At 64.6% G+C, this 57162-nt stretch carries 47 protein-coding genes, 1 tRNA gene and 1 pseudogene (2 of these 49 only partly in view); 20 read left to right on the top strand and 29 right to left on the bottom strand.

The window, feature by feature from the left end:
• Positions 1-1122 carry the 5' portion of an ABC transporter substrate-binding protein gene (locus tag ACVMB1_RS35410; RefSeq protein WP_083714869.1) on the bottom strand. It extends 108 nt beyond the left edge of the window, so 1122 of the gene's 1230 nt are visible here — the first part of the coding sequence; the start codon lies at positions 1120-1122; its stop codon lies off the left edge, out of view.
• A 232-nt stretch (positions 1123-1354) separates the two neighbouring features.
• Between ACVMB1_RS35410 and ACVMB1_RS35405 the strand changes: the two genes are divergently transcribed.
• On the top strand, positions 1355-2332 hold the full coding sequence (locus ACVMB1_RS35405) for a LysR family transcriptional regulator (RefSeq protein ID WP_076824662.1): 978 nt from the start codon (positions 1355-1357) through the stop codon (positions 2330-2332).
• 8 nt (positions 2333-2340) lie between these two features.
• Here the strand turns inward: ACVMB1_RS35405 and pcaG are convergent, their stop codons facing one another.
• From pcaG to pcaF, 3 genes are all read right to left on the bottom strand, one after another.
• Positions 2341-2943: a protocatechuate 3,4-dioxygenase subunit alpha gene (gene pcaG / locus ACVMB1_RS35400; protein WP_141340581.1), complete on the bottom strand. Its 603-nt coding sequence runs from the start codon at positions 2941-2943 to the stop codon at positions 2341-2343.
• 1 nt (position 2944) lies between these two features.
• Complete coding sequence (pcaH, locus tag ACVMB1_RS35395) at positions 2945-3646, bottom strand: protocatechuate 3,4-dioxygenase subunit beta (RefSeq protein ID WP_076824658.1); 702 nt, start codon at positions 3644-3646, stop codon at positions 2945-2947.
• A 105-nt stretch (positions 3647-3751) separates the two neighbouring features.
• Positions 3752-4960, bottom strand: a complete 1209-nt coding sequence (gene pcaF / locus ACVMB1_RS35390) for a 3-oxoadipyl-CoA thiolase (protein ID WP_028337987.1) — start codon at positions 4958-4960, stop codon at positions 3752-3754.
• Between the two features lie 212 nt (positions 4961-5172).
• Here pcaF and mutS point away from each other — a divergent pair, with 212 nt between their 5' ends.
• Positions 5173-7902, top strand: a complete 2730-nt coding sequence (gene mutS, locus ACVMB1_RS35385) for a DNA mismatch repair protein MutS (protein ID WP_076824656.1) — start codon at positions 5173-5175, stop codon at positions 7900-7902.
• Between the two features lie 92 nt (positions 7903-7994).
• Here mutS and ACVMB1_RS35380 read toward each other — a convergent pair whose 3' ends face one another.
• The 5 genes from ACVMB1_RS35380 to ACVMB1_RS35360 all read right to left on the bottom strand — a co-directional run bounded on the left by ACVMB1_RS35380 (position 7995) and on the right by ACVMB1_RS35360 (position 12438).
• The gene (locus ACVMB1_RS35380; protein WP_076824654.1) at positions 7995-8792 is read right to left on the bottom strand and encodes a hypothetical protein; all 798 of its coding nucleotides are present in this window, start codon (positions 8790-8792) and stop codon (positions 7995-7997) included.
• A 150-nt stretch (positions 8793-8942) separates the two neighbouring features.
• Complete coding sequence (locus ACVMB1_RS35375) at positions 8943-9452, bottom strand: OsmC family protein (RefSeq protein ID WP_076824652.1); 510 nt, start codon at positions 9450-9452, stop codon at positions 8943-8945.
• Between the two features lie 157 nt (positions 9453-9609).
• The gene (locus tag ACVMB1_RS35370) at positions 9610-10395 is read right to left on the bottom strand and encodes an ABC transporter ATP-binding protein (RefSeq protein WP_141343250.1); all 786 of its coding nucleotides are present in this window, start codon (positions 10393-10395) and stop codon (positions 9610-9612) included.
• A complete protein-coding gene (locus tag ACVMB1_RS35365; protein WP_076824755.1) occupies positions 10395-11228 on the bottom strand; it encodes an ABC transporter permease in 834 nt (277 codons plus the stop codon). Before ACVMB1_RS35365 ends, ACVMB1_RS35370 begins: the two co-directional genes overlap by 1 nt.
• Before the next feature lie 235 nt (positions 11229-11463).
• Positions 11464-12438 carry an aliphatic sulfonate ABC transporter substrate-binding protein gene (locus ACVMB1_RS35360; protein ID WP_076824647.1) on the bottom strand — a complete coding sequence of 325 codons (975 nt, stop codon included), beginning with the start codon at positions 12436-12438 and terminating at the stop codon, positions 11464-11466.
• A 199-nt stretch (positions 12439-12637) separates the two neighbouring features.
• Here ACVMB1_RS35360 and ACVMB1_RS35355 point away from each other — a divergent pair, with 199 nt between their 5' ends.
• A complete protein-coding gene (locus ACVMB1_RS35355) occupies positions 12638-15430 on the top strand; it encodes a [protein-PII] uridylyltransferase (protein WP_076824645.1) in 2793 nt (930 codons plus the stop codon).
• Positions 15431-15955: 525 nt separating this feature from the next.
• Here the strand turns inward: ACVMB1_RS35355 and ACVMB1_RS35350 are convergent.
• From ACVMB1_RS35350 to ACVMB1_RS35340, 3 genes are all read right to left on the bottom strand, one after another.
• Positions 15956-17902 carry a glycosyltransferase gene (locus ACVMB1_RS35350; RefSeq protein ID WP_076824643.1) on the bottom strand — a complete coding sequence of 649 codons (1947 nt, stop codon included), beginning with the start codon at positions 17900-17902 and terminating at the stop codon, positions 15956-15958.
• On the bottom strand, positions 17899-19254 hold the full coding sequence (locus tag ACVMB1_RS35345; RefSeq protein ID WP_244558658.1) for an HlyD family efflux transporter periplasmic adaptor subunit: 1356 nt from the start codon (positions 19252-19254) through the stop codon (positions 17899-17901). Before ACVMB1_RS35345 ends, ACVMB1_RS35350 begins: the two co-directional genes overlap by 4 nt.
• A gap of 387 nt (positions 19255-19641) precedes the next feature.
• The gene (locus tag ACVMB1_RS35340; protein ID WP_057015418.1) at positions 19642-19908 is read right to left on the bottom strand and encodes a hypothetical protein; all 267 of its coding nucleotides are present in this window, start codon (positions 19906-19908) and stop codon (positions 19642-19644) included.
• Positions 19909-20276: 368 nt separating this feature from the next.
• Here ACVMB1_RS35340 and ACVMB1_RS35335 point away from each other — a divergent pair, with 368 nt between their 5' ends.
• The 4 genes from ACVMB1_RS35335 (at position 20277) to ACVMB1_RS35320 (ending at position 23519) form a co-directional block, all read left to right on the top strand.
• Positions 20277-22028: a PAS domain-containing sensor histidine kinase gene (locus ACVMB1_RS35335; protein ID WP_244558657.1), complete on the top strand. Its 1752-nt coding sequence runs from the start codon at positions 20277-20279 to the stop codon at positions 22026-22028.
• The gene (locus ACVMB1_RS35330; protein WP_076824640.1) at positions 22022-22696 is read left to right on the top strand and encodes a response regulator transcription factor; all 675 of its coding nucleotides are present in this window, start codon (positions 22022-22024) and stop codon (positions 22694-22696) included. The genes ACVMB1_RS35335 and ACVMB1_RS35330 overlap by 7 nt, the downstream gene beginning before the upstream one ends.
• 102 nt (positions 22697-22798) lie before the next feature.
• Positions 22799-23173, top strand: coding sequence for a response regulator transcription factor (locus tag ACVMB1_RS35325; protein WP_076824638.1), 375 nt, complete (start codon positions 22799-22801; stop codon positions 23171-23173).
• A 40-nt stretch (positions 23174-23213) separates the two neighbouring features.
• Entirely contained in the window at positions 23214-23519 is a 306-nt protein-coding gene (locus ACVMB1_RS35320; protein ID WP_168858260.1) for a hypothetical protein, read from the top strand.
• A gap of 423 nt (positions 23520-23942) precedes the next feature.
• On the opposite strand, the gene ACVMB1_RS35315 is transcribed toward ACVMB1_RS35320, so the two are convergent.
• The gene (locus tag ACVMB1_RS35315; protein WP_141340233.1) at positions 23943-24467 is read right to left on the bottom strand and encodes a methylated-DNA--[protein]-cysteine S-methyltransferase; all 525 of its coding nucleotides are present in this window, start codon (positions 24465-24467) and stop codon (positions 23943-23945) included.
• 190 nt (positions 24468-24657) lie between these two features.
• Between ACVMB1_RS35315 and ACVMB1_RS35310 the strand changes: the two genes are divergently transcribed.
• The 3 genes from ACVMB1_RS35310 (at position 24658) to ACVMB1_RS35300 (ending at position 28053) form a co-directional block, all read left to right on the top strand.
• The gene (locus ACVMB1_RS35310; RefSeq protein ID WP_083714868.1) at positions 24658-25020 is read left to right on the top strand and encodes a DUF1304 domain-containing protein; all 363 of its coding nucleotides are present in this window, start codon (positions 24658-24660) and stop codon (positions 25018-25020) included.
• A gap of 203 nt (positions 25021-25223) precedes the next feature.
• Positions 25224-26444 carry an ABC transporter substrate-binding protein gene (locus tag ACVMB1_RS35305; RefSeq protein ID WP_076824752.1) on the top strand — a complete coding sequence of 407 codons (1221 nt, stop codon included), beginning with the start codon at positions 25224-25226 and terminating at the stop codon, positions 26442-26444.
• Between the two features lie 382 nt (positions 26445-26826).
• On the top strand, positions 26827-28053 hold the full coding sequence (locus ACVMB1_RS35300) for an ABC transporter substrate-binding protein (protein WP_018269220.1): 1227 nt from the start codon (positions 26827-26829) through the stop codon (positions 28051-28053).
• Between the two features lie 210 nt (positions 28054-28263).
• On the opposite strand, the gene ACVMB1_RS35295 is transcribed toward ACVMB1_RS35300, so the two are convergent.
• The gene (locus ACVMB1_RS35295) at positions 28264-28689 is read right to left on the bottom strand and encodes a DUF1330 domain-containing protein (protein ID WP_016845520.1); all 426 of its coding nucleotides are present in this window, start codon (positions 28687-28689) and stop codon (positions 28264-28266) included.
• Between the two features lie 247 nt (positions 28690-28936).
• Here ACVMB1_RS35295 and ACVMB1_RS35290 point away from each other — a divergent pair, with 247 nt between their 5' ends.
• A complete protein-coding gene (locus ACVMB1_RS35290; RefSeq protein ID WP_076824750.1) occupies positions 28937-31192 on the top strand; it encodes a transglycosylase domain-containing protein in 2256 nt (751 codons plus the stop codon).
• A gap of 259 nt (positions 31193-31451) precedes the next feature.
• Here the strand turns inward: ACVMB1_RS35290 and ACVMB1_RS35285 are convergent, their stop codons facing one another.
• From ACVMB1_RS35285 to ACVMB1_RS35270, 4 genes are all read right to left on the bottom strand, one after another.
• Positions 31452-32291 (bottom strand): M48 family metallopeptidase, encoded by an 840-nt coding sequence (locus ACVMB1_RS35285; RefSeq protein ID WP_076824634.1) that lies wholly within the window; start codon positions 32289-32291, stop codon positions 31452-31454.
• A gap of 198 nt (positions 32292-32489) precedes the next feature.
• On the bottom strand, positions 32490-33818 hold the full coding sequence (locus ACVMB1_RS35280; protein WP_028341465.1) for a polyhydroxyalkanoate depolymerase: 1329 nt from the start codon (positions 33816-33818) through the stop codon (positions 32490-32492).
• Positions 33819-33946: 128 nt separating this feature from the next.
• The gene (locus ACVMB1_RS35275; RefSeq protein ID WP_057015392.1) at positions 33947-34771 is read right to left on the bottom strand and encodes an ABC transporter permease; all 825 of its coding nucleotides are present in this window, start codon (positions 34769-34771) and stop codon (positions 33947-33949) included.
• On the bottom strand, positions 34768-35574 hold the full coding sequence (locus ACVMB1_RS35270; RefSeq protein ID WP_076824748.1) for an ABC transporter ATP-binding protein: 807 nt from the start codon (positions 35572-35574) through the stop codon (positions 34768-34770). The genes ACVMB1_RS35275 and ACVMB1_RS35270 overlap by 4 nt, the downstream gene beginning before the upstream one ends.
• Before the next feature lie 141 nt (positions 35575-35715).
• Between ACVMB1_RS35270 and ACVMB1_RS35265 the strand changes: the two genes are divergently transcribed.
• Positions 35716-37035, top strand: coding sequence for an ActS/PrrB/RegB family redox-sensitive histidine kinase (locus tag ACVMB1_RS35265; RefSeq protein ID WP_076824632.1), 1320 nt, complete (start codon positions 35716-35718; stop codon positions 37033-37035).
• 134 nt (positions 37036-37169) lie between these two features.
• Entirely contained in the window at positions 37170-37724 is a 555-nt protein-coding gene (locus tag ACVMB1_RS35260; protein ID WP_016845514.1) for an ActR/PrrA/RegA family redox response regulator transcription factor, read from the top strand.
• A gap of 326 nt (positions 37725-38050) precedes the next feature.
• Here ACVMB1_RS35260 and ACVMB1_RS35255 read toward each other — a convergent pair whose 3' ends face one another.
• Positions 38051-38536, bottom strand: coding sequence for an MmcB family DNA repair protein (locus ACVMB1_RS35255; RefSeq protein WP_076824630.1), 486 nt, complete (start codon positions 38534-38536; stop codon positions 38051-38053).
• 217 nt (positions 38537-38753) lie between these two features.
• Between ACVMB1_RS35255 and ACVMB1_RS35250 the strand changes: the two genes are divergently transcribed.
• Entirely contained in the window at positions 38754-40454 is a 1701-nt protein-coding gene (locus ACVMB1_RS35250) for an alpha-amylase family protein (protein ID WP_076824628.1), read from the top strand.
• Here ACVMB1_RS35250 and ACVMB1_RS35245 read toward each other — a convergent pair.
• Both ACVMB1_RS35245 and ACVMB1_RS35240 read right to left on the bottom strand, forming a co-directional pair.
• Positions 40442-42049 carry an alpha-amylase family glycosyl hydrolase gene (locus ACVMB1_RS35245; protein WP_076824626.1) on the bottom strand — a complete coding sequence of 536 codons (1608 nt, stop codon included), beginning with the start codon at positions 42047-42049 and terminating at the stop codon, positions 40442-40444. The two genes, ACVMB1_RS35250 and ACVMB1_RS35245, sit on opposite strands and share 13 nt — an antisense overlap.
• 120 nt (positions 42050-42169) lie before the next feature.
• The gene (locus tag ACVMB1_RS35240; RefSeq protein WP_057015413.1) at positions 42170-42982 is read right to left on the bottom strand and encodes an RMD1 family protein; all 813 of its coding nucleotides are present in this window, start codon (positions 42980-42982) and stop codon (positions 42170-42172) included.
• A 175-nt stretch (positions 42983-43157) separates the two neighbouring features.
• Here ACVMB1_RS35240 and ACVMB1_RS35235 point away from each other — a divergent pair, with 175 nt between their 5' ends.
• Positions 43158-43826, top strand: a complete 669-nt coding sequence (locus tag ACVMB1_RS35235; protein ID WP_076824624.1) for an MBL fold metallo-hydrolase — start codon at positions 43158-43160, stop codon at positions 43824-43826.
• Here the strand turns inward: ACVMB1_RS35235 and ACVMB1_RS35230 are convergent, their stop codons facing one another.
• On the bottom strand, positions 43827-45002 hold the full coding sequence (locus ACVMB1_RS35230; protein ID WP_057015412.1) for an extracellular catalytic domain type 1 short-chain-length polyhydroxyalkanoate depolymerase: 1176 nt from the start codon (positions 45000-45002) through the stop codon (positions 43827-43829). It lies immediately after the preceding gene.
• 210 nt (positions 45003-45212) lie between these two features.
• Entirely contained in the window at positions 45213-46619 is a 1407-nt protein-coding gene (locus ACVMB1_RS35225) for an MFS transporter (RefSeq protein ID WP_076824622.1), read from the bottom strand.
• A gap of 272 nt (positions 46620-46891) precedes the next feature.
• Between ACVMB1_RS35225 and ACVMB1_RS35220 the strand changes: the two genes are divergently transcribed.
• Positions 46892-48133, top strand: coding sequence for an LLM class flavin-dependent oxidoreductase (locus tag ACVMB1_RS35220; protein ID WP_076824620.1), 1242 nt, complete (start codon positions 46892-46894; stop codon positions 48131-48133).
• A 481-nt stretch (positions 48134-48614) separates the two neighbouring features.
• On the opposite strand, the gene ACVMB1_RS35215 is transcribed toward ACVMB1_RS35220, so the two are convergent.
• A complete protein-coding gene (locus ACVMB1_RS35215) occupies positions 48615-49457 on the bottom strand; it encodes an SDR family NAD(P)-dependent oxidoreductase (RefSeq protein WP_076824619.1) in 843 nt (280 codons plus the stop codon).
• 179 nt (positions 49458-49636) lie between these two features.
• Here ACVMB1_RS35215 and ACVMB1_RS35210 point away from each other — a divergent pair, with 179 nt between their 5' ends.
• Positions 49637-50599: a sensor histidine kinase gene (locus tag ACVMB1_RS35210; RefSeq protein ID WP_057015384.1), complete on the top strand. Its 963-nt coding sequence runs from the start codon at positions 49637-49639 to the stop codon at positions 50597-50599.
• Between the two features lie 204 nt (positions 50600-50803).
• Positions 50804-52576 carry a putative bifunctional diguanylate cyclase/phosphodiesterase gene (locus ACVMB1_RS35205; protein WP_057015383.1) on the top strand — a complete coding sequence of 591 codons (1773 nt, stop codon included), beginning with the start codon at positions 50804-50806 and terminating at the stop codon, positions 52574-52576.
• 167 nt (positions 52577-52743) lie between these two features.
• Here the strand turns inward: ACVMB1_RS35205 and ACVMB1_RS35200 are convergent, their stop codons facing one another.
• Positions 52744-53382 (bottom strand): carboxymuconolactone decarboxylase family protein, encoded by a 639-nt coding sequence (locus ACVMB1_RS35200; RefSeq protein WP_076824616.1) that lies wholly within the window; start codon positions 53380-53382, stop codon positions 52744-52746.
• A gap of 219 nt (positions 53383-53601) precedes the next feature.
• On the opposite strand from ACVMB1_RS35200, the gene ACVMB1_RS35195 reads away from it, so the two are divergent.
• Positions 53602-54006: a YccF domain-containing protein gene (locus tag ACVMB1_RS35195; protein ID WP_016843571.1), complete on the top strand. Its 405-nt coding sequence runs from the start codon at positions 53602-53604 to the stop codon at positions 54004-54006.
• 180 nt (positions 54007-54186) lie between these two features.
• On the opposite strand, the gene ACVMB1_RS35190 is transcribed toward ACVMB1_RS35195, so the two are convergent.
• The 3 genes and pseudogenes from ACVMB1_RS35190 to ACVMB1_RS35180 all read right to left on the bottom strand — a co-directional run bounded on the left by ACVMB1_RS35190 (position 54187) and on the right by ACVMB1_RS35180 (position 56739).
• On the bottom strand, positions 54187-54444 hold the full coding sequence (locus ACVMB1_RS35190; RefSeq protein WP_156436045.1) for a GCG_CRPN prefix-to-repeats domain-containing protein: 258 nt from the start codon (positions 54442-54444) through the stop codon (positions 54187-54189).
• 110 nt (positions 54445-54554) lie between these two features.
• Positions 54555-55564 (bottom strand): annotated as a pseudogene (locus ACVMB1_RS35185) (alpha/beta hydrolase).
• A 95-nt stretch (positions 55565-55659) separates the two neighbouring features.
• Entirely contained in the window at positions 55660-56739 is a 1080-nt protein-coding gene (locus ACVMB1_RS35180; protein WP_076824612.1) for an LLM class flavin-dependent oxidoreductase, read from the bottom strand.
• A 130-nt stretch (positions 56740-56869) separates the two neighbouring features.
• Between ACVMB1_RS35180 and ACVMB1_RS35175 the strand changes: the two genes are divergently transcribed.
• A tRNA-Arg gene (locus ACVMB1_RS35175) sits at positions 56870-56946 on the top strand.
• Between the two features lie 53 nt (positions 56947-56999).
• Here ACVMB1_RS35175 and ACVMB1_RS35170 read toward each other — a convergent pair.
• Positions 57000-57162, bottom strand: partial view of a hypothetical protein gene (locus ACVMB1_RS35170; RefSeq protein WP_076824610.1) — the 3' portion only. It continues 158 nt past the right edge of the window; 163 of the gene's 321 nt are visible here — the last part of the coding sequence; its start codon lies beyond the right edge, outside the window — the gene reads right to left on this strand; the stop codon is at positions 57000-57002.

The following is a 57162-nucleotide window of genomic DNA, read 5'->3' as shown; positions in this document are numbered from 1 at the left end:
TGCCGGCGACTTGACGCGGAACAGATACATGTCGCGGACCAGCCGGCCGTCGGGACGGATCCTGCCGTTGCGGGTCATGAAATCGTTGACCGGCAATTCGCGCATCTTGGCCGCGACCGTCGGCCCATCAAGCGTGCCGGCGGCTTCGACCGCCTTGAGGTAGTGCATGACAGCACCATAGGTGCCGGCGTGGATCATGGTGGGCACTTTCTTCGTCTTCTCGATGAAGCGCTTCGACCATGCCCGCGTCTCGTCGTTGAGGTCCCAGTAGAACGCCGAGCTCAGCATCAGGCCTTGCGCACTCTGCAGCCCAAGGCTGTGAATGTCGGCGATGAAGACGATCAGGCCGGCAAGCTTCTGCCCGCGCGTCACCCCGAACTCGCCGGCCTGCTTCACGGCGTTGATGAAGTCGCCGCCGGCGTCGGCGAGCGCGATCACGTCGGCCCTGGAGGCCTGCGCCTGCAGCAGGAAGGACGAGAAATCGGGCGTGTTGATCGGGTGTTTCACGGCGCCGACCACCTTGCCGCCGGTCGTGTCGATCACCTTGCGGCTGTCGGCCTCGAGCTGCGCACCGAGCGAATAGTCGGCCGAAAGAAAGAACCAGGACTTGGCGCCGAGGCGCGAAATCGCCTTCGTAGCCCCCTGCGACAGCGCGTAGGTATCGTAAGTCCAGTGGATGCCGGTCGGCGAGCACTCGTCGCCGGTCAGCCGGGACGTTGCCGCGCCGGTGGCGAGAAACAGCTTCTTCTTGTCGCGCGTGATGCCCTGCACCGCCAGTGCGACCGCGGAATTCGGGACGTCGAGGATGGCTTCGACGTTGTCGTTCTCCAGCCAGCGCCGGGCAATCGCCGAGCCGATATCCGCCTTGTTCTGATGATCGCCGGCAACGATCTCGATCGGGCGGCCGAGCACCTTGCCCTTGAAATCGTCCACCGCCATTTGCGCCGCGACCACCGAGCCCTGGCCGCCATTGTCAGCGTACAGCGACGACATGTCGGTCAGCACGCCGAGCCTGACCGGCCCGTTCTGTGCAATCGCCGACGTCGCCGTCGCCACCAGCATCAACGCCAGTCCGATTGATTTACGCGCGCCACTTCGGGCCAACATCACCCAGGCCTTCATCGCTTTTCTCCTCCCAACCCGGCGCCGGCAATCTTGGCCAGAACGCCGCGTTGCGGAAGTGAAAGTCTTGCAGAGTGATCCTGAACCGGCTTCAGATGGCAGGTGGTGACGACACGGCTATACGCTCGTGGAGAATCCGCTCGGTTGCATCCGCCAGACGCCTGGCCTTAACTGCCGTCGATCGCGGAATTTTGCCGAGGCGAGCGATCTGCCATAGACGGGGACTCTCAACGTGTCCGTTTCCTTCAAGACCCTGGATCTGAATCTGCTCAAGGTATTCGACGCCGTCATGGAGGAGCGCAGCGTGCTGCGGGCCAGCCAGAAGGTCGCGCTGAGCCAGTCCGCTGTCAGCCACTCTCTGGCGCGGCTGCGCGAGATGCTGGATGACGACCTGTTCGTGCGCACGGCCACCGGCATGCAGCCGACCGCGCGCGCGTTGACGATGGCGCCGCAGGTTCGCCAGGCGCTGCGATCGCTGGAGGCCGCGGTCGAGCTGCCGACCTTCGCTCCAGCAGCCTCCACCAAGCCGTTCACGCTGGCCGCCAACGACTTCACGACGATGGTGCTGGCGCCGCCGCTCCTGAAGATCCTGGGCCGGGAAGCTCCTGCGATCGACCTCACCATCAAGCCGGTGACGCGGATCGATCTTGCCGAGCAGATCGACCTCGGCCGCATCGACGTCGCGATCGGCGTGTTCTCGTCGCCGCCGAGCCGTTTCCGCACGGCGCTGCTGTTCGAATATAATGATGTGCTGATCGTCGGCAAAAGGCGCAAGCTTGGCCGGCTCGACAAGGCAAAGCTCGCGACCTTGCCGTTAGTCGTGGTGTCCTTTGGCGGCGAGCAGGAAGGCGCGATTGGCGGCTTCATCTCCGAGCGTGGACTCGCCAGGCGTTCGGAGATGTACGATCGCCCCGCGCTCGAACGGGCGCTGTCCGACAGCGACCGGCCGCCGCGGATCGCGGTCTCGCTGCCGCACTTCCTTGCCCTGCCCGCACTGCTGATCGATTCCGAGTTGGCTGCGATCGTCCCGCGGCCGCTGGCGCGTGCACTCGAGCAGGCACATGCGATCACGACCTATGAACTGCCTTACACCACGACGCCCGTGGAGGTTCGGCTGCTCTGGCACGAACGCGTCGAGGACGAGCCTTCGCACGAATGGCTTCACGAGGTGCTCCGGCGCGCCACCGAAGAGCTGCGGCGCGGCGGCTAGCGGCCGGGCTAGACGTCGAAGAACACCGTCTCGTTGTCGCCCTGCAGATGGACGTCGAAGGTGTAGACGCTGCCCGCGCCGGCCTTGCGCCTGGCTATCAGCGTCGCGCGGCGCTCCGCCGGCACCAGCGCGAGCGTAGAATCAGCGGCGTTGCTGGCCTCGTCGTCGAAATAGATCCTTGTGTAGAGATGCAGCAGCATGCCGCGCGCGAACACCGCGAGCCCGATATGCGGCGCCTGCGGCTTGCCGTCGGCATCCGGCACCACGCCCGGCTTGATGGTGTCGAAGGCGTAGCCACCGTTCTTGTCGGTGCCGCAGCGGCCAAAGCCCTTGAAGCTCGAATTGGGCAGCGCGCGCGCATCCTGCGGATCGGAGAAGCGGCCCTGGCTATCGGCCTGCCAGATCTCCAGCATGCAGTCCGGGATCACGGCGCCGTCGCCGTCATAGACCTTGCCCTCGACGCGGATGCGCTCACCCGAGACGTCAGGCGTCAGAAGGTTGTTGGTAAAAGCGTCGTTCCATTCATATTCGCCGTTCGGCGTCAGGCCGTACTTGAAATAGGGGCCGACGGTCTGCGAAGGCGTGATTCCATCAGGACGCGGGTTCGACACGTTACTTGGTCTCCATCGGCGTGGCACTCTGCCCGCGCAGCACGATATCGAAGCGGTAGCACAGCGCCCATTCCGGCTTGGTGTTCTCGAGATCGAACGACGAGATCATCCGCGCCCGCGCCTTCTCGTCCGTCACCGAGTTGAAGATCGGATCGAACGGGAACAGCGGATCGCCCGGGAAGTACATCTGGGTCACCAGCCGCGAGACGAACGAGTGGCCGAACACCGAGAAGTGGATATGCGCGGGCCGCCAGGCGTTATGGTGATTGCCCCAGGGATAGGCGCCGGGCTTGATGGTGATGAACTTGTAATAGCCCTTGGCATCGCTCTGGGTGCGGCCGGCGCCGGTGAAGTTGGGATCGAGCGGCGCCGGGTGCTGATCGACGACATGAATGTAGCGGCCGCAGGCATTGGCCTGCCACAGCTCGACCAGGGTGTTGGGCACGCCGCGGCCGTCCTCGTCGAGCACATAGCCGTGCACGATGATGCGCTCGCCGAGCGGCTCGCCTTTCGCCTGGATGGTGAGGTCGTTGTCGTGCGCGCGCACGGTCTCATGACCATAGACCGGCCCGGTCAGCTCCGAGAGCGTGTGCCGCAGCGGGATCAGCGGCTTCTGCGGCGAACGCTTCACGGTGGAACGATAGTCCGGCGACAGCCGCGCCGGATGGGCCGCAAGCGATTGCAGCGGGTACAACAAGGTCATGGCGAATTCCTCCGCGGCCCACGCGCCCGGTGAGCTCACGTCAGATCATTATAATGCATAACCAATTTGGGGAAGGGCTGTTTTCAGCCCCTCCAAACCATTGGCTTAATTAAGTTTTTCGATCGCGACCGCAACGCCCTGACCTACTCCGACGCACATAGTTGCCAAGGCAAGCTTCCCGCCCCGCTTCTCCATGCCGTGCACGGCGGTCAAGACCAGCCGCGCGCCGCTCATGCCGAGCGGGTGGCCGAGCGCGATCGCACCGCCATGCGGATTGACGAAATCGGCGTCTTCCTTGACGCCGAGCTGGCGCAGGCAGGCGATACCCTGCGAGGCGAAGGCCTCGTTGAGCTCGATCAGGTCGAAGTCCGACACCTTGATGCCGAGGCGTTCGACCAACTTCTTCGTTGCCGGCACCGGACCGATGCCCATGATGCGCGGCGGCACCGCGGCCGAGGCAAGGCCGAGGATTTTTGCGCGCGGCGTCAGGCCGTGCTTCTTCACCGCGGCTTCGGAAGCGAGGATCATCGCGGCGGCGCCGTCATTGACGCCGGACGCGTTGCCCGCGGTCACTGTGCCCGGATTGCGCACGATCGGCTTCAGCTTGGCGAGACCTTCGAGCGTGGTCTCCGGACGCGGATGCTCGTCCTTGTCGACGGTGATCGGGCCGGCCTTGCCGCCGGGCACTTGGATCGGAACGATCTCCTCGGCGAAATAGCCCGACGCAATCGCCGCGCCCGCACGCTGCTGCGAGCGGATCGCCATCGCATCCTGATCGGCGCGCGACACCTGGAATTCCTCAGCGACGTTCTCGCCGGTCTCTGGCATCGCATCGACGCCGTACTGCGCCTTCATCAGCGGATTGATGAAGCGCCAGCCGATTGTGGTGTCGTAGATCTCGGACGAACGCGAGAAGGCTTCCGCGGCCTTGCCCATCACGAACGGCGCGCGCGTCATCGATTCGACGCCGCCCGCGATCGCGAAATCGATCTCGCCGGCGCGGATGGCGCGGCCCGCGGCGCCGACTGCATCGAGGCCGGAAGCGCAGAGCCGGTTCAGGGTCTGGCCGGGAACCGACTCCGGCATGCCGGCGAGCAACAGCGCCATGCGCGCAACGTTGCGGTTGTCCTCGCCGGCCTGGTTGGCGCAGCCGAAATACACCTCGTCGACCTCGTTCCAATTGAGCGTCGGGTGCTTGGCCATCAGCGCCTTGATCGGGGCCGCGGCGAGATCGTCGGCGCGCACCTTGGCGAGCGAGCCGCCGAAACGGCCGATCGGGGTCCGGACGGCATCGCAAATGAACACATCACGCATTGAATCTCTCCCTGAATGCCGCGACTTAGCGCTGGATCGGCTGGAACTTGAGATCGGTTTTAGGAGCGTGCCCGCGGCAGGTCAATTGATGCGGCTGCGCGCCCCGCACGCATTGCCGTGAGGGCTGACATAATTGGCACCGTGGACAGGGTGGAAAACCCCGACCTCGCGGATAGGACCGCGCGACGAAATTTTGTAGTTTCCGCCCCCTCATGACAGTCCAGCAGCCCATCCCCGTTCCGCCCGAGCCCGCTCCTGCCGCCGAGGCGCCGTCGCGCGTCACGCCGATGATGGAACAGTATCTGGAAATCAAGGCCGCCCATCCCGGCCTGCTGCTGTTCTACCGGATGGGCGACTTCTACGAACTGTTCTTCGAGGATGCGGAGATCGCCTCCCGGACGCTCGGCATCGTGCTGACCAAGCGCGGCAAGCATCAGGGCATGGACATCCCGATGTGCGGCGTTCCGGTCGAACGCTCCGAGGATTACCTGCATCGCCTGATCGGCGCCGGCCATCGTGTCGCGGTGTGCGAGCAGACGGAAAATCCCGCGGAGGCCAAAGCCCGCGGCAACAAGAGCGTGGTCCGCCGCGGCGTGGTGCGGCTGGTGACGCCGGGCACGCTGACCGAAGACACCCTGCTCGACGCCCGCACCAACAATTACTTGATCGCGATCGCGCGCGCCCGCGGCTCGGCCGGTGCGGATCGTCTTGGCCTTGCCTGGATCGACATTTCGACCTCCGAATTCATGGTGACGGAGTGTGCGACCGCGGAGCTCGCGGCGACGCTGGCGCGCATCAATCCGAACGAGGCCATCGTCACCGATGCGCTCTACAGCGACAGCGAGCTGGCGCCGACCTTGCGCGAACTGCCGTCGGTGACGCCGCTGACCCGCGACGTGTTCGACAGTGCCACCGCCGAGCGGCGACTCTGCGACTATTTCGCGGTCGCGACCATGGACGGCCTGTCGGCGATGTCGCGACTGGAGGCGACCGCCGCGGCCGCGGCCGTCACCTATATCGACCGCACCCAGGTCGGCAAGCGTCCGCCGCTGTCGCCGCCGGCGCGCGAGGCCGCCGGCACCACGATGGCGATCGATCCGGCGACCCGCGCCAATCTCGAACTGACGCGCACGCTCGCCGGCGAGCGCCGCGGCTCGCTGCTCGATGCGATCGACTGCACCGTCACCGCGGCGGGCTCGCGCCTCCTGGCGCAGCGCCTTGCCGCGCCGCTCACCGACGTCGCCGTGATCGCGCGGCGGCTCGATGCCGTCTCGGCCTTCGTCGCGGATTCCGCGGCGCGCGAGGACGTCAGGACCGTGCTGCGCGCGGCGCCCGACATGTCGCGCGCGCTGGCGCGGCTCTCGGTCGGCCGCGGCGGCCCGCGCGACCTCGCCAGCCTGCGCGACGGCATCCTCGCCGCCGACCAGGCGCTGGAGCTGCTGGCGCAGCTTTCCAATCCGCCGGCCGAGGTTTCGACCGTGATGGCGGCGCTACAGCGTCCCTCGCGCGATCTGGCGCAGGAATTCTCCCGCGCACTCGACGAGCAGCTTCCGCTGATCAAGCGCGATGGCGGTTTCGTCCGCGAGGGCTATGAGGCCGCGCTCGACGAGAGCCGCAATTTGCGCGATGCCTCCCGCCTCGTCGTCGCCGCGATGCAGGCGCGCTATGCCGAGGACACCGGCATCAAGACGCTGAAGATCCGGCACAACAACGTGCTCGGCTATTTCGTCGAGGTCACCGCGCAGCACGGCGACAAGCTGTTCGCGCCGCCACTGAATGCAACCTTCATTCATCGCCAGACGCTGGCGGGGCAGGTCCGCTTCACCACCGCAGAGCTCGGCGAGACCGAGGCCAAGATCGCCAATGCCGGCGAGCGCGCGCTCAATCTCGAGCTCGAGATCTTTGAACGCCTGAGCGCGATGGCGCTCGCGGCGAGCGATGATCTGCGCAATGCCGCGCATGCCTTTGCGATGCTCGACGTCGCGACGTCATTGGCCAAGCTTGCGATCGACGACAATTACGTGCGGCCCGATGTCGACGGCTCGCTCGGCTTTGCGATCGAGGGCGGACGGCATCCGGTGGTCGAGCAGGCACTGAAGCGCGACGGCCAGCCGTTTATCGCCAATGCCTGCGACCTGTCGCCGGCGCCGGGCCAGAAATCCGGTCAGCTCTGGCTGATCACCGGTCCGAACATGGCCGGCAAGTCGACCTTCCTGCGCCAGAATGCGCTGATCGCGCTCTTGGCACAGATCGGCTCTTACGTGCCGGCGTCGCGGGCGCGGCTCGGCATCGTCGACCGGCTGTTCTCGCGCGTCGGCGCCGCCGACGACCTGGCGCGCGGACGCTCGACCTTCATGGTCGAGATGGTCGAGACCGCGGTGATCCTGAACCAGGCCAGCGAACGGTCGCTGGTGATCCTCGACGAGATCGGCCGCGGCACGGCAACGTTCGACGGGCTGTCGATAGCCTGGGCCGCGATCGAGCATCTGCATGAGAGCAACCGCTGCCGCACGCTGTTCGCGACGCATTATCACGAGCTGACCGCGCTCTCGGCGAAACTGCCGCGGATGTTCAACGCCACGGTGCGGGTCAAGGAGTGGCAGGGCGACGTCGTGTTCCTGCACGAGGTGCTGCCGGGCTCGGCCGACCGCTCCTACGGCATCCAGGTCGCAAAACTCGCCGGCCTGCCGCCGGCCGTGATCACGCGCGCCAAATCGGTGCTGGCAAAACTCGAAGCCCAGGACCGCGGCCAGACCGCGCGTGCCTTGGTCGACGATCTGCCGCTGTTCGCCGTCCCCTCCCGCGCCGCCAGTGAGGACAAACCGCCGAGCGAGGCCGATCTGCTGGTCGAGGCCGTGAAGGCGCTGCATCCCGACGAGATGTCGCCGCGCGAGGCGCTGGATGCGCTGTATGCGCTGCGGGCAAAGCTGCCGAAAGCGTAGGTGCTGTCGTCATTCCGGGATGTTCCGAAGGACCAGACCCGGAATCTCGAGATTCCGGGTTCGATGCTTCGCATCGCCCCGGAATGACGGCGTCAACGTTTTACTTTCCTCCGCCCGATCTGCCACAGCACCAGATTCCAGACGATGCAGGTGGCGAGCGCGCAGCATAGGCCGATTGGCGAGCCGAGTTGCAGCACCGCGACGTGCAGCACCGCAACCCCGAGGCCAAAGCCCATCAAGCCCCAGGCGCTGTTGGCGAGCACGGCGGCGGTTGCGGGGCCGCCGATGCGCGGATGCAGAATCAGCATCATCGAGGAGAATACGATCGGAAACAGCGCCATCACGCCGGTGACGCGCGGGCCGACCCAGCCTGACGCCGTGACCACGGTGCCGACCAGGCTTGCGACCAGCGCGGCGCGCAGCGGAATGTCGTACCAGCGCCGCGCGATCAGCGGCATTTTCGCGACATGCCGATAGGGCCTCAGCAGCGGGATGCAGATCGCAAAGGTGATGGCGTTGACGATCAGCCCGGCGACGAGCGACCACTCGAACTGGCGGATGATGGTGGCGAGCACCAGCCACACCGCGATCGCGCTGCCCGCGCTGATCCACATGCTGAAGCGCTGCGCCAGCACGGCGTAGGTCAGGCCCATATAGATCGTGGCGGCGTTGACCGGCAGGCTCGCCAGCGCCCCCTCGGCGATGAAGGCGGCGTCATGGTCGAGCGCGAGGAAGGTGTAGGACGGCCCGGCCGAGATCGGCAGGGTTGCGATCAGCGCGCCGATCACCGGTCCCGAACGCTCCGTGATGATGGACGCGCTGACCACGAATGCGGCCGCAACCGCCATGCGCAGCACGAGGATCAGGACGAAGTGGAGTTCGGGGGACATTTGTTCCGTCGTCCCGGCGAAGGCCGGGATCCATAACCACGACTGTTCGTGTGGAACGAAAGCCGTCGGACAGCGCGGCTTGAACCGATGGGACACGGCGTATGGGCCCCGGCTCCCGTGCGCAATTGCGCACTAGGCCGGGGCGACGCGCTAAACCCGCTGCATCGTGACCGAAACCTTCGGGCCGTTCTTGATGGTCTGATAGACCACGCAATAGCGCTCGGTGAGTTTCAGCAAGAGATCGAGCTTGTCCTGCGGCGCGTCGGTGCCGATCTCGAAGCGGAGGCGGATCTCGCGGAAGCCGACCGGGGTCTCCTTGTCGACGCCGAGCGTGCCGCGGAAATCGAGATCGCCCTCGGCGAAGACATTGCCGGGCTTCAGCGGCACGTCGATCGCGGTGGCGACCGATTTCAGCGTGACGCCGGCGCAGGCGACCAGCGCTTCCAGCAGCATGTCGCCGGAGCAAAGCTCGAGCCCGGAGCCGCCGGTAGCGGGGTGGAGGCCGGCGATCGCGAGCGCACGGCCAGTCTCGACCTTGCAGGCGATGCTCTCATTGTCGATCGATCCCTTGGCCTTCAGCGTGATCACGGCGGCCTGGGGGTCGGTCTTGTAGCGCTCCTTGATCGGAGCCTGCATTGCGCGGAGTTCGGCGGAGTCCATGGGTCTGCTCCCGGCTATTCTTCTTAAAGCGCGATGAGACTCAGGCTGAAATCGTCATCGCGCTTTAGATTCTTGTTTTAGCATGATCTTTTCGGAAAACCGCTTCACACTTTTCCGGATCATGCTCTAGCCGATGTAAGGCCTTAAGGAGCGGATGTCACCACCACATCGCCTCGCCGGCGCTGGATTTGTCGGTGACGTCCCGCACCGAACGGTCGAGCGAGCGGTCGAGCGCGGTCAGCACGCGGCGCTTGAAGGTGTCGAACAGCTCCGATTTGCGGTCGCGCGGCCGCGCCAGGTTGATGGTAATCTCCTCGAACAGCCGGCCCGGCCGCGGCCGCATCACCAGCACGCGGTCGGCGAGCACCACGGCCTCGTCCACGTCGTGGGTGACCAGGATCAGGGTCGGCCGCGTGTCGGCCCACAGATCGAGCAGATGATCCTGCAGATCGCGCCGCGTGAAGGCATCGAGCGCCGAGAACGGCTCGTCGAGCAGCAGCACTTCGGGCTGCGGCACCAGCGCGCGGGCTATCGCGACCCGCTGCGCCTGGCCGCCGGACAATTCGCGCGGCCAGGCCGCGGCCTTGTCGGCAAGGCCGACGCGGGCGAGCGCCGCCACGACGCGCGCGCGCCTCGCCTCGGCCGGAAGGCCGGCGAGGCCGAAGCCGATATTGTCGGCGACGCTGAGCCAGGGCAGCAGCCGTGGCTCCTGGAAGATGATCCCGATCTTGGCGTGCGGCGATGATATCACCGCATTGTCGAGCGTCACGCTGCCTGAAGAGGCGCGATCGAGGCCGGCGATGGCGCGCAGCAGCGTCGACTTGCCGCAACCCGAGCCGCCGATGATCGCGATGATCTCGCCGGGCGCAATCTCGGCCGAGAACCGCTCCAGCGCGTGGACACCGTTCGGATAGGTCTTGCCGACGTCCTTGAGAGCCAGCATCACTGCCCTCCCCGCGCGCCGAACGCGTCCTGCCAGCGCAGCAGCGGTGCGGCGGCGACCTCGATCAGCCAGTCGGTGAGCTTGCCGAGAATCGCGAAGATCACGATCGCGGCGAGGATCTGCGCCGGCTTGCCGAGCTGCTGGCCGTCGAGCAGCAGATAGCCGAGGCCTTCGGACGCGCCGATCAATTCGGCCGCGACCACGAACATCCACCCCAAACCGAGCCCGACCCGCAGCGCCACCACATAGGCCGGCAGCACGGCGGGCAACAGGATGCGGCGGATCATGGCGGGTCCGGACAGGCGGAACACGCGCCCGACCTCGACGATCTTGCGATCGACCGACAGGATTGCGCCCATCACGCCGAGATAGATCGGAAAGAACACGCCGACCGCGATCAGCGCGACCTTCGAGGTCTCGAAAATGCCGAGCCAGAGCACGAACAGCGGCACCCAGGCGAGCGAGGGGATCGCGCGCAGCGCCTGCACCGTCGGATCGAGCAGCCGCTTGGCGAAATCCCAATAGCCGGAGATCGCGCCCATGATGGTCCCGGCGACGACACCGAGCGCAAAGCCCGCGCCCACGCGCCACAGCGTCGCGAGGATATGGCGCGACAGCTCTCCGCTCTTGGCGAGCTCGACGATGGTCTCGAACACCTTTGACGGAGGCGGCACCAGGCGGCCGTTGGAATAGCCGAGAGAGACGACGAGTTCCCAGCCCAGCGCCAGCGCAATCGGCAGCACGAGCCCGAGCACCGGGCGCGCATAGCGTGACCACCGCCCAGGTGCACCGGGCGGGGCCGTCTGTTCCAGCGCGGGCAGGTCAACGGTCATGGCCATAGCAACAACTATTCTTCCAGCGGGATTGCAAGGCGGAGCGCGCCTAACTCCATCCACGTCGTCCCGGCGAAGGCCGGGACCCATAACCACAGGGCGTGGTAATCAAGCGAGCTGGGGCCACAGCCTTGTCCAACAATAGAGCCCTGTGGTTATGGGTCCCGGGTCGCGCTTCGCTTGCCCGGGACGACGAAGGTTAGTTTGACGACGGAGGTTAGTTTAACGACAGCGGTTAGTTGGTGGGCAGCGGGACCTGATCGTCGACCAAGGAATCCAGCGCGGCCTTGACGTCGGTCTTGGCGTCGATCACGCCCGCCTGCTGCAAGGCGAGGCCGGCGGCGAGGATCGATTCGCGCTGGGCACTGCCGATCCGGCTGTGGGTCAGCTCGGTGCGCTCCTTGAGCTGCTTGTCGACCACGGCGTCCGGCAGCTTGGTGACGGCGATGAAGGTCTTCTTCAGCTCGTCATAGTTGGCCAGCGAATATTTCCGCGCTTCCTCGTACGTCGCGAGCACGCGGCGGACGATATCCGGATGCGCCTTCAGGAACTCCTCGCGCACATTGAGGATGCCCCAGGTGTTGGCTTCCGCCTTGCGGTAGAACAGCTTTGCACCGTCCTCGACCTCCGCCTGCGCCATCATCGGATCGAGACCGGCCCAGGCGTCGACGTCGCCGCGGATCAACGCGGTCTTGCCGTCGGCGTGCTGCAACAGCACCGGCGTGATGTCCTTTTCGGTGAGACCGGCGCCGAGCAGCGCACGAACCAGGAAGATGTGCGGATCGGTGCCACGCGTCACCGCGACGCGCTTGCCCTTGAGGTCGGCGACGGACGCGATCCTGGAGTCCTTGGTCGTGACCAGTGCGGTCCATTCGGGACGCGAATAGACATAGATCGACTTGATCGGGTTGCCGTTGATCTTCGCGACCAGCGCCGCCGAACCCGCGGTCGAGCCGAGATCGATCGAACCGGCGTTGAGGAATTCGAGCGCCTTGTTGGAGCCGGCCGACTGCACCCAGACGATGCTGATGCCGTCCTTGGCGAATTCCTTTTCCAGGAGGCCCTTCTGCTTCAGGACCATCGACACCGGATTGTAGGTCGCCCAGTCGATCCGGATCTCCTTCAGCGCGTCGGCGGCGCGCCCCGCGCCGGGCAGCAAGGTCGAGACCGCGAGCAGCGCAGCGAACGTGCGCCGGGAAAATTTTTGCATTCGTCGACCCCCTCGATCAGTTTTATGAAACAATCTTTTATTTCAATGAGTTAGCCTTGCGGTCAACGAGAAAATCTCTACCCTTTACGGGATGGCGCGAGAACGATCTTGCTCGAAGCGCCGCCATGAGAGCATGGAGCTGCTGTCGTTATACTTTGGTCAGTGACAGCAACGGCTCCGTCCGATATCGGATGAACCTATGGACAGCGTCGTAGCCGAGGCCCGCCCTGAAGCGGATGATCGTTTCGAGACCGAGCGGATCACCGCGGCGGTGAATGCGCTTGCCGAACGGCATGCCGGCCGCGAGGACCAGTTCCGCGCCGCGATGGCGCAGCTGCTCAAGGCCGAGCTGATCGCGGCGCGCGCCACGGCGCAGGCGCTGCTGCTCAAGGACCGTCACGGCCGGCGCTGCGCCGAACGGCTCTGCTTCGTGCAGGACGAGATCATCCGCATCCTCTACGCGGCGGCGACCCGCCACCTCTATCACTCGCCGATCCCCTCGGGCGCCGAACGCATGGCCGTGGTGGCGACCGGCGGCTATGGCCGCGGGCTGATGGCGCCGGAGTCCGACATCGATCTGTTGTTCATCCTGCCCTACAAGCAGACCGCCTGGGGCGAACAGGTCGCTGAAGCGATTCTCTATTGCCTCTGGGACATGGGGCTGAAGGTCGGCCACGCCACCCGCTCGGTCGATGAATCGATCCGTCAGGCCCGCGGCGACATGACGATCCGCACCGCGATCCTCGAGACGCGCTTCCTGACCGGCGACCAGCCGCTTTATGACGAGCTGGTCGAGCGCTTCGACAAGGAGGTGGTGCAGGGCACCGCGTCGGAATTCGTCACCGCAAAGCTGGCCGAGCGCGAGGAGCGGCATCGCCGCGCCGGCCAGTCGCGCTATCTGGTCGAGCCCAACGTCAAGGACGGCAAGGGCGGCCTGCGCGACCTGCACACGCTGTTCTGGATCGCCAAATACGTCTACCGCGTGCGCGAGACCGACGAGCTGCTGGAACGCGGCGTGTTCGACTCGCAGGAATACCGCACCTTCCGCCGCTGCGCCGACTTCCTGTGGTCGGTGCGCTGCAATCTGCACTTCTTCGCCGGACGCGCCGAGGAACGGCTGTCATTCGACATGCAGCGCGAAATCGCGGTCCGCCTCGGCTACACCTCGCATCCCGGCATGCAGGACGTCGAGCGCTTCATGAAGCATTACTTCCTGATCGCGAAAGACGTCGGCGACCTCACCGCGATCCTGTGCGCCAAGCTCGAGGAAGAGCACAACAAGCCGGCGCCGGTGCTGAGCCGGATGGTGGCGCGGCTGCGGCCCGGCACCAAGCGGCGGCGGGTTAACGGCAGCGACGACTTCATCGTCGACAACAACCGCATCAATCTCGCCGCGCCGGACGTCTTCAAGCACGATCCGGTCAACCTGATCCGGATCTTCCGCCTTGCGCAGCAGAACAACCTCGCCTTCCATCCCGATGCGATGCGCACGGTGACGCGCTCGCTGAAGCTGATCAACACCCAGCTGCGCGAGAACGATGAAGCCAACCGCCTGTTCATGGAGATCCTGACCTCCGACAATGCGGAGATCGTGCTGCGGCGGATGAACGAGACCGGCGTGCTCGGCCACTTCATCCGCGCCTTCGGCAAGATCGTGTCGATGATGCAGTTCAACATGTACCACCACTACACGGTGGACGAGCATCTGCTCCGCTGCATCGGCTACCTGCAGGACATCGAACGCGGCGGCAACGAGGAGTTCACGGTCGCCAGCGACCTGTTCCGCAAGATCCGCCCCGAGCACCGCCCGGTGATCTATATCGCGACGCTGCTGCACGACATCGCCAAGGGCCGGCCGGAAGACCATTCGATCGCCGGCGCCAAGGTGGCGCGGCGGCTGTGTCCGCGGCTCGGCTTCTCGGCGGCCGACACCGAACTGGTGGCGTGGCTGATCGAGGAGCATTTGACGATGTCGACGGTGGCGCAATCGCGCGACCTGTCGGACCGCAAGACCATCGAGAATTTCGCCGCCGTGGTGCAGTCGGTCGAGCAGATGAAGCTGCTCACGATCCTGACCACCGCCGACATCCGCGGCGTCGGACCGGGCGTGTGGAACGGCTGGAAGGCGCAGCTGTTGCGCACGCTGTATTACGAGACCGAACCGGTGCTGACCGGCGGCTTCTCCGAGGTCAACCGCGCCCAGCGCATCGCGGTGGCACAAGCCGAATTCCGCCGTGCTTTCACCGAATGGCCGGAGGCGGAGCTCAACGCCTATATCGGCCGGCATTATCCGGCCTACTGGCTCAAGGTCGAGCTGGCACGCAAGATCCGCCAGGCCCGCTTCATCCGCGCCAGCGAGCAGGCCGGCCACAAGCTTGCGATCAATGTCGGCTTCGATGAGGTCCGCGCCGTCACCGAGCTGACGATCCTGGCAACCGACCATCCCTGGCTGCTGTCGATCATCGCAGGTGCCTGCGCGTCGGCCGGCGCCAACATCGTCGACGCCCAGATCTACACCACGACCGACGGCCGCGCGCTCGACACCATCTCGATCTCGCGCGAATACGACCGCGACGAGGACGAGGGCCGCCGCGCCACCAGAATTGGCGAGATGATCGAGCACGTGCTGGAAGGCAAGCTGCGGCTGCCCGAGGCGGTCGCCAAGCGCACCGTCCGCAGCAAGGCGCGGCCGTTCATCGTCGAGCCCGAGGTGACTATCAACAACCAGTGGTCCGACCGCTACACCGTGATCGAGGTCTCCGGCCTCGACCGGCCCGGCCTGCTCTACCAGCTCACCACCGCGATCTCGAAGCTCAACCTCAACATCGCCTCGGCGCATGTCGCGACCTTCGGCGAACGCGCCCGCGACGTGTTCTACGTCACCGACCTGCTCGGCGCCCAGATCACGGCACCGACCCGGCAGGCCGCGATCAAGAGCGCGCTGCTGCATCTGCTGGCGAGCGAGGACCAGGCGGCGAAGCCGGCGGCGTGAAACGCCGCACCAGAGCCTGATGAAGTCAGGCTGGATCGGTCTCGCGCCACGCTGGCTGCACCTCTCCCGCTTGCGGGTAGGGCAATCGCATATCGGCTCGATAGCTCCACAAACTCGTCATGCCCGGCCTTGTGCCAGGCATCCGCGTCTTGGTTTCGCGAAAAGGCGTGGGTGGCCGGGACAAGCCCGGCCATGACGGCGCGGGAACAGCGGTGCTGGAGCCATTGCGATTGCCCTGCCTTTGCTGGGGAGGCGCGTTGCCAAAATATCGAAAACAACCCCATGCAAAGTAGCCGGCAGTGGCTGGCGTTCGACCAGGCTACTTGACGCGTCGGGCAACTCAGGGATACTCTTCCAATAATCCGAAATTGCGCAGATGCACACTCACCCCTGGGTGCAAATGTCATTTGCGTCCTTCTTTAACGCTTCCACGTCGTCACGGCCGATGGCCTGCGATAGCCCCGCCCTTTCGGGGAGCGGGCGCACCGCCTTCGCGGCCGCCATTCGACCTAATCTCACCGTGCCTTAGCCGAACAGCCGCATCAGCAGGGCCTTGCCGACCGGCGCGGCGCGCACGCCTTGGAAAGCGCGGACATATTCGCCGGCATAGAATGCGCGCACGACATTGACCCGGGTCGCGACCGCGTCCTCGAAGCGGACGCCGAAGCCGTCGCGGGTGCGCCGGACCACAGTCGCGGCGACGTTCTGTCCGTAGACATTGCATTTGATCAAGGAACCGATGGCGGGCGGGACGGGATCGATGAAGCGCGCACCGGAGATCGAGATATCGGCCATCCGGATCAGCCGCATCTCGCTGTCCTGATGGATCAGGATCGGCTCGTCGCGCTCGAACCGCTCGGCCTTGCGGCGCCGCGGCTGCTCGATGCAGATGAAGCACACGATCGCGAGCACGACGCAATTGTACAGGCTCCAGGCCAGCGCCAGCCCGCCATAGGCGATGTTTTCGCCGCGCAGATGCAGGATGAAGGCGTAGGCGATCGCAAACAGCGTGATCAGCAGGGCGGCACCGTAGAGCCGCAGCAGCGGCCACTCGATGAAGCGGCGGTTGCGGTCGCCGCCCTTGGCCGTCACCTTGAATTTGTGGCCCTGCGGCCTGGCGAGGCCGGTCACGACCGCCTTCAGCACCGCGGGCGCCGCGATGTATTGCGACACGTCGGTCATGATCGCGAGCGAGCGGCCGCGCGAAATCCAGGCCATCGTGAAGGCGTGCCAGACATAGAACGGCAGGAAATATTTTAGCAGCTCGAACAGGTCGGCATGGACCGCCTTGATCCCGAACAGCAGATAAAGCCACGGCACGACCAGGCCGAACACCTTGGTGCCGTAGACCGCCGCCCAGCTCATGAAGGCGTCGACCAGCGACAGCCGGTCCATGAAGGCGAGCTTCGATTGCCGCGAGAACGGCCCGCTGCGGCCGCGGAAGATCTGCATGAAGCCGAGACACCAGCGTCCGCGCTGCGTGATGTATTCCTTCAGTCCCTCCGGCGCGAGTCCGATGGTCAGGCGCTCGTTCAGATAGACCGTGCGCAGTCCCTTCTCCTTCAGCCGCAGTGTGACGAGGTAATCCTCCGTCACCGAATCGGTCGGGAAGCCGCCGATCTGCATCAGGCCGGAGAAGCGGATCAGCGACGAGGTGCCGCAGCAGAATGCCGTGTCCCAGGCATCCTTGGCCGGCATCAGGATATCGAAGAAGAAGCGCTGCTCGTCGGGCCACACATCGGTCGCCGCAAGATTGGTCTGGATCGGATCCGGGTTGATGAAATGCTGCGGCGTCTGCACGACGCCGACGCTGCCGTCCTGCATCAGGCTCATCGCCCGGGTCAGGAAGTCCGGCATCGGGACGAAATCCGCGTCGAGGATCGAGATGAACTCCGGCCGCTCGGCCAGCCCGGAAACGTGCTGGAGCGCATGATTGATGTTGCCGGCCTTGGCGTGGCGGTTGTCCGGACGGGCCAGATAGTTGCAGCCGAGCTCCTGGGCGAGCCGGCGCAGCCAGAGCCGCCGCCCATCGTCGAGCACCCAGACGCGGTAATTGGGATAGTTGAGCCCGGTCGCGCCGATGATGGTGCGCTCCAGGATCGCTTTCTCCTCGTTGTAGGTGCAGATGAAGACGTCGACGAGCGGCGCGTTTGCGGGCAGCTTCGATCGGCGCAGGATCGAATTGACCTCGGGTGAGCGGTCGATCGTGCGGCTGAGGAACAGCAGCGACAGGCATACCGCGATCATCGAGGCCGCCTCGGCCAGCATGAAGGGATAGCCGACCAGCGCGTCGGCGGTGAGGCCCGGAGGCGGCAAGGTGTGGGTCACCCGCCACGCGAAATAGTGGACCAGCAGGACGAACGACATGCCGGTCATCATGACGCGGGCCAGGGTCTGCTCGCGGCGGAGCAGGGGTAGGATGGCAAGGCAGGCGCCGAAGGCGACCAGCCCGGGCGCAAATGCCGCCATCATGACTTTGCCACGTCCGCGTTGAACACCACGCGCCCGGTGCGGCCGACCGCGCAATCCTTGCCCGTGGTATCGAGCGCCGGCATCGAGACCGTGACCCGATAGGGTTCCTTGTTCAGCGCATCCGGATTGATCGCAAGGTTCGCGGGCGCGCCCGACGCGCCGGTGAGATTGACGATCTCGCCCTGCAGCGCGGCGCTGCCGTCATTCGGCTCGAAGCTCGCCTGCTCGCCGAGTTTCAGTCCGTTGTAGACGCTCTCGGTGACGTTCGCCGTGACCACCGCGCCGCTGCAATCGAGCAGCTTGAGCAAGGGCTGCCCGGCCCTGACGTCCTCGCCGGGCGACGTCATCATCTCCCAGATGCGCCCGCCGACCGGCGCCTTGATGTCGGCTTCCGCCCGGTTGACGTAGTGCAGCTGCTCGGCTGCGATCTCGTGGGTCAGCCAGTCGATCTCGGCGTCGGCATGCGCCAGATCGGCGCGCAGATCGCTAACGCGCTGGCGCATCTCCTCTTCGCGCTGCACGGAGCTCGGCCGGTCATTGTAGCTGTCGCCGAGATAAGTGCCATTCCTTGCCGCGGTGAGCTCGACCTTGGCGGCGTCGAGACGCCGTCGAGCGCCGATTTCGGTCTGCTGCGAGATCGCCTGCTCGCGCGTCAGGCGGGCCATTTCGACCGTCGACACGCTGCCCGACTTGATCAGCGACGACGCCCGCTCGACGGCGGCCACGGCCTCCTCCCGCCGTGCGGCGGCGGCCTCGATCGCGGTCTGGATTTCGGCGATCCGGGCCTCGAGCTGAAGGATGCGGCCGTCACGGAACTGGCCGGCCTGGCGGGCAAGATCCTGTTGCGCCGTCTCGGCGGCCGCAAGCTTGGCGGCCAGACTCGGGCGCTCATTTTCCAACCGCGACATCTGTCGCCGGAGATCATCGAGCCGGGCGCGATCGCCGCGTGCGTTAACGACGTGAAGGATCGCATCGCCCTCGTGAACCACGCTGAGCTGCGTGGATTTCTGCGGCTTCGCGCTCACGGTGCCGTCGATCGGTGAGCGCAAGGTCACGATCCTGGCGTTGACCACGGCCTCCACGCTCGAGGTCTGCAACACAGCCCTGAGCGGCAGCCATCCGAAGACGGTGACGATGGCAAGGCCAATGCCGACCTTGAGCAGGCGGCGAACCATCCGGCCTGAGCCTGCGGGCGCTTCGGGATGGGGAGCGCTATCGCTGGCCGGCGCGTCATGCTCCGGCTGCAGCCGTTCCTGCAGATCGCGCTGCAATCCCCGTGCGCCGTCGGCCTCATTCCTGGTGACGGAATTATTGTCTTCGGGAGGCGGCTTGTGCTGCTGTGCCTGATTCATAATGACCGGCCCCTGATCTGTCAGTGCGCGAACCAACGCACAGCTCTGCAGAGCGATGCCGTTGCCGGACAGATCCAATAATCAGGTGCTTCAAAAGCGGCTAAAGCGAACCGGGCATCTTTCGAAAAAATTGCTGCAATTTGCCGCCGTCGGGAGCCTGGCGCGGGAGCCGCGCCGTCGACCTGCTCCGCCCATCATTGCGGTGCGCCATTGCGCAGCCGAGGGCGTCTGCAGAACTGAGCCCGGAATCCATCAGGGCCGGGGCTAGGCGGGGAATGGATTCCGGGCTCTCACGGAGGCTGTGATCGGACCCGTCTTGCGCGACCCAGGCGTGAGCAGCCAGCGCTTCGGTCCCGGCAGCCTGCCGGACTTGGAATTCAGGGCCGGCTACCGCCCTGAGTCTGGCGCGTCGAATTGCGGCTGCAGCGCCGCCAGGCTCGCTCCCAGCAAGGCCAGGTAGCTGGCCTGACAGACCACCACGCCCAGATCGAATGCGTCCAGCAGATCGATCCACGGGTTGTCGGTCAGCGTGCTTGCTGTTTGCCTGCCACCAACGATAACGGAAGGCTGGAAGCTGCGATCGCGTCTCTGAGGCCTTGCCTCGTGGTCGACGTCGTCGGAGCAAACGATCAGATGCAGGCGCGCGCTGGGCATTTCAATCTCCGTCACTGATTGGCGATTGCTGAACCCCGGAAATCTCTGCCGTCGTCGAGTTGCCCAATAAGCGTAGTCACCGGGATGGAACGGGCCATTGAACGGAGGTTGATCCGACCGTTACATTCGGTGGGGACGACTCATACTTGAGTTTAGGTCGCAACCTGGACCTGAGCGCGCTCAACGGCTTCGCTTTCTGCGCGATCCCACGGGCGTGGACCGCCAAAAAGGCCGGCGTCATCCCGCCCGGGCGGCAAGAAAGCTGCTAATATACAGTCTATTGGGAGGGCGACGTTGTCGCCGCTGATGGTAGCAGTCACCTAGCGACGCAGCGCGGCCCATGATGATGGCCAAGTGCTGGGCTGCCGATGATCCGCGACCCGACCACGAAGTCCTGGTCGGCCGAGCAATGGCTGCTCGGCGGCATGGTGCTGGCCTTGGCGACAACCTGCATCGGGCTGTTGCTAGGTCCGCAGCCGGCAGCTTCCGCCCATCTGGTTGCCCTGGCGCTGCTCGTCGCGTCGCTGACCGCCGCATTGCTGATGATCCGCCTGGTGGGCCGTTCGCAAAGGCGGATGGAAGCCATGTTGCGCGGCCGAGCCAGCAGCGAGGAGCGCGCGATGGAGGCGCTGCGCAACAGCGAAGCGCAATGGAAGGAGGTATTCGAGCACAACCCGGTCATGTACTTCATGGTCGACGCAACGGGGCTCGTGCTGTCGGTCAACACGTTCGGCGCGGCGCAGCTCGGCTACACCGTCGACGAACTGCTTGGACAATCGGTGCTGCGGGTCTTTGCCGCCGAAGACCGGGACATGGTCCAGCGCAACGTCGCGACATGCCTCGACAACATCGGCCAGACCCACAATTGGGAAATCCGGAAGGTCCGCAAGGACGGTTCACGGATTTGGGTTCGTGAAAACGCCAAGGCGGTGCGGCGGCTGGGCGATCAGCTGATCGTGCTGATCGCATGCGAGGACATCACCGAGCGCAAGCACGCCGAAAATGCGCTGCAGCAGAGTGAAATGTACCTGACCGAAGCCCAGCGATTGAGCCACACCGGCAGCTTCGGCTGGCACGTCGCCAGCGGCGAGATCATCTGGTCGGAAGAGACGTTCAGGATCTTCGAATTCGACAGGGCTCCTTCCATCACACATGCCACGGTCCTGCAGCGCGTCCATCCGGATGATCGCGCCCGCGTGCAACGGACCATCGACCGCGCCTCGCTCGACGGCAAGGACTTCGAACACGGCTACCGATTGCTGATGCCCAATGGGGCGATCAAATTTGTTCACGCCAGGGCGCATGCGGTGACGAATCTTTCGGGCGACACCGAATTCATCGGAGCGGTCACCGACGTGACCGCCCGCAAGCGAGCCGAGGCGGAGTTGCACGAAGCGCAGACCAACCTCGCACACGTCACGCGCGTGACGGCGCTCGGCGAGCTCGCCGCATCGATCGCCCATGAAGTGAACCAGCCGCTTGCCGCCGTGGTCACCAATGCCGCGGCATGCCTGCGGTGGCTCAACCGGGCGGCCCCCGATCTGAACGAAGCTCGCGGCGCGGTCAGGTCGATCATCAGCGACGGCAACCGGGCGGGCGAGGTCATCCAGCGCGTCCGCGCGATGGTGAACAAGACGACCGATCAGAAGGCGCCACTCGACGTCAATGAAGTCATCAACCAGGTGATCGGGCTGGTGCAGCATGAACTGCAGCGTCACCTGGTATCCTTGCAGCTCGACCTCGCTCCCGCGCTCCCGTCTGTCGTCGCCGACCGTATCCAGCTGCAGCAGGTCATCCTCAACCTGGTCCTCAATGGTATCGAGGCCATGCAGCCGGTCACGGACCGGCCGCGGGAACTCGTAATCCGGACGCGCCATGACGAGGCCGGGCAGATCGTGGTCACGGTCACCGACTGCGGCGTCGGAATCGCGACCGAGAATGCCGAACGGCTGTTCGACGCGTTCTACACCACCAAGGCCAGCGGCATGGGAATGGGGCTGTCGATCTGCCGATCGATCGTCGAAGCCCACCGAGGCCGCCTGTCCGTGACCGGAAATAGCGGCCCCGGCGCGACATTCCAGTTCACCTTGCCACTGCACGAAGAGGATCATGCATGGTGACCGGGCGCGCGGCATCGCCTTCTGGTCTGGCAAACGCCGAGGATCCCATCGTCTTCGTCGTCGACGACGACGCATCCGTGCGGGACGCGCTGAGCAATCTGTTCCGGTCCGTCGGCTTGCGGACCGCAGCATTCGGCTCGGCCCATGAATTTCTGCAGCGCAAGCCTCCGGATGTCCCGAGCTGCCTGATCCTCGACATCCGGCTGCCCCGGCTCAGCGGCCTCGACTTTCAGGGGGAGCTGGCGAAGGCGGGCATCGATATTCCGATCATCTTCATGACCGGCCACGGCGATATCCCGATGACGGTCAGGGCCATGAAGGCCGGCGCTGTGGACTTCCTGACCAAGCCATTCCGCGATCAGGACATGCTGGATGCCGTCACGACGGCGATCGAGCGCGACAGGAGTCGTCGCGATGAGGCCAAGGTTCTTGCCAACCTGCGCGCCGCCTTCGCGACCCTGACGCCGCGTGAACGCCAGGTGATGACGCTCGTCACGGCGGGGTTGATGAACAAGCAGGTCGCCGCCGAAATCGGTGTGGCCGAGATCACAGTGAAGATACACCGCGGGCACATCATGCGGAAAATGGCGGCAAAGTCGTTACCCGATCTGGTCAGGATGGCACAGATGCTCCAGATCGGACCGGCAGCCGGCGGGGCGCAAACCTAAGTATGATTCTCCGGCCCCGATTGGCGACGCACTGTGGTCCCCACATGATGCACACGCCAGAGGCCCTTCCGGCCCGGGATAACCTCCTTGCCCAACCCGCCAGTGATATCAATCATCGACGATGACATGTCGGTTCGCACCGCGACCGACAATCTCGTCAGGTCGCTAGGCTACGCGGTCGAGACCTACGCGTCGGCCGAGGAATTTTTGCACTCGCCCCGCCTGAATGACACATCCTGTGTGATCGCGGATGTCAGGATGCCGGCCATGAGCGGGCTCGACCTGCAGAGCCACCTCATTGCCAGCGGACACCGCTTTCCGTTCATTTTCGTCACGGCGTTCTCGGTCGAAAGCGATCGCGTCCGGGCGCTGAAGGCTGGAGCGATCTGCTTTCTGAGCAAGCCCTGCGACGGGGACGTCCTGATCAAATGCCTCGATACCGCCCTCAGGCAGCACAGCGCGGCGCCGGGTGCGTGAGTTGGATCAGCCATCACCAGGCCGGCTATACGCAAGGATGATGCCACAAAACATCTGGACAAGTTGCGCATGGACGGCGGCGGCGCGAGATTTCGCATCGTCGTCCTTCGGGAAGATCGACGGCGAGGACAGCACCAGACATTTTGATTGGCAAATGGCAATTCCTCGGAGGGAGGTCGCCATGCGTGCGGAACCGCGCTGCGCCCAGTGTGACAGCGAAGAGCCCAAGATCATCTGTTTGCGAAATCCGGCGGGCGAACGCTACTGCGGACGCCTCTGCCTCTACAAAGGCCAGGAGGACTTCATCCGCTGGCTTTGGCGCGCGAATGCGGAGGCAGCGTCATGACAGCTCGTTGCGGAAATCCGGCCTGCAAGCGGCCTTTCGGGCTGATCCGGCATAATTGGTATTTTGAGCAGTTTTGCTCGACGAAGTGTCGCGAGATCCACAAGCGGCAGCTGGAGCGCAACAAGGCCTATTGGAAGTGGCTGTATCCCTTCCCCAGAACCGGCGCCCCATCGAAAAAGCCGATCTGACGACGTTGGCCAACAACGCGCAAGGAGTCTCACATGACGACGGTCGATGCGATGCTGGTAGGAGCGATACTCGCGTGGGTGCCTTCGCTCGTCGTGTTCCTCTATGTCGTGCGCGATCTGCGTAACATGCCCAGCGAAGATCTCGATTGATCGCCACACCGGCGGCCGAAGCGGATTGCTGGATCGTTGTCTTGACGCGCCTCTTCACGCGAACCGGTTCCCACTCGAAAACGCTCTAGACCTCCACGCCCTCGTGGCGTAGCAGCCAGCGCTTGCGCTCCAGCCCGCCGCCATATTTGACCAGTGAGCCGTTGGCGCCGATCAGGCGATGACATGGCACGACGACGCTGATCGGGTTGGAGCCGTTGGCATGGCCGACCGCGCGCATCGCATTCGGCGCGTTCAGTTTCGCCGCCAGCGCGCCGTAGCTCATGGTGGTGCCGTGCGGAATGTTCGGCAGCGCGTGCCAGACCTTCTGCTGGAACGGCGTGCCGGCGACGCGCCATTCGACATCGGTGAGACGATCGAGATCGCCCTTGAAGTAATCGCCGAGCGCCTTGCGCATCGCAACCGGCGCGTGGCCGTCCCGCAGCGTCACGGCGCCATAATGCAGCCGCAGCAGGTCGAGCATGCGCCCTTCATAATCGTCCCAGTCGAGCGCGCGCAGCACGCCGTCGTCATCGGTCACCAGCAGCGCGGTGCCGATCGGGGTCTTGAGGCGGTCGAGGTTGAAGGTCTGTGGAGTCCTGCGGTCGGCCATTGTCATATCTCGGGCAAGCAGATCGGCCAGCATACAATTCACCGCCCGCATGCTAGCGTCCACCCGAATTCTGGGTAGAGCGTTTTTCGAGCGAAGCGGAGACCGGTTCGCGTGAAGAAAACGCGCCAAAACAAGAATCTTGAGCTTCGATTCTGATTCAATCAGAACCGAAGCTTTGGGGGGCCGCAATATGTTGTTGCTTGGCAATGTTCTGGTCGCGGTGGTGGCCATGCTGCACGTCTATTTCCTTGTGCTCGAGATGTTTCTCTGGACCAAGCCGCTCGGGCTGAAGACGTTTCGCAACTCGATCGAGAAGGCAAACGATTCCGCGGTGCTCGCCGCCAATCAGGGGCTCTATAACGGCTTCCTCGCCGCCGGACTGATCTGGGGCCTCGTACATGGCAATCCGGCCTTCGCGTTCCAGATCAAGACATTCTTCCTGCTCTGCGTGATCGTCGCCGGTGCCTATGGCGCCGCCACCGTCAGCCGCCGCATTCTTTATGTGCAGGCGGCTCCCGCTGCGTTGGCGCTGATCCAGCTCTGGCTGGCCTAAAGCGCGGGCGCGCTTTTGTTTTCTTGAGCATGATCCGCTCGGAAACCGCTTCACAGTTTTCCGGACCATGCTCAAACGCGACATCGCGCGCAGGGTGCATCGTCTTGCAATGGCCCAGCCGTTCCTCCATCATCCCGTGCAACGGTGACATCCGCCGGCCTGAGCTTGCGGACAAGATCACCGGCAACAGGGAGGTCACGGACATGAGAAGCGTGCAATTGCTCGCTGCGACGGCGCTTGCGATCGCGTTGTCGGTTACATCGGCCACCGCGCAGAAGAAATACGACATCGGCGCGACCGACACCGAGATCAAGATCGGCCAGACTGTGCCGTTCTCCGGCCCCGCATCCGCCTATGCCGGCATCGGCAAGACCCAGGCGGCCTACATGAAGATGATCAACGATCAGGGCGGCATCAACGGCCGCAAGCTGAACCTGATCCAGTATGACGACGCTTATTCGCCGCCGAAAGCGGTCGAGCAGGTGCGCAAGCTTGTCGAGGGCGACGAGGTGCTGTTCACGTTCCAGATCATCGGCACGCCGTCAAATGCCGCCGTGCAGAAATATCTGAATGCCAGGAAGGTGCCGCAGCTGCTCGCCTCCACCGGCGCCTCGCGCTTCTCCGACCCGCAGAACGCGCCGTGGACGATCGCGTTCAACCCGAACTACCAGTCCGAGGGACGCATCTACGCCAAATACATCCTGGCCAATCACCCCAACGCCAAGATCGGCATCTTCTACCAGAACGACGATCTCGGCCGCGACTACATCACCGGCCTGAAGAGCGGGCTCGGCGACAAGGCCGCCAGCATGATCGTCACCGAGGTGTCCTACGAGCTGACCGACCCGACGGTCGATTCCCAGATCGTGAAGCTGAAGGCCGCCGGGGTCGATTTGGTCTATGACGCCTCGACACCAAAATTCGCCGCGCAGGCGATCCGCAAGATCGCCGACCTCAACTGGAACCCGGTGCACATCCTCGACATCAATGCGAGCCCGGTGTCGGCGACGCTGAAGCCGGCCGGTCTCGACATCTCCAAGGGCATCATCTCGACCAATTACGGCAAGGACCCCGCCGACCCGCAATGGAAGGACGATCCCGGCGTGAAGGCCTATTTCGCCTTCATGGACAAGTATTATCCGGAAGGCGACAAGCTCAACACCGTCAACACCTACGGCTACTCGACGGCCGAGCTCCTGATCCAGGTGCTCAAGCAGTGCGGCGACGACCTCACCCGCGAGAACCTGATGAAGCAGGTGACCAGCCTGAAGAAGTTCGTGCCGAGCCTCGCGCTGCCGGGCATGTCGATCACGACGGGGCCGAACGACTACCGCATCAACAAGCAGATGCAGATGATGAAGTTCAACGGCGAGCGCTGGGAGCTGTTCGGCCCGATCATCGAGGACACCGGACCGGCGGGCTAGCCGCGGTCGGGACGAGACTTCACTCACTCTCCCCGTTCTTACGGGGAGAGGGTCGGGGTGAGGGGCTGCTTCCGCGCACCGCTGCATTAGCTGCCCCCGCGGAGACTCCCCCTCACCCGCATCGCATCTTCGATGCGATGCGACCTCTCCCCGCAGGCGGGGGCGAGGTAAAGCCGGGCCCCAACCTTCGCGCCGCTCCACCCACCTTTTCGCAACGCCCCCTACTTTGGTTGACTGAAATCGCTCACCTTTTCGGCAGTGCTCGTCTTGCGTTGCAATAACGGTTCCTCCAGTATCCCGGCCCAGCGATGGCGACCGCGGGACCTTGAACCCGCGGACAAGATCATCGGCCAACCATCAGTCACGTGAGGGAAACAGCACTATGAGGAACGGGATTTTCCACTTGGTCACGGGAACGGCGCTCGCGATCGCGCTGTCAGCAACGTCGGCCTTTGCGCAGAAGAAGTACGATCCGGGCGCGAGCGACACCGAGATCAAGATCGGCCAGACCGTCCCCTTCTCCGGACCGGCCTCCGCCTATGCCTCGATCGGCAAGACCCAGGCGGCCTACTTCAAGATGATCAACGATCAGGGCGGCATCAACGGCCGCAAGATCAACCTGATCCAGTATGACGACGCGTATTCGCCGCCCAAGGCCGTCGAGCAGGTGCGCAAGCTCGTCGAGAGCGACGAGGTGCTCTTGACCTTCCAGATCGTCGGCACGCCGTCGAACGCCGCCGTGCAGAAGTATCTCAACGCCAAGAAGGTGCCGCAGCTGTTTGCCGCCACCGGCGCTTCGAAGTTCACCGACCCGAAGAACTTCCCCTGGACGCTCGGCTTCAACCCGAACTACTTCGTCGAAGGGCGCATCTACGGCCAGTACATCCTGAAGGAGCATCCCAACGCCAAGATCGGCGTGCTCTATCAGAACGACGACCTCGGCAAGGATTATCTGAACGGCATCAAGGCCGGCCTCGGCGACAAGGCCGCCAAGATGATCGTGGCCGAAGCCTCCTACGAGGTCTCCGACCCGACCATCGATTCCCAGGTGATCAAGATCAAGGACGCCGGCGCCGACCTGTTCTTCTCGGCCTCGACGCCGAAGCAGGCGGCGCAGGCGATCAAGAAGATCGCCGAGCTCGGCTGGCACCCGATCCACATCGTCGACATCAACGCGACATCGGTCGGCGCCGTGCTGCAGCCGGCCGGCCTGGAAGCCTCCAAGGGTCTGATCAGCACCAATTACGGCAAGGATCCGGCCGATCCGCAGTGGAAGGACGATCCGGGCATGAAGCGCTATTTCGACTTCATGGCCAAGTACTATCCCGACGGCGACAAGAACTCGAACTTCAACACCTATGGCTACTCGACCGCCCAGTTGATGGTGCATGTGCTGAAGCAGTGCGGCGACGACCTGACCCGCGACAACGTGCTGAAGCAGGCGACCAACCTGAAGAATGTCGAGCTCGACATGGCGCTGCCCGGCATCAAGGGCAACACCGCGCCGAACGACTATCGCGTCAACAAGCAGCTGCAGATGATGCGCTTCAACGGCGAGCGCTGGGAGCTGTTCGGCCCGATCCTCGAGGACGCCGGCCCGGCCGGCTAGTCGGTCGCGCAGGTTTGAAATGCAATCGGCGGCCTCCAAGCCGCCGATTTGTTTGCGGGGATGTCCTATCACCGTCACCCTGGGGAGCGCGAGGCGCGTCTCGAAGGGTCGACGGCCACCAGCGGGGCCGTGCATGCTTCGAGGCTCGTTCCGCTCGCACCTCAGCATGACGGGGATGGAGATCGCCGCGACCCATCGATTTTTACGCGCCTACTTCGGAATCTCGCCGAAATTCTTCCCCACCGGCAGCACGGCATGGCGGATCAGGCGGGAATCGTCCACCGCGGCCTGGCGGTGCTTCACCGCCTCGCGATAGACCGGATCGCGGATCATCTCGACGAAGGCGGCGACGCTTGGATATTCCGCGATGAAGCAGTGATCCCAGCGCTCCTCCTGCGGTCCGATCAGCATCAGCTCGAAGCGGCCTTGCCAGACGATGCGGCCGCCGAGCCGTTCGAACACCGGCCCGCTCTCGCGGCCATACGCCGCATAAGCCTCCGCGCCGGTGGCCTTGCGGCCGTCGGGATAGGCGGCCCATTCGCGCAGGCGCACCAGGTTGAGCATGTGGATCGGGCCCGGCCGGTTGTTGTCCCGGAACTGCGCGAAAACGTCCTTGGTCGGATCGATATGGCCCATGCGGTGCTCCTTCGTTTCTTGTTCCCTAGCGCGATCGCTCTATCGCGCTCTTCCATCCTGTTTGAGCATGATCTCCGCGCAAACGCTCCGCGTTTGTCGCGAGGGAAAACCGGTGCCCACTTTTCCTGATCATGCTCCTTATGTAGCACGCGCTGCCTCACCTCCTAATGCCCCGTTAAGCTTTGCGTAACCGCCCCTTAAACCGGGAACGCTAGCGTGCGTCCCTGTCAGGGTGTGAGCGTTGCGGATGGCGTGGGGACGGAAAAAAGGCGGTGCGCGCAAGGAGCCGCTGTTCGGGCTTCCGGCCGCGCTTGCCGACCTTCGGCTGTCGCCGTCCGATCGCATTCCCGGAGGCGGCGACGACAAGCCCGCCAAATCCAAACCCAAGAGCACCGACAAGAGCAGCGATTCCGGTAGCGAGAAACCGCGCCCGTCGCGCAGCGGCAGCAAGCGGCGCAGCAAGTCGCGGGGCTTTGGCATCGGCCGCCTGTTCTATTGGACCGCGGTGCTCGGCCTGTGGGCCGGCATTGCGGTGATCGGTGTCGTGGTGTGGGTCGGCGCGCATCTGCCGCCGATCCAGTCGCTGGAGATTCCCAAGCGCCCGCCGACGATCCAGATCGTCGGCATCGACGGCAGCGTGCTGGCGCAGCGCGGCGAAATGGCCGGCGCCAATATCGCGTTGAAGGATCTGCCGCCCTATCTGCCGAAGGCCTTCATCGCGATCGAGGACCGCCGCTTCTATTCGCATTACGGCGTCGACCCGGTTGGCATCCTGCGCGCGGCGGTGACCAACCTCCTGCACCGCGGCGTCTCGCAGGGCGGCTCGACGCTGACCCAGCAGCTCGCCAAGAACCTGTTCCTGACCCAGGAGCGCACCATGCAGCGCAAGCTGCAGGAGGCCGAGCTCGCGCTCTGGCTGGAGCGCAAGCATTCCAAGAACGAGATCCTCGAGCTCTATCTCAACCGGGTCTATTTCGGTTCCGGCGCCTATGGCGTCGAGGCCGCCGCGCAGCGCTATTTCGGCAAGTCGGCGAAGAACGTGACGCTGCCGGAAGCCGCGATGCTGGCCGGCCTCGTCAAGTCGCCGTCGCGGCTGGCACCAAATCGCAACCCTGAAGGCGCCGAGCAGCGCGCGCAGGTCGTGCTGGCGGCGATGGCCGATGCCAAGTTCATCACCGAGGCGCAGGCCAAGGCCTCGATCGGTCAGCCCTCGATTGCGGTGAAGCCGGCCGGCGCCGGCACCGTGAACTATGTCGCCGACTGGATCGGCGAAGTGCTCGACGATTTGGTCGGCCAGATCGACCAGGACATCGTGGTGCAGACCACGATCGATCCGAAGCTGCAGAATGTCGCCGAAGCCGCCATCATCGATGAGCTCGCCGCCAAAAGCGTGAAGTTCAATGTCAGCCAGGGCGCGCTGGTGGCGATGACACCGGACGGCGCGGTGCGCGCCATGGTCGGCGGCCGGAACTACTCGGAGAGCCAGTACAATCGCGCGGTCACCGCGAAGCGCCAGCCGGGCTCGGCGTTCAAGCCGTTCGTCTATCTCACCGCGGTCGAAGCAGGGCTGACGCCGGATACCATCCGCACCGACGCGCCGCTCGACATCAAGGGCTGGAAGCCGGAGAACTACACCCACGAATATTTCGGCTCGGTGACATTGACCCAGGCCCTGGCGATGTCGCTGAACACGGTCGCGGTGCGGCTCGGCGTCGAGGTCGGCGCCAAGAATGTGGTGCGCACCGCGCACCGGCTCGGCATCTCCTCCAAGCTGGAGTCCAACGTCTCGATCGCGCTCGGCACCTCGGAAGTCTCCGTGATCGAGCTGGTCGGCGCCTATGCGCCGTTCGCCAATGGCGGCTACGCCATCTCGCCGCATGTGGTGACCAAGATCAAGACCAGTTCGGGCAAGCTGCTCTATGACCGTCCGACCGATCCGCCCAACCAGGTGATCGAGCCGCGCTATGATTCGATGATGAACAGCATGATGCGCGAGACGCTGATCTCGGGCACCGCGCGCAAGGCGGAGATCCCGGGCTGGACAGCCGCCGGCAAGACCGGCACCAGCCAGGATTATCGCGACGCCTGGTTCATCGGCTACACCGCCAAGCTCGTCACCGGCGTCTGGCTCGGCAATGACGACAATTCACCGACCAAGAAGGCGACCGGCGGCGGCTTGCCGGTCGAAGTGTGGACCCGCTTCATGAAGGCGGCGCATCAGGGCGTGCCGGTCGCGGCGATCCCGAACTCGCAAGGCAGCTGGGGGCCGGCGAACCTGATGCAGATCTCGTCACAGGTCACCGCGCCGTCAGCGCCGGCGGGACCGATGCAGATTCAGCCACCGATGCAGGCATCGCAACCGCCCGCGCCGGTACCATCCGGCGGTTACTATCGCCCGCCACCGCCGACGCCGGCCCGCGCCTCGGCGCCACCCAACCCGAACGCGCGGCCCGAGGCTGCGGCTGGACTGGACGGCTGGCTGGCGGATCGGTTGTTTCGGTAGAAGTCGGTAGGCGGACGGATCGCGTTGCTCCGTAGCCCTGATGAAGCGAAGCGTAATCCGGGACCAGTCACGCCATCGATGAAAGCTGCCCCGGATTACGCTTACGCTCCATCTGGGCTACGCACTCAAGCCGTCATCCCCCGCGAAGGCGGGGGATTCAGTACGCCTCAGCCCCTGGATTGAAGACAAACGCCTCTGGAATACTGCATCGCCCGCTTTCGCGGGCGATGACAGCAACGTTCGGGGCGAACAGCGCGCCCTACTCCTGGATCCCGTAGCGGTGCAGGTCGTTGCCGTAGGTGTCGAGCCAGTTCTTGGCGCGCGTTACCGACGCGCAGACTTTGTCGACCACCCGCCAGAACCGCGCCGAGTGGTTCATCTCGACGAGATGGGCGACCTCATGCGCGGCGAGGTAATCGAGCACGAAGGGCGGCGCCAGGATCAGCCGCCATGAGAACGACAGCGAACCCGCCGAAGTACACGAGCCCCAGCGGCTGGACTGATCGCGGATCGAGATCCGGCGTACCCGCACGCCGAGTTCCGCGGCGTGAAGCTGCGCCGCCTTCTGCAGGTCCTTGCGCGCCTCGCGCTTGAGGAAGTCGTGCACGCGGCGATCCATGTACTCGACGCCGCCGGCGACGCAAATGATCCTCTCGCCGCTGTCGCGCGTCTCGGTCCACACCGTGCCGCGCTCGCCCGAGCGATGCACCAGGCGATGCGGCACGCCGCGCAACGGCACCACGGTGCCGGGCTGGAACGGCGCGGCCTTCGGCAAGCGGCCAAGACGGGCGGCGATCCAGCCGCCATGGAGATTGGCGAACTCCTTGGCTTCCGGAATCGTGCCGCGCGGCGGCATCGTCAGGATCGCTTCACGATCGGTTGGATGTATCCTGAGTGTGTAACGGCGCGCGCGCCTATGCCGGCGCAACCTGACGGTGAAGAACTGGGAGCCGTGTCTGACCAATACGGTCGCGGGTTCGGCAGGCCGCCGATAGAGGAGCGCGCGAGTAGCCATTTCTGAGAGTCCGGGGAGCAGGAGTTCGCCCGAACTTTGCCATATCCGCCGCCAGGGAAAGCGCTCGGCGCAAAAACAAATCATTTGCCCAATATACAGGGGTTGGCCGTTAATTGACCTCTACCGGCAGGGGCTGGAACCGGAATTTTTCCGATGAATCAAGGTTACGAAAAAGGCCCAAAGAATGAAATTACATTCACCCTTTGGGCCTTGCCCGATTTTGGATTCTTTTAGTTAAATCAGCGACTTGCGTGACCGCGAAAATCGCGGCCGGGGCGATACCTATTCGGCGGCGGCGACCAGCGAAAGCCGCGTATTGGCCGCCGAAACCATGAAATCGGAGATCCGCGGCACGATTTCGGACCGGAAACGCGAGCCGTTGAACACGCCATAGTGCCCGACGCCCTTCTGCACGTAATGCACGCGGCGATGGTTCGGGATCGCGGTGCAGAGCGCGTGCGTCGCCTCGGTTTGGCCAAGACCTGAGATGTCGTCCTTCTCGCCTTCGACCGTCATCAGCGCGACGCGGCGGATCTTCGACGGATCAACCGGCTTGCCGCGATGGGTCATCTCGCCCTTCGGCAGCGCGTGCTTGACGAAGACGAGGTCGACGGTCTGCAGGTAATATTCGGCGGTGAGATCCATCACCGCGAGATACTCGTCATAGAATTCGCGGTGCTTGTCGACGAGATCGCCGTCACCCTTGACCAGATTGGCGAACAGCGCCTTGTGCGCGTCCATGTGCCGGTCGAGGTTCATGCTGATGAAGCCATTGAGCTGCAGGAAGCCCGGATAGACGTCACGCATCACGCCCGGATGCGGGAACGGCACCTTGGTGATGACATTGTTGCGGAACCACTCGATGCCGCGCTCTTCGGCGAGGTTGTTGACCGCGGTCGGATTGCGCCTGGTGTCGATCGGCCCGCCCATCAGCGTCATCGACAGCGGCACGAACGGATCGTTGTTGGCTTCCATCACCGAAACCGCTGCCACGACAGGCACGGAAGGCTGGCACACCGCGATGACATGCATATTGCCGCCGAGCGCGTGCAGCATCTCGATCAGGTAGTCGACATAGTCCTCGAGATCGAACCGGCCAGCCGCGAGCGGCACCATGCGCGCGTCGGCCCAGTCGGTGATGTAGACCTCATGGGTCGGCAGGAACGCCTCGACTGTGCCGCGGAGCAGCGTCGCATAGTGACCCGACATCGGCGCCACGATCAGCACGCGCGGCTGCGGCGAGCGCAGCGGGCGCGTCAGCTTGCGATCGAAATGCAGCAGGCGGCAGAACGGCTTTTCCCAGATCGAACGGACCTCGACCGGAGTGCGGATGCCGTTGACCTCGGTCGTCGGCAGGTTCCATTCCGGCTTGCCGTAGCGGCGCGTGGTGCGCTCGAACAGCTCACAACCGGCGGCGATCGACTTGCCGAACTCGGTGTGGGTCCACGGATTGAGCGGGTTCTGAAACAGGATCTTGGTGGCGTCGGTTACCGCGCGCACCGGATTGAGCGACGCATGCGCCATCTCGTACATCCAGTACAACGGCGTCGTGAGTGCCGGGCTGCCTTCCGCCGCTAGTGGCGGGGCACCGCCAAATTCACCGATGGGCATAGTATTTTCAGACCCCTGTTTTGCGCCGCAGCATACTGACCAATGCGTAACAATGCGTCAATGCGCCGCGAGCCGAATCTGGGGGCGATATCGGGCTAAAAGGCCGAGAATCCACGAGAAAGTGACATTTATTCACCACCGCCGAGCAGCGACCCGTTGCGCTTGGCGCTCTGCAAAAGGGCAAGGAAGATCGCAAAAGAGGCAGCGAACAGGAACGCGTTGATGACCAGCGCCCACGCCATCAGGTCGGCGCGGAAGACGTGATCGATCAGAAGCGAGCGCATGCCTTCGAACACATAGGTCGGCGGCAGCGTCCAGGCGACAGCTTGCAGCCAGGCCGGCAGCACCTCGACCGGATAGTAGATGCAGGCGAGCGGCATCACCGCGAACATCAGCGTCCAGACGATGCTTTCCGCCCCTAACCCGTTGCGCAGCACGAGGCCCGAGGCGAACACGCCGACCGACCAACTCGTGAAGATCAGATTGCAGAAGAACGCGATCAGCGGCAGCCCGATGGCGTAGAAGTTGAAGCCGAAAAAGAACAGCGCCAGCAGCGTCATCGGGATCACGCCGATGGCGAGCCGGATCAGGCTCATGATCATCAGCGAGAGCAGGAATTCGATCGGCTTCAGCGGGCTCATCATCAGGTTGCCGAGGTTGCGTGCCCACATCTCCTCCAGGAACGAGATCGAGAAGCCGAGCTGCCCCCGGAACAGGATGTCCCACAGGATCACGGCACCGATCAGCGTGCCGCCCGCCTTGGCGAAGAAGCCGGATGCCTGCGAGATGTAATTCTGCAGGAAGCCCCAGGTGATGATCTGCAGTGCCGGCCAGTAGACCAACTCCAGGAGCCGCGGCCATGACGACATCAGGAGATACCAATAGCGCAGCACCATCGCGTTGATGCGTTGCAGTGAAATGGTGTGCTGGTGCTGGCTGACGAGTTCGCTCATGGTGTGTCCTCTGGCGCGCCCTCCCGCACCCGGCCGCGCGCCACGTCGAGAAACACCTCTTCCAGCGTGTCGCGGTTGTAGCGCGCCATGATCCGGTCGGGGCTGTCGTCGTCCTCGATCTTGCCGCGCTTCATGATGATGACGCGGTCGCAGAGGCGCTCGACCTCCAGCATGTTGTGTGACGCCAGCAGGATGGTCGCGTTATGGGTCTTGCGATAGGTCTCGAGATGCTGCCGCACCCAGTCGGCGGTATCCGGGTCGAGCGAGGCGGTCGGCTCGTCGAGCAGCAAGAGGTCCGGCTCGTTGATCAGCGCCTTCGCCAGCGCCACGCGGGTCTTCTGCCCGGCGGAGAGCTTGCCGTTGGAGCGGTCGAGGAATTCCTTGAGATCGAGATCGTCGGCGAGCTGGTCGATCCGCTCACGCAAACGCTGCACGGCATAGAGGCGCCCGAAAATGGTCAGGTTCTGCCGCACCGTGAGCCGCATCGGCATGTCGACGTAGGGGCTTTCGAAGTTCATCCGGCCGAGCACGTCGTAGCGCTGCTCGGGGATTCGTGCACCGAGCACCTCGACGCTGCCCGAGGTCGGCAGCACCAGGCCCATGATCATCGCGATCGTCGTGGTCTTGCCGGCGCCGTTGCCGCCGAGCAGGCCGGTGATGCTGCCGCGCGCGATGCGGAACGAGATGTCGTCGACCGCGCGGGTGGTCTTGTAGACCTTGACCAGATGCGCAACGTCGATCGCGGCCGACTCGCCTTGTTCAGCCGCCGGAGCTTGCCTCTGACCTGTCCCGACCTGTTGCATATGGCCGTCATTGAGCCATTGCGACAATAAGCGCAAGGCTCGGCGGTAATTAAAGGCTTGGCGGTAATTAAAGGCTCGCCCCGCATCGTTGCGCTAAGTCGCGAATTTGTGCGCCGCCCACGGCACAGCTAAGGTCCCGGGATGACCGACGTCGCTTCCGATTTCCGCCAACCCCGCCGCTACGTCCGCCTGGATACGATCCTGCGGCTGCGCTGGCTCGCCGCGCTCGGCCAGCTCGTCGCCATCTTCATCGTGGCGCAGGGACTGGAATTCGACGTTCCGATCGTCCCATGCGTCACCATCGTGACGTTCTCGGCGCTGCTCAATCTGGCGCTGCAGATCGCCTTCAACCCGATGCAGCGGCTGGAGCCGGCCTATGCCGCCGCCCTGCTCGCCTTCAACATCGTCGAGCTCGGCGGGCTCCTGTACTTCACCGGCGGATTGCAGAACCCGTTCTCGTTCCTGTTCCTGGCACCGGTCCTGATCTCGGCCACCGTGCTGCCGATCCGGCTGACGATAGCGCTCGGCTGCCTTGCGGTCGCCTGCGCCTCGGCGCTGTTCTTCTACCATCTGCCGCTGCCTTGGGACGCCGACGATCCCTTGGTGCTGCCGCCGATCTATTTGATCGGCGTCTGGCTTTCGATCCTGCTCGCGATCGGTGTCACCAGTCTTTACGCATTCCAGGTGACGGAGGAAGCGCGCCAGCTCTCCGATGCGCTGGCCGCGACCGAACTGGTACTGACACGCGAACAGCACCTGACTCAGCTCGACGGCCTCGCCGCCGCCGCCGCGCATGAGCTCGGAACGCCGCTGTCGACGATCTTCCTGATCTCGCGCGAGCTCGAGAAGACGGTGCATGACGCGGCGATCGCCGGCGACCTCAAGACCCTGCGTGAGCAGGCGCAGCGCTGCCGCGACATCCTGAGCAAGATCGCGCAATTGTCATCGAGCGGTGCGCCGTTCGACACCATGAAGCTGTCGACCTTGATCGAGGAGGCGGTGGCGCCGCATCGCGATTTCGGCATCAACATCAAGGTGCGGCTTGCTGTCGCAGCAACGCCTGAACCGGTCGCCGCGCGCAATCCGGCGATCCTCTATGGCGTCGGAAACATTCTCGAAAATGCGGTCGATTTCGCGCACCAGACCGTCGAGGTGAACGCGTGGTGGAACGCCGAGACCGTTGAAGTCGTCGTCTCCGACGACGGTCCGGGCATCGCGCCCGACATGCTGAAGCGGATCGGCGAGCCGTATCTGTCGCGTCGCCGAGGTGCGGATGAGGCCCAAAACCCACGTGGGGGCCTCGGTCTGGGCGTTTTCATCGCAAGGACGCTGCTGGAACGCACTGGCGCCAAGGTGTCGTTTACCAATCGCACCTTTCCCGATCACGGCGCCGTGGTGCAGATCGTCTGGCCGCGCGAGCGCTTCGAGGAAGCCGCGCCTGGCGACGAAACCGAATCCTAAGAACGATTCTTAATCGCGACCCTGGCATTACGGATGCATTGCTCTTTCCGGACAAGCACGCGACTTTCGGCTGCCTTGGCAGCGCCGCAGTAGGACCCCATATAATAGGGGTCTGCCACAGGGAAAAATGGATCGTGAACGCCATCACTGAACTGAATGACCATGCCGACCGCTCGCTCCTCATCGTCGAGGACGACAAGCCGTTCCTGGAACGCCTGTCGCGCGCGATGGAGACGCGGGGTTTCGCGGTGAAGTCATGCGACACGGTATCTGATGGTCTCGCCGAGATCGGCCGCGCCGCGCCCGCTTTCGCAGTCGTCGATCTTCGCCTCGGCGACGGCAACGGCCTCGACGTCGTTTCGGCGTTGAAGCGCAAGCGCCCCGAGGCGCGCGCGATCGTGCTGACCGGCTACGGCAACATCGCCACCGCCGTCACCGCGGTGAAGATGGGCGCCGTCGATTATCTCTCGAAGCCCGCCGACGCCGATGACGTCGTCGCCGCGCTGCTCGCGACCGGCACCGAGAAGTCCGAGCTGCCGGCCAATCCGATGTCGGCGGACCGCGTGCGCTGGGAGCACATCCAGCGCATCTACGAGATGTGCAACCGCAACGTCTCGGAGACCGCGCGCCGCCTCAACATGCACCGCCGCACCTTGCAGCGCATCCTCGCCAAGCGCGCCCCGCGGTAAGCGATACTTCATTTGCTTTCGCGATGGCCGGGCTCCTCCCGGCCATTTGCTTTTGTAGGGTGGGCAGCTTCGTAGGATGGGTGGAGCGAAGCGATACCCATCCTCTCTCCCGGTGTCCCGAAGCTGATGGGTTTCGCTTCGATCTACCCATCCTACGGAATCCAACAAGCTGTCCGTCACCCTCAGGAGCGCGCCCTTGCGCGCGTCTCGAAGGGTCGACGGCCACCAGCCCGGCCGAACCATCCTTCGAGGCTCGCTCCGCTCGCGCCCCCGGCGACAAAGGCGAGGCCTTTGCGCGGGATGACGGGGCAACAGCATGTTATTCGCTAAAACTCGGCGTGCCCCTGCGGATCGACCAGCCGGTTGATGCGCTGCGCCGCGGCCATGGCAAAGCGCACCGTCATCGCCTTGCGGGTGGCCGCCGGCAGCCGATGCTCCGGCGCCTCGCAATGCAGATGCGCGCCATAGGCGTCGGCGATGATCAAACCGGTGTCGACGGGAAAGATCTCGCACGGCAGATCCTGCGTGAAGGCGAAGAACAGCCGGTCGCAATGCATCCGGTAATCCTGCCATTTCTGGTCGGCGCGCAGATCCTCGACCGATGACTTGATCTCAACGATCCAGATCTCGCCGCGCTCGTTCAGCGCGACCAGATCGGCTCTTCGGCCGGACGGCAGCGGCAATTCGCTGATGCAGGAAAATCCCAGCGATCTCAGAAGCCTCGCCGTGCCGCGCGCGATCGCAAGCGCAGTCTCCGACTGGCGTCGGTCGGGCGCGGGCACAAGCGCGATCTGGCGGGCGGATGAGTCCATAGAGCGAAGATTAGCCGATTCCACGAGCGCATGATCCGGAAAAGTGGAAGCCGGCTTTCCGCGGAGATCATGCTCCCACCGATAGAGCGCGGCAGCGTCAGGCCGGCACGGAGCGTTGTCCGGCTCCGTTGCGGGACGGCGCTCCACAGGAACCCGTCGCCGCCTCACCGCTTATCCTCCCGGCCGCCGCCACAGGTGGACTGGTGAGGATTGCCTGGTGATCGACGACCTCTGGTACAAGAACGGAGTGATCTACTGCCTGTCGGTTGGCACCTACATGGATGCCAACGGCGATGGCATCGGTGATTTCAGCGGTCTGCTCCGGCGCCTGGACTATTTGCACGGGCTCGGCATCACCGCGATCTGGCTGATGCCATTTCAGCCTTCGCCCAACAGGGACGACGGCTACGACATCTCGGATTATTACGACGTCGATCCGCGCTACGGCACGCTGGGCGATTTCGTTGAATTTACCCATGGCTGCCAGCAGCGCGGCATCCGCGTCATCATCGACCTCGTCGTCAATCACACCTCGGATCAGCACGACTGGTTTCGATCGGCGCGCAGCTCGAAGGACTCGCCGTACCGCGATTGGTATGTCTGGTCGGACAGGAAGCCCGCCAATGCCAACACCGGCATGGTGTTTCCCGGCGTTCAGAAATCGACCTGGACGCGCGACAAGCAAGCCGGCGCCTGGTACTTTCACCGCTTCTACGATTTCCAGCCGGACCTCAACACATCGAACCCGCATGTGCAGGCCGAGATCCTCAAGATCATGGGGTTCTGGATTCAGCTCGGCGTCTCGGGCTTCCGCATGGACGCCGTGCCCTTCGTGATCGCGACCAAGGGCGCCTCCAGGCGCAAGCCGGTCGAGCAGTACGACATGCTGCGATCGTTTCGGGAATTCCTGCAATGGCGCCAGGGCAACGCGATCATCCTCGCTGAAGCCAACGTATTGCCCGAGACGGACATGGAATATTTCGGGCGTGACGGCGACCGGATGCACATGATGTTCAACTTCCATGTCAATCAGCATCTGTTCTACGCGCTGGCGTCGGCGGATACGAAGCCGTTGGCGAAGGCACTGACGGCGACCAAGCCACGGCCCGCGACCGCACAATGGGGCTTGTTCCTGCGCAATCATGATGAACTCGACCTCGGCCGCCTGTCGAAGCCGCAGCGCGAAACGGTGTTCGAGGCATTCGGTGCCGACAAGAGCATGCAGCTCTACGACCGGGGCATCCGGCGACGGCTTGCGCCCATGCTGGGCGGCGACCGCCGACGCATCGAGCTCGCTTACAGCGTGATGTGCACGCTTCCCGGCACGCCCGTGATCCGCTACGGCGATGAGCTCGGCATGGGCGACAATCTCGACCTGCCCGAACGCGGTTGCGCGCGCACACCGATGCAATGGTCGACCGAGCCACACGCCGGCTTCACCGAGAGCGATCGGCCATGTGTGCCCGTCATCGACAATGGACCGTATGGCTATGAGCACGTCAACGCGGCCAAGCAACGGCGCGACCCCAATTCGATGCTGAACTGGACCGAGCGCATCGTCCGCATGCGCAAGGAAGTCCCCGAGGTCGGCTGGGGAGATTTCAAGGTTATCGCAAGCCGCAATCCCGCCATCCTGATCATCCGCTACGACTGGCGTAACAACTCGGTGCTGTTCGTGCACAACTTCGCGGAAAAGCCGCTCGAGATATCGTTCAACGTCGGTCTGCCCGACGACGCCGGCAAACTCCTCGTCAATCTCCTGACCGAGGACCACAGCCGCGCCGACGAGGCCGGTCGCCACAAGCTTCTGATCGAGGCCTACGGCTATCGCTGGTATCGGGTCGGTGGGCTCGACTATCTGCTCAAGCGCAGCGACATCGATACCATGGAGCCCCGCACCCGGCGTCAATCGTCCTGATGTGGTCCGAGGATCACGCCCTCATTGGGGCGCAGATCGAGCACGCCTTCGACCTTCTCGCCCTGCCGGTCCATCAAGGTCGACAGCAGGACCTCATTGCTGAAGCCGATCGCGCTCGAGGAGACCGACGCGGCGGCCGCGCCGAAGTTCAGCGCGATCACGGCGACGCCCTCAGTGCTGCGCCGCCGGTAGAGCAGCACATCACCGTGCGCCGCCACCGGCTCATAGCTGCCATGGACGAGCTGCGGCAGCCTTCGCCGCAGCGCGATCAGCGCCTTGTAGAGATTGAGGATCGACGTCCTCTCGGCTTCGAGACTTGCGACATTGTCGCTGGCAAAATCCTGCGCCAGCGGCAGCCACGGCGGAGCCGTCGAGAAGCCGGCATGGCGCTCGGCGCTCCATTGCATCGGAGTGCGGCAGCCGTCACGGCCGACGCCGATATCCGGCACGTTCTTCTCGAAGGGGTCGCGCACCTGATCCGGCGCAATCGCAACCTGACGCATGCCGATCTCGTCGCCGTAATAGAGCGTAGGCGTGCCGCGCAGCGTCAGCAGCAGCATCGCGGCGACCGGCGCCTGCGCCGGCCCCACCCGGCTCGCCACCCGCGGCCGATCGTGGTTGCCGAGCACCCAGTTCGGCCATGCCCCCGGCGGCAGCGCCTTTTCGTAGTCGGCGATGATCATCTCGACCGATCGCGCGCTCCACAAGGTCGACAGCAGCGCAAAGTTGAACGGCATCTGCGCGCCGCGCAGATCGTTGCCGTAATAGGCGACCAGCCGATGCAGCGGCAGATAGATCTCGCCGATCAGCACGCGGTTGTCGAATTCCTCGGTGACGCCGCGCATCTCGGTGATGACGGTGTGCACCTCGAGCTGATCGGTCGAATATTGCGTCAGCAGCTTCTCGTGCGGCGGTCGGCCCGCGCGATAATGCGGGTTTGTCGGGTTATCGCGGAAGTCGGCATCCTTGATCAGGTGCCAGATCACGTCGACGCGAAAACCGTCGACACCCTTGCGCAGCCAGAAGCGCATCACGTCGTAGATCGCGTCCCTGACCTCGCGATTGCGCCAGTTGAGATCGGGCTGCTGCGCGAGGAAGGCGTGATAATAGTATTGGCCTGAGGCCTCGTCATACGCCCAGGCGCTGCCGCCGAACTCGGACAGCCAGTTGTTGGGCGGGCCGCCGTCCGGCGCCGGATCGCGCCAGATGTACCAGTCGCGCTTAGGGTTATCGCGCGAGCTCTTCGCCTCGATGAACCATTGGTGCTGGTCGGATGTGTGGTTCGGCACCAGATCGAGGATCAGCTTGAGGCCGGAATCGTGCGCGGCCGCGACCAGCGCGTCGAAATCCTCCATCGTCCCGAACAGCGGGTCGATGCCGGTGTAATCGGAGATATCGTAACCGAAATCGGCCATCGGCGACGGGAAGATCGGCGACAGCCAGACCGCGTCGACGCCAAGCCGCGTCAGATAGGGCAGCCGCGTGATGATCCCCTTGAGATCGCCGACGCCGTCACCGTCGCTATCCGCGAACGAGCGCGGATAGACCTGATAGAAAATGCCGCGCCGCCACCAGTCCCTGCTGTCCTGATCCATCCCGTCCCCCCAAGCTCGCAGCCCGGCCCAGGCCGCTCCGCGCCCGGAGTGGCCGATCGGCTCAGGGATGACGCACAATTCGGGACGGAAAGATGGCCGGATTCGGCCGCTGTAGCCCGTTCAATGCCGGGCCATCGCCAGCTGATAGATGGTGATCAGCACCTCGAACAGGATCAGGAAGACGATGATCAGCTCCAGCCGCAGCGAGCGGCTGGTGTCGATGATGTCGGTCAGCACCTGCGCGGTTTCGGCGACGACTGCGAGCTTGCGGTTCAGCGACTCCGCACGCTCCTTCAATTCATACTCGTCCTCGAGCCGTGCGTAGAGGCGCTCGAGCTGCGGCTTGTCCCAGAGGATATCGGGCTTCTCCGACACTTCCACCGGCCCGGCCACGCGATGCCGCACCAGCAGCGCGTTGCCGATGTGCTTGAGGATCGCAACGCGGCCGCGATGGACGCGGCCGCCCTTGGCGAGCTCACGCGCAAGCGGCTCGGTCGTGTCGAAGACTGCCCGGACCTCGCGCTCGTGCCGCGCCAGCACCACGCTTTTCGCCAACGCCTCGCCGACCAGGATCAGCCGCTCCGGCGAGAGGCCCTGCAGATAGATCGGGCCGCCCGGCGGAATCTGATCCTCCTTCTCGGCGGCGAGCTCGATGATTGCGATCTCCTCCTCGCGCCGCGTGAACAGGCCGGTCATGCGCGACTGCAGGCTGCGCAGGAATTCATCCTCCTCCAGCGCATTGAGGCCGATCAGCACGACGACGCCGTAGCGGAACAGGATCGCCACGCCGTTTTCATTGACGCGAAACGCCAGCGGCGTCGTGGCCAGCACGTCGCCGCGCTCGAGGCCCGACGTGTTGATGCGATCCGCGACGAAGAAGGCGCGCGCGGTGGTCCGGGGTCCGCCGAGCGGTGATTTGGAAGCCTGGGTCATGAAGTTCCGGACTGCGAGGACTTGAATCATGATCGAGAGCAGCCGCGTACCGGCCCGCTCACGAACTTCTTCTGCTGGAGGTGACCTTATCACGGTCCGTTTTGGGATCACACGCCGGGGCAGCCGCATTTCCAGCGCGTGTTGACGGCGTTTCCCGGAAGCCTATGGTGCCCCCATGAACGAGACAACCGACACCAAACCGAAGGCCGGCGCGATCATCGTGCCGGTGACGCTGTTCGAGCAGAACTGCACCATCATCTGGCACGAGCCCACCAAGAAGGCCGTGGTGATCGACCCGGGCGGCGACGTGCCGAAGATCCAGGCCGCGATCAAGCAGACCGGCGTGACGGTCGAGAAGATCTGGCTGACCCACGGTCATATCGACCATGTCGGCGGCGCCGCCGAACTGCGCGACGCGCTGCAGGTCAAGATCGAGGGCCCGCATATCGCCGACAAATATCTGCTCGACAATGTCGTCTCGAGCGGCGCGCGCTTCGGCATGACCGGGGTGCGCAATTTCGGGCCTGACCGCTGGCTCGATGAGGGCGATCAGGTCTCGATCGGCGACCTCACCTTCGACATCCTGCACTGCCCCGGCCACTCACCGGGCAGCGTGGTGTTCTTCAACAAGGAGCTGCGCTTCGCCCATGTCGGCGACGTGCTGTTCGCCGGCTCGGTCGGACGCACCGATTTGCCCGGGGGCAGCCACCCGACCCTGATCCAGTCGATCAAGGACAAGCTGCTGCCGCTCGGCGACGATGTCGGCTTCATCTGCGGCCATGGCGCCGGATCGAACATCGGCCAGGAGCGGATGACGAATCCGTTCCTGACCGGCGAGATGTAGCTACTTCATCAGCCCCGCGGCGGTGAGCGCCCGCGTGATGACGCCGCCGACATCGACACCCTTGCTCCGTCGCTTGCGCGGCCGATCGCTCTTGCGGCCGGATGCCACCTCCGGCTCGGCCGCGGGCACCGGTACCGTCATCGAGACCGTGTCAGCGCGCTCGCGCGGAATTCCGGTCGGCGCGATATGCGGCTGACGGACCTTGTCGGTCAGGCCGAAGAAGCTCGCGATGTGATAGGAGGAGGAGATCCCGGCCTCGATCAGGAACGCGCCCTCCACGCCATAGCGCTCGTCATTGTCGGCAAGCCCGAGCGGCGTGCCATGCGCCATGTCGGCGATGGTGTAGGACTCGACCAGCGTTTCGCCGTCGGCGTTCCACCACACCTCGCGCGGATGGCCGTCGACATCCGCCTTCGACATCGCGGCAAGCGGCAGGCCGTGCACGTCGAGCCACTGCCGCACGATTGCATCGGCATTGCCGGGATGCACGGTGCGGTCGGCACTGCCGTGCCACACCGAAATCTTCGGCCAGGCGCCGCCATGCGTCGACGCGTTGCGCACCAGACCGCCGAGCTCGGGCGCGGAGAGCGCGCTGCCATGCATCATCGCGTGCAGCGCTTCGCGCAGATCGGTGGCGACGCCGAACGGCAGGCCGGCGATGATGGCGCCGGCCGCGAACACATCCGGATAGGTCGCGAGCATGACCGAGGCCATCGCGCCGCCGGCGGACAGACCCGTCACATAGATGCGGCGCGGGTCGATCTCATGCGTGCCGACCAGATGCGCGATCATCTGCCTGATCGACGCGGCCTCGCCCTGCCCGCGCGCGATGTCTTGCGGGTTGAACCAGTTGAAGCAGGTGTTGCCGTTGTTCAACGCCTGCTGCTCCGGCATCAGCAGTGCGAAGCCGTAATGCGCCGCAAGCGCCGACCAGCCGGCACCGAGATCGTAGGACGCTGCAGTCTGGCCGCAGCCATGCAGCACCACGACGAGCGCGGGTGACCGCGCCAGCTGCGCGGGCACGAACGAGAACATCTTCAGATCGCCGGGGTTGACGCCGAATTCGGTCGTCTCGACGAGCGGCGTCGGCACGGCCGGCGCGAGTGCGCCAAGGCCGCTGAACGCGTTCATCTTCGGCAGATGACGCAGAAATTCGACGTTGTTGATCAGGGACAACAGCAACTCCTGAGGTGATTTGGTCTTCTGTGTCACCCGATCAGATAATTGCTGCACTGCAAAATGAAAAGGCCGTGTGCTGTCTTTCCCTGCGGAATTTGTGAGAATCGGCGTTAATGCGTGATCGCGCTGCGAGCCGGCCGAAATAGTTGCCATAGCACCTTGTTTGAGCACCAACTTTTCAGGAATGCGCGCCGCGTGGCGCCGGATTCACGCCGTGGCGCGGCGCATCCATGACAGAAATGCGGCTGAAATTGCGATCGACAGCACAAACAATGCGCATGCCGCAAACAGCGCCAGACGTGCTGACATCGTACTCTCGATTGCGAAGAAGACTGCGCCGATCGCGGCAACGCCGGCCGCGTTGCCGATCTGCGTCGTCGTGCCGTACATGCCGGAGCCGGCACCGGCGCTGGCGGGCCGCACGCTCGCGAGCACCGCGCTCGACAATGGCGCCATGACAAGCCCCTGGCCGTAGCCGAAGATCATCAGCGCCAGCGCGAGCAGCAGTGCCGACGGTGCCGCGACCACCTCAATTGTCGCGACGAGCACGGCGAGACCGACGATCTGCAGCGCACAGCCCTCGATCAGCACCAGCGTGCCGCGATGCCTTGCGCGCACGCCGCTGTGACGCGAGGCAACCACGAAGGTCAGCGCCAGCGGCACGAACACCAGCCCGGCCTGTAGCGGCGGAATCTGCAAGCCCTTCTGCATGAACATGGTCATGATCAGGTAGAACGACAGGTTGGCGAAGAAGAAGAAAAACACCGCGACCAGGCCGCGCATGAAGGCGCGATCCGACAGCAGCGACAGATCGATCAGCGGCATGCCGCCGCGGCGCGCGACGGACCGCTCGAGCCGCACGAAGGTCGCGATCACAGCGATGCCCACGGCCATCACCAGCCAGACCCATGCCGTCCAGTTGAGATCATGGCCAAACAGCAGCGGACCGATCAGGCACAGCAGGCCCGCGAACAGCACGATCGCGCCCGGGATATCGAGCCGCGTGCCGGCCCGGCGCGGCACCGTCGGCATGATCTTCAATGCCGCCGCGATGATGACGACGCCGCACGGCACGTTGACGAAAAACACCGCGCGCCAGCCGAGCCCGGCGAGGTCGAGCGTCACCAACACGCCGCCGAGCATGAAGCCGGCGGCGCCGGCGAGCCCCAGCACGATGCCGTAGATGCCGAACGCCCGCGCGCGGGCGGCGCCCGAGAACAACAGATGCAGCGTCGCCAGCACCTGCGGCACCATCAGCGCCGCGGTCGCACCCTGCGCCAGCCGGGCGATGATCAGCTCTGGTCCGGACTGCGCGAGACCACACCACAGCGAGGTCACCGAGAATCCGGCGACGCCGGCGATGAACACGTTCCTGGTGCCATGGATGTCGCCAAGCCGGCCGCCGGTGACCACCAGCGTGGCATAGGCGATCAGGTAGATCGCGATCACGGCCTCGATCTCTGCCGGCGTCGCGTGCAGCTCCGCCGCGATCGTCGGGATCGCGACGTTGACGATGAAGGCATCGACCCCGAACATGAATTGCGCCGACACTACGATCGCCAGCACCCACCAGCGGCGGGACGTGTCCGCTCGCGTCGAAACGATCTGGTGCATGTCCTGTCCTGCCCGAAATGACGTTATAGCGGACATCAGCAGATTCCGGTCATCGCTTCGATTACCTGCGAGGTAAGCCCGGGATCACAGACGCTCGAGCCCCGGCTGCCAATTTGCGTTGACGCGCTAGGAAACATTCCGGACGGCGGCAATCGCCGCCGATTTGCGCAACAACCATGCGACCGCCGCAACCCCCGAGCATTGCCTTGCCCCGGGCCACCCCGTAGGTTGGCGGAAAGCCCCCGATAACAATAGTCCGGAGAGAACGACCCATGGCGCGCCTCAAGTTCGGAGCCTTCCTCGCCCCGCATCACCCGATCGGCGAGCATCCGATGCTGCAATTCCGCCGCGACCTCGATTTCGTCGAGCAGCTCGACGCGCTCGGTTACGACGAATTCTGGTGCGGCGAGCACCACTCCTCGGGCTGGGAGACCATCGCCTCGCCGGAAATGTTCCTGGCCGCCGCCGGCGAGCGCACCAAGCGCATCAAGCTCGGCACCGGCGTGGTCTCGCTGCCCTATCACCACCCCTTCAACGTCGCGCAGCGCATGGTGCAGCTCGACCATATGACCGGCGGCCGCGCCATCTTCGGCTCCGGCCCCGGCGCGCTCGCTTCCGACGCCCACACGCTCGGCATCGACCCGATGACCCAGCGCGATCGCCAGGACGAGGCGATCGCGGTGATCCGCCGCCTGTTCAACGGCGAGCGCGTCACCGCCAAGACTGACTGGTTCGAGATGCACGACGCCGCGTTGCAGATCCTGCCGCTGCAGGAGGACATGCCGTTCGTGGTGGCCTCGCAGATCTCGCCGTCGGGCATGACGCTCGCCGGCAAATACGGCATCGGCATCATCTCGCTGGGCTCGATGTCGACCCAGGGCTTGATGGCGCTGCCGCAGCAATGGCAGTTCGCCGAGGATGCCGCCAAGAAGGCCGGCACCACGGTGAGCCGCGCCAACTGGCGCGTGCTGCTGTCCTGGCACATCGCCGAGACCCGCGAGCAGGCGCGGCGCGAGGCCGGTGCCGGGCTGATGCGCTGGCACAACGAATATAACGTCGGCACCCTGATGCGGCCGGGCCTGACCGCGTTCTCCTCGCCCGATGAGGCCGTCGACAAGACCGCGTTCGTCGAAGGCGCCGCGTCCACCATCGGCACGCCGGATGATCTGATCAAGATGATCAAGAACCTGGTCGATGTGTCGGGCGGCGTCGGCTCGATCATCGGCTTCGCGCACGACTGGGCCAATCCGGAAAATACCCGCCGCAGCTGGGACATGGTCGCGCGCTATGTCGTGCCCGAGATCAATGGCTATATCGACGGCCTGCGCAAGTCGCGCCAGTTCCTGATCGACAACCGCGCCGTGTTCGAGCGCGCCGGCCAGGCTGTCATGGCCAAGATCATGCAGAACGACAAGGCCGCCGCCGCCCTCCAGCAAACCGGCCCCGGCCGCGTCGCGATCCCCGCCGTGAACGCACCGGATCTTACTAAGGCCGCGGCGAAACAGAAGGCGTGATTTGTGATCCTTCCTGGAGGAAGAAAAAGCGCTGGAGGAAGAAAGAACGCCAGCTCGCGCCACACCCACCGCCGTCGTCCCGGCGCAGGCTGGGACCCATACGCCGCGGCGGGTGTTGTGAAAGGGGCTCGTCCTTCCAGCATTGGGCAACAATCACCATTCGTGGTTATGGGTCCCGGCCTGCGCCGGGACGACGGTGGGGATGGTTTGCGCTTCAAACGCCAAACAATGCGGCGTCATCACCCGCACATGCCGCGTGCGAGTGAGACCATTCGGGTGTGTCAAGGTCGTAAGCCCGATGACCGCGCGCAACCAACTCTTCGATCGCGGACGATTTCCCCGTTCCAGACATGCCCGTGATCAAGACGCGCTTCATGCATTTTCCTCGCCCTGAGGGAATCGGCAGCGCACGCTATGGATTACTCCCGCCTTCGCCAATGCTTCTGCGGACAAGTCGCTCCACTCGCAATGACGGATGCTGCTACCCCGCGCCCTGATCGAACGCCTTGCGCAGCGCGACGTAGCCCGCCTGCTGCTGGCTCCAGTTGCGGCCGCCGGTGATGGCGCCGTCGATGACGAGGTCATGGCCGTTGATGAAACTCGATTCGTCGCTTGCCAGGAACACCGCGGCATGCGCGATGTCGTCGGGCAGTCCGGCGCGCGGGATCGGCTGCGCCGCCTTGTAGACCTCGCGCATCACGGCCGCGGTCTTCTCCGCCGCTTCCGTCGACAGCCCGAGCGCCTTGCCGAAAATGCCGGTAGCGATCGCGCCGGGCGAGATCGAGTTGACGCGGATGCCGGACTCGCCGAGCTCCATCGCCACGCATTTGGTGAAATGAATGACCGCGGCCTTCGCGGCGCCATAGACCATCGACGACGAGAAGCCGGCGAGCCGTCCGGCGATGCTGCCATTGTTGATGATGCTGCCGGAGCCCTGTTTGCGCATGTAGGGCGCGGCATGCTTCATGCCGAGCATGACGCTGCGCACCAGCGTCGCCATCGCGGCATCGAACCGCTCGACGTCGAGGCCTTCGATGCCCCCGGTCTGCGCCGGGCCGCCGGCATTGTTGAACAGGCAGTCGATCCGGCCGAACTTCTCAACCGCAAGCGCGATCAGCGCCTGCATCTGTTCCTCGACCGTGACGTCGGTCTGACGGAACACGCAGGTCTCGCCGAGCTGTTGCGCCAGTGCCTCGCCCTCCGGCGCGCGGCGTCCGGCAATCACCACCTTCGCGCCCTCCGCGACAAAGATCTCCGCCGTGCGCAGCCCGATGCCGCTGGTCGCCCCTGTGATCACCGCGACCTTGCCGTTCAGCCGTCCCATGTCGGTCCCCTCAACTTACGTATGATGTTGCGGATATTCCCCAGCTCCTGCTGCCAATACAAGTACTTGCAAGCCGCCACGGTCGCGAGGTCCGCCTGTGGCCAGAAGGCCACTACTGCGGTTTTTCGGTCGCAGCGGCCTTATTTTGGGTCGCCTGTTCACGTGAACTGGAACGACCGATGGCGAAGTGGATCGACGATTTCAGGGCGTGTTGGCGGGGCGATGCCCAGCCGTCGGTGCGGCTTGCGGTCGCCTTCGCGGTGCTTTGTCTCGTTTTGGCCACGGCCGCGCGCTTCGGGCTCGCCCAGATCCGGCCGGATGTGTTCTTCACGCCCTATTTCCCGGCGGTGTTCTTTGCCACCGCCCTTGGCGGTTTCCGGATCGGGATCGCGACCGCGCTGGCGAGCGGCCTGCTCGGCGTCGTGCTCAATTTCAGCGGCGCGCACGCCGATCCGGCACGCTTTGCGCTGCTGATGATCTTCTGGGTTGTGTGCGGCATCGCGATCTGGGGCGTCGAGCATTACCGTTCCCTGGTCGCACAGCAGCGCGAAGTTTCCAAACGGCTGATCGAGGAAGAGCAGTACCGCAAGGTGGTGGTCGACGAATTGCAGCACCGGCTGAAGAACAAGTCCTCGACCATTCACGCCGTGCTGCATCAGGCGCTGCAGGACCGGCCCGATGTCTGGCAGCGCATCGACCATCGCATCCGCGCGCTCTCGGCAACCGACGATCTGATCGCGCGGGTCGACGGCTATGGCTGCGATATCAAGGATTTGCTGCGCTCGGAACTCGGGCCCTACGGCCACGTGCGGTTCAACCTCAATGGCGAGCAGCTGTTCCTGCCCGCCAAGCTCGCCGTCTCGCTGGCGCTGATCTTCCATGAGCTCGCAACCAACGCCGGAAAATACGGCGCCTTCTCCTCGCCGCGCGGATTTTTACAAGTGTCATGGACGGTCGACGACGGACGTCTCAACGTGATCTGGGACGAGACCGAGGGACCAGTGGTCGAGACGATCGGCGAAGCCGGCTTCGGCACCAAGCTGCTCAAGTCGGCGCTGCGGCCGTTCGACGGCAAGACCGAGATCAGTTACCTGAAGACCGGTGTTCACTGCACCATGCAGTGCAAGCTTCCGAGCTGTTGATAAGTCGGCTTTCCGGCACACGCGCATGTGTTGATGCAACCGCGCGCAGCGCAATCGCTTTCACCAGCGGTCGCGGCCGACATTGATACTCTGTTAATGACGATTGCCGCGACGGCTTGCGAAAGCCGTCGCGGTCTCATTCTGTCACGGCATTTCGCAGGTCCGCTTAACCAAAACTACAACGGACTTTGCCAAGGTCGGCGCATGCACAGTCTCACCAGACACGATTTTCAGGCGGGCGCGGCAGTGCCCGGCCAAGACGATATTTCCGGCAATGAATTGCGTATCCTGCGCGACCTTCTCCAACTCCTTCCGGCGGGAGTGACCGTCCAGGACGAGCAGGGCCAGATCATCCTGGTGAATGAAGCAGCCGCGAGCCAGCTGCAGCTGGCCGCCAGCGCGAGCCAGCCGTCCCCGGTCGACGAGCGCCACGCCGCCAACCTGGACCTGCTGCGCAGCGGCCGTCCGGTGGTGCTCGAGGAAACGCTCTCCTGCGGCGCATCCAAATACGTGTTCCTGACCTCGCACCGGCCCGTCCGGATCGCCGGTCGCAATCTCCTGATCTCGACCTCGACCGACATCAGCGAGCAGAAGGCGTTCGAGGACCAGCTGTTCCGCTCGGCCTATTACGACGAGCTGACCGGCCTGCCGACCCGCCGGGTGATCGAGCACCGCGTCAACGGCTTGATCCGCGACGATTCGCAAGGCCATTTCGCGCTCGCCTTCCTCGACGTCGACAACTTCAAGCACATCAACGACTATTACGGCCACGCGATCGGCGATGCGCTGCTCGTTGAGCTGTCGAAGCGACTCGGCCACGCGCTGCGCGACACCGATATCCTGTCGCGCATCTCCGGCGATGAATTCCTGCTGCTGCTCAACCCGATCAGCGGCAATGACGAAGTCGCCGAATTCATCCATGTCATGCAGGAGCGGCTGAAGGCGCCGTTCTTCATCGAGGACTCCGAGATCTTCGCCTCGACCTCGATCGGCGTCAGCCTCTATCCGATGCATGGCCGGAGCTACGAGGCGCTGCGCCAGAATGCCGATATCGCGATGTACCGCGTCAAGAACAACGGCAAGGGCTCGACCGCGTTCTTCGACAACAGCATGGAGCGCGAGGCGCTGGCGCGGATGAAGATCGAGCAGTCGCTGCGGCTGGCGATCCTGGAAAAGCGTTTCTGCTGCGCGTTCCAGGCCAAGGTCGATATCCGCACCCAGGAGGTGAAGGGCATCGAGGCGCTGGTGCGGCTGCGCGACGACGAGGGCGTGATCCAGGCGCCGGGCACCTTCATCGATCTCGCGGTCGAGCTCGGCCTGATCGACGAGCTGACGTTCCTGGTGCTGGCGGAGATCGTCAAGTCGATCGACCTGATCAACGACACGTTCGGTCCGACGGCGACGATCAGCATCAATGTCGCCGCCAAGCAGGCCTCCAACCTCGAATTCATGCGCCGGTTCGCGCGCGCGCTCGAGGAGACCGGCTTCCCCAAACGCTTCATGATCGAGGTAACCGAGGACGCGTTCGTGACGCGGTCGCATTTCCAGGACCAGATCCTGCCGATCCTGCGCGGCATCGGCGTCGGCATCTCGATCGACGATTTCGGCATCGGCTATTCGTCGCTGTCGGCGCTCGCCGATATCACCGCCGACGAGATCAAGATCGACCGCTCCTTCATCACCGACATCCATCAGCGGCCGCGCAGCCAGGGCATCTTGCGCGCAATCGAATCGCTGAGCGAGGCGCTCGGCATGACCGTGATCGCCGAGGGTATCGAGTCCTACGAGGAACTCACCTATCTGCAGGCCGCGACCAAGATCCGCTATGCCCAGGGCTATTACTTCGCCAAACCGATCTTCCTCGAGGATTTGAAGCCGGCGACGCCGGTCGCCAGCGAAACGCGCGCCAGCATGGCCGCGCGCCCCGCCCAGGAAGGCCGCCAGGGCTATTCGCGCGCCAGCGGTTTCCGGCGGTAAGCGCGCGATGTGACTGCGCTCCCTCTCCCGCTTGCGGCGGAGGGTTGGGGTAGGGGTTTCACCACGAGTCAAAACTGGGGAGAGAGCCCCCACCCGCCGCGCGCTGCGCGCACGTCGACCTCGCCCGCAGGCGGGAGAGGTAAGAACGCGAGACCACTGCAGACGCCCTACTTCTCCAGCACCGCCAACGGCTGCACGCCGTTATTCGCGGGACCGGCCTGCATCGTGATCAGCATCATCGAGACCATGTCGTAATAGCCCATGATGGCGATGATATCCGTGATGCCGCGCTCGCCGAATCTATCCAGCGCCGCCTTGTAGACAGCGTCGCTGACCTTCTTGTCGCGATAGAGCGCGATGCCGAGATCGTACAGCGCGGCCTCGTCGTCCTTCATGCTCTCGGGCCGCGTGCCCTTGGCGATCGCGTCCGCGATTTTCGGATCGAGCCCGCCCTTGATCGCCAGCGGATGGTGCGCGGACCATTCATATTGCGCGGTCCAGTGCCGCGCCGTGATCAGGATCGCCATTTCGCTGAGCCGCGCCGGCAGCGAGGTATTCCACCGCAGATACTCCGACAGGTTCGACAGCTTTGGTGCCAGATCGGGATTGCGGATATAGGCGCGGTAGGGCGGCGCGGTGAATTTGCCATTGCGCGGCGGCGCGCTGATCATGTCGGCCCAGGCCTTTTGCGCCGGCGACAGCTCCTCCGCCTTCAGCGGCGCGAAGCGCACGGCGTCCTCAGCCCGCACGGCCGACACCGACAATGCCAGCGCCGCCAAGATCCCTGCTCCGAATATTGTTCTCATTGTTGTTCTCCCTTTTCGGTGCAGGCGTCTTTGCGCCCTGCCCGGTCGCGCGAGATTAATTGCCGTCGCGATGGATGCAATGAGATGCCAGCTGTCGTTCGGTGCCAGCCGCCGGTGAAGCGCCTCGTCACGGCAGGCGCGCGGTTAGGCCACACCTACCGCAGCCCCGGGCGGCGGCGTATATAAAGAGCAGTCCCAAGCGGCGCGAAGGTGTCAGCCATGCAGCCTGTATCTATCCTCCTGAACATCCTCTGGATCCTGATCGGCGGCGCGTGGATGGCGTTCGGCTGGCTGGTCGCCGCCGTGATCATGGCGGTGACCATTATCGGGCTGCCCTGGGCGCGCGCCGCCTTCAACATCGCCGTCTACACGCTGCTCCCGTTCGGCTCGCGTGCGGTGCGCCGCGATGAGGTGACCGGCACGTCCGACATCGGTACCGGACCGCTCGGCGTGATCGGCAATCTGATCTGGTTCATCCTGGCCGGCTGGTGGCTCGCGATCGGCCATGTGATCACCGCGATCCTGCTGGCGGTGACCATCATCGGCATCCCGTTCGCCTGGGCGCATCTCAAGCTTGCCGGCATCGCGCTGTGGCCGATCGGCAAGGTGATCGTGCCGGCGTGACGCTGGTCAGGCCGTCGACGGCTAGTGTCCCGAATCCGAAGTTCGCATCATTTGCCGCACCTTCGGAGCGAACTTCGGATTCGATAAGGACACTAGCAAACTTATGATTCTAGTGCTTTATGAATGCGAAGTTCGTGAAAGTGGCTGCCGCGAAATCGCACGAACTTCGCATTCAGCACACTAGAGCCAATCCTTCGTGGTCTGGCTGCAAGCCTGGTAGTCGCGCCGCCAGACGAAGCCAGCGCCACCACACGGCGGGCGCGGGCGCGAGGTGGCGGGACACTCATTCCTGACCCGCGCGGCGGTGCCCCAGCCGTCGATCACGCAGGCACCTCGTGAGGTCCTGTGGCAACCGTCACCGCATCCCTCTGCGGCGTTGGCCGGGGTCAAGCCGAGGAAGGCACCGGCTGTCAGAAGCGTGATCAAACCTGCTCTCATGATGTTCTCCATCGAGCTGTCGGTCGTGCTGCTCCATTCGCGGCACAAGCGTAGGCGATCTCTGTGCCGCTTGCCACCGTCTCCGCGCACAAATTCTGGTGTCGGGGGGCTCAGCGCGCTGCTTCGCAGCCGGGGATGTCGAATACGGCGGTCAGGCCGCAGGGCGAATTGAGCATCTTGCCGCCGGCATGGCCGACGCCGGGCACATCCCACACGCTGTGGTTTGGCGCGCCGCCGTCGCGGGCCTGCATCACGGCGGCATAGGAATGCCCGCACGCGTAACGGTACGGCCCCTCGGCTTCCGCCATGCAGGATTTGTCGAGCGCGGGATGATTGGGGTTGGTGTCGAGCGTTCCGAGCAGATAGATCACGCGGCGCGCGACATAGGCCTGCTCCAGCGCAGCCGGCGAAGGCTCGGTAAGATAGGGCGGGCGGTCGTCCATACCGAATTTCCAGCTGTTGTAGCCATGGCAGTTCGCCGCGATCGCGGGCTCCGGCCGCTCCTTGGTGAAATAGGCGTAGGAGGACGGATTGGCGACCACATAGCGCACGCCGATGCCCTCGCGCAGCAGCAGCTGATCGCCCTTCACCGCGATCGCATAGCGCTGCACCACCTGGCCGCCGCCGGAATGACCGAACACGACGACCTGCTGCAGGTTCGGAAACAGCTTGCGGTCGCCGAGCTTCGCCAGGATGGCATCGAGCGCCTCGAACGAGCTCGCCGCGCTCGGCGCGAGCGCAGGCTCGCCGCCCTGCCAGCCATAGAGGCTCCAGCGCAGCGTCTCCGCCGGCAGCTTGAAGGCCTCGACGTCGGACTCGATCAGGAATTGCGGCGCGATGCGGCCTGCGCGCTCAGCGCCGCGCGAAAATAGTCGTCGGCATTGCGCAGCACGCCATGCAGCACGAGCACCGCGCGCGTAACATCCGGCAGCGGGTTGGACCAGTCGGCCGAGAGGTAGAGCGGAAAGCTCGCTTTGCCGACGGCAATCCGCGCATTGGCGATCTCCTTGACCGGTTTCCGGTCGCGCTCGGTCTGTGCCTGCGTCGCGGACGCCGCGGGTCCGTGCGCCGCCGCCACGACGAGCAATGCCGCGGCCGCAAGCCAGGCCCGGTGATGCATGGTTCGACTCCGTTGCTGCCGCGAGCTCGGCTGGATCATGGCGCGTCCGGCGCAGATTCACCCGTGAATTTTCGGAAAGCTTCCGCACCCGCACCTCAGGCCACGAGCCGTCCATGATTGTTGGCGGCGAGGATCGGGCGGATCAGGCGGCCGAACCGCTCGGCCTCCTCGTCGTGCAGATAACCGGACAGGCAGAAGGAGTGGCAACCGGCATCGATGAACTGCTGCAAGGTCGCGGCGCATTGCGCGGGATCGCCGACCACCGCGATGCCGGCGCCGGGCCGCACCTTGGTGATGCCGGTCCACAGATGCGGCATCAGGAGATCGCCGTAGTCGCGCGCGAGCTGCTGCACGCGCTGGTTGGCCTCCGAGCGATTGTAAAGCGTCTTCATCTCCTGCTTCTGCCGCTCGGTGGCGTGGCGCACCAGCTGGTCGGCCGCCTCCCAGGCATCCGTCTCGTTCTCGCGGCAGATCACCTGCAACCGCATGCCGAAGCCGATCGCATCCCCGCGGTCATGCGCCCGCGCCATCCGCCGGATCTCGGCGATATTCTCCGCGATGCGTTCCGGCAGGTCGCCCCAGAACAGATGAACATCGGAATGCTTCGCCGACACCTCCCAGGCCTGCCGCGAGCCACCGCCGAGATAGAATTTCGGGAACGGCTGCTGCAGCGGCCGCGGCCTGATATGCGCGCCGGAGATCGTGTGAAACCTGCCCTGGAAATGCACCGGGCCGCGCGTCGTCCACAGCGCCTTGAGGATCGAGACCTCCTCCTCCATCAGCGCGTAGCGTTCCTCTTTGGCATAGCGCACGCCCTCGGCCTCGACCTCGCTCTCGTTCTGGCCGGCGATCAGATTGATGCAGATCCGCCCGCCCGACATCTGGTCGAAGGTCGAGATCATCTTTGCCATCAGCACCGGGTTGATATAGCCGGGCCGCGCCGCAATCAGCGGCTTGATCCGGCTGGAGCGCGCCGCCATGAAGGCGCCCGTGATCCAGGCCTCCCAGCACACCGAGCCTACCGGGATCAGCAGATACTCGAAGCCGGCGTCCTCAGCGGCCGCGACCACGCGCTCGCAGAGTTCCGGCGAACCGGCGATCTGGGCCTCCATCAGCCCATAGGCCGTGGTGTCGCCATGCGTGGGCAGATACCAGCCGAATTCCAGCGGACGCATGGGCAAACTCCCTCGAAAGACGGCCTTTTTTCGCGGCCTGTCATATTGTCGGGAGGCAGTTTACAGCCCTTAACCAGTTGGACAACGCCGTTGCCGACGCGGAGCCAATCAGCTAAATGAACCCCTGCACGCACCCGTAGCTCAGCTGGATAGAGCGTTGCCCTCCGAAGGCAAAGGTCACACGTTCGAATCGTGTCGGGTGCGCCATTTCCGCTTCGTTGCCGCCGATCAACCGTAGCCTTTGCTGCGATTCCCCCAGCTTAGGGGATTCTTTCCATAACGTTGGGCCGGTTTTTCTCGAGCCAGGCGACGGCCTCGGGTCCATCGACGACACACTCGAAGGTTTCCCAGGTTGGGTCTTCCAAAGACTCCAATTGCAGTCGCTTCGCCGCATACTCAATGAGGTCGTGGAGGCGTTCGTAT

The sequence above is a fragment of the Bradyrhizobium sp. USDA 4504 genome, from assembly GCF_054063995.1.
This window is presented reverse-complemented; position numbering and strand designations above follow the sequence as displayed.

What these genes read in the sequence shown, in the direction of transcription:
- pcaF (WP_028337987.1), bottom strand. Translation starts at nt 4,960, where the DNA reads ATGCGTGATGTGTTCATTTGCGATGCCGTCCGGACCCCGATCGGCCGT.
- ACVMB1_RS35200 (WP_076824616.1), bottom strand. Translation starts at nt 53,382, where the DNA reads ATGAGAACAATATTCGGAGCAGGGATCTTGGCGGCGCTGGCATTGTCG.
- ACVMB1_RS35340 (WP_057015418.1), bottom strand. Translation starts at nt 19,908, where the DNA reads ATGCCCAGCGCGCGCCTGCATCTGATCGTTTGCTCCGACGACGTCGAC.
- ACVMB1_RS35215 (WP_076824619.1), bottom strand. Translation starts at nt 49,457, where the DNA reads ATGGGACGGCTGAACGGCAAGGTCGCGGTGATCACAGGGGCGACCAGC.
- ACVMB1_RS35195 (WP_016843571.1), top strand. Translation starts at nt 53,602, where the DNA reads ATGCAGCCTGTATCTATCCTCCTGAACATCCTCTGGATCCTGATCGGC.
- ACVMB1_RS35280 (WP_028341465.1), bottom strand. Translation starts at nt 33,818, where the DNA reads ATGCCCATCGGTGAATTTGGCGGTGCCCCGCCACTAGCGGCGGAAGGC.
- ACVMB1_RS35240 (WP_057015413.1), bottom strand. Translation starts at nt 42,982, where the DNA reads ATGACCCAGGCTTCCAAATCACCGCTCGGCGGACCCCGGACCACCGCG.
- ACVMB1_RS35225 (WP_076824622.1), bottom strand. Translation starts at nt 46,619, where the DNA reads ATGCACCAGATCGTTTCGACGCGAGCGGACACGTCCCGCCGCTGGTGG.
- ACVMB1_RS35300 (WP_018269220.1), top strand. Translation starts at nt 26,827, where the DNA reads ATGAGGAACGGGATTTTCCACTTGGTCACGGGAACGGCGCTCGCGATC.
- ACVMB1_RS35190 (WP_156436045.1), bottom strand. Translation starts at nt 54,444, where the DNA reads ATGAGAGCAGGTTTGATCACGCTTCTGACAGCCGGTGCCTTCCTCGGC.
- ACVMB1_RS35235 (WP_076824624.1), top strand. Translation starts at nt 43,158, where the DNA reads ATGAACGAGACAACCGACACCAAACCGAAGGCCGGCGCGATCATCGTG.
- ACVMB1_RS35345 (WP_244558658.1), bottom strand. Translation starts at nt 19,254, where the DNA reads ATGAATCAGGCACAGCAGCACAAGCCGCCTCCCGAAGACAATAATTCC.
- ACVMB1_RS35310 (WP_083714868.1), top strand. Translation starts at nt 24,658, where the DNA reads ATGTTGTTGCTTGGCAATGTTCTGGTCGCGGTGGTGGCCATGCTGCAC.
- ACVMB1_RS35315 (WP_141340233.1), bottom strand. Translation starts at nt 24,467, where the DNA reads ATGGCCGACCGCAGGACTCCACAGACCTTCAACCTCGACCGCCTCAAG.
- ACVMB1_RS35350 (WP_076824643.1), bottom strand. Translation starts at nt 17,902, where the DNA reads ATGATGGCGGCATTTGCGCCCGGGCTGGTCGCCTTCGGCGCCTGCCTT.
- ACVMB1_RS35275 (WP_057015392.1), bottom strand. Translation starts at nt 34,771, where the DNA reads ATGAGCGAACTCGTCAGCCAGCACCAGCACACCATTTCACTGCAACGC.
- ACVMB1_RS35295 (WP_016845520.1), bottom strand. Translation starts at nt 28,689, where the DNA reads ATGGGCCATATCGATCCGACCAAGGACGTTTTCGCGCAGTTCCGGGAC.
- ACVMB1_RS35305 (WP_076824752.1), top strand. Translation starts at nt 25,224, where the DNA reads ATGAGAAGCGTGCAATTGCTCGCTGCGACGGCGCTTGCGATCGCGTTG.
- ACVMB1_RS35285 (WP_076824634.1), bottom strand. Translation starts at nt 32,291, where the DNA reads ATGATTTGTTTTTGCGCCGAGCGCTTTCCCTGGCGGCGGATATGGCAA.
- ACVMB1_RS35380 (WP_076824654.1), bottom strand. Translation starts at nt 8,792, where the DNA reads ATGTCCCCCGAACTCCACTTCGTCCTGATCCTCGTGCTGCGCATGGCG.
- pcaH (WP_076824658.1), bottom strand. Translation starts at nt 3,646, where the DNA reads ATGACCTTGTTGTACCCGCTGCAATCGCTTGCGGCCCATCCGGCGCGG.
- ACVMB1_RS35210 (WP_057015384.1), top strand. Translation starts at nt 49,637, where the DNA reads ATGGCGAAGTGGATCGACGATTTCAGGGCGTGTTGGCGGGGCGATGCC.
- ACVMB1_RS35320 (WP_168858260.1), top strand. Translation starts at nt 23,214, where the DNA reads ATGCCACAAAACATCTGGACAAGTTGCGCATGGACGGCGGCGGCGCGA.
- ACVMB1_RS35265 (WP_076824632.1), top strand. Translation starts at nt 35,716, where the DNA reads ATGACCGACGTCGCTTCCGATTTCCGCCAACCCCGCCGCTACGTCCGC.
- ACVMB1_RS35180 (WP_076824612.1), bottom strand. Translation starts at nt 56,739, where the DNA reads ATGCGTCCGCTGGAATTCGGCTGGTATCTGCCCACGCATGGCGACACC.
- ACVMB1_RS35365 (WP_076824755.1), bottom strand. Translation starts at nt 11,228, where the DNA reads ATGACCGTTGACCTGCCCGCGCTGGAACAGACGGCCCCGCCCGGTGCA.
- ACVMB1_RS35335 (WP_244558657.1), top strand. Translation starts at nt 20,277, where the DNA reads ATGATCCGCGACCCGACCACGAAGTCCTGGTCGGCCGAGCAATGGCTG.
- ACVMB1_RS35370 (WP_141343250.1), bottom strand. Translation starts at nt 10,395, where the DNA reads ATGCTGGCTCTCAAGGACGTCGGCAAGACCTATCCGAACGGTGTCCAC.
- ACVMB1_RS35220 (WP_076824620.1), top strand. Translation starts at nt 46,892, where the DNA reads ATGGCGCGCCTCAAGTTCGGAGCCTTCCTCGCCCCGCATCACCCGATC.
- ACVMB1_RS35290 (WP_076824750.1), top strand. Translation starts at nt 28,937, where the DNA reads ATGGCGTGGGGACGGAAAAAAGGCGGTGCGCGCAAGGAGCCGCTGTTC.
- ACVMB1_RS35255 (WP_076824630.1), bottom strand. Translation starts at nt 38,536, where the DNA reads ATGGACTCATCCGCCCGCCAGATCGCGCTTGTGCCCGCGCCCGACCGA.
- mutS (WP_076824656.1), top strand. Translation starts at nt 5,173, where the DNA reads ATGACAGTCCAGCAGCCCATCCCCGTTCCGCCCGAGCCCGCTCCTGCC.
- ACVMB1_RS35375 (WP_076824652.1), bottom strand. Translation starts at nt 9,452, where the DNA reads ATGGACTCCGCCGAACTCCGCGCAATGCAGGCTCCGATCAAGGAGCGC.
- ACVMB1_RS35245 (WP_076824626.1), bottom strand. Translation starts at nt 42,049, where the DNA reads ATGGATCAGGACAGCAGGGACTGGTGGCGGCGCGGCATTTTCTATCAG.
- ACVMB1_RS35330 (WP_076824640.1), top strand. Translation starts at nt 22,022, where the DNA reads ATGGTGACCGGGCGCGCGGCATCGCCTTCTGGTCTGGCAAACGCCGAG.
- ACVMB1_RS35360 (WP_076824647.1), bottom strand. Translation starts at nt 12,438, where the DNA reads ATGCAAAAATTTTCCCGGCGCACGTTCGCTGCGCTGCTCGCGGTCTCG.
- ACVMB1_RS35355 (WP_076824645.1), top strand. Translation starts at nt 12,638, where the DNA reads ATGGACAGCGTCGTAGCCGAGGCCCGCCCTGAAGCGGATGATCGTTTC.
- ACVMB1_RS35270 (WP_076824748.1), bottom strand. Translation starts at nt 35,574, where the DNA reads ATGCAACAGGTCGGGACAGGTCAGAGGCAAGCTCCGGCGGCTGAACAA.
- ACVMB1_RS35205 (WP_057015383.1), top strand. Translation starts at nt 50,804, where the DNA reads ATGCACAGTCTCACCAGACACGATTTTCAGGCGGGCGCGGCAGTGCCC.